This is a genomic window from Streptomyces sp. NPDC058663 (assembly GCF_042716745.1).
Lineage (GTDB): Bacteria > Actinomycetota > Actinomycetes > Streptomycetales > Streptomycetaceae > Streptomyces.
In genome coordinates this window covers 15,353-73,023 of record NZ_JBHXRV010000031.1, presented here as the reverse complement: position 1 = coordinate 73,023, position 57,671 = coordinate 15,353, and the positions used below count along the sequence as shown (strand labels likewise).

Annotated in this window: 44 protein-coding genes, 1 tRNA gene and 2 pseudogenes (1 of these 47 cut by a window edge); 30 read left to right on the top strand and 17 right to left on the bottom strand. The window is 71.8% G+C overall.

The window, feature by feature from the left end; genetic code table 11:
• From ACFWVV_RS22760 to ACFWVV_RS22750, 3 genes are all read left to right on the top strand, one after another.
• Window positions 1-549 carry the 3' portion of an NUDIX hydrolase gene (locus ACFWVV_RS22760; RefSeq protein ID WP_384353907.1) on the top strand. The gene continues 219 nt to the left of window position 1, outside the view, so the window shows 549 of its 768 coding nt (coding positions 220-768); its start codon lies beyond the left edge, outside the window; the stop codon is at window positions 547-549.
• Between the two features lie 22 nt (window positions 550-571).
• Window positions 572-1,777 (top strand): MarP family serine protease, encoded by a 1,206-nt coding sequence (locus ACFWVV_RS22755; protein ID WP_384353905.1) that lies wholly within the window; start codon window positions 572-574, stop codon window positions 1,775-1,777.
• Between the two features lie 206 nt (window positions 1,778-1,983).
• A complete protein-coding gene (locus ACFWVV_RS22750; RefSeq protein ID WP_384353903.1) occupies window positions 1,984-3,423 on the top strand; it encodes a 6-phospho-beta-glucosidase in 1,440 nt (479 codons plus the stop codon).
• A gap of 83 nt (window positions 3,424-3,506) precedes the next feature.
• Here ACFWVV_RS22750 and ACFWVV_RS22745 read toward each other — a convergent pair whose 3' ends face one another.
• From ACFWVV_RS22745 to ACFWVV_RS22720, 6 genes are all read right to left on the bottom strand, one after another.
• Window positions 3,507-3,695 carry a hypothetical protein gene (locus ACFWVV_RS22745; protein WP_384353901.1) on the bottom strand — a complete coding sequence of 63 codons (189 nt, stop codon included), beginning with the start codon at window positions 3,693-3,695 and terminating at the stop codon, window positions 3,507-3,509.
• A gap of 124 nt (window positions 3,696-3,819) precedes the next feature.
• Entirely contained in the window at window positions 3,820-4,800 is a 981-nt protein-coding gene (locus ACFWVV_RS22740) for an alpha/beta fold hydrolase (RefSeq protein ID WP_384353899.1), read from the bottom strand.
• A complete protein-coding gene (locus ACFWVV_RS22735; protein ID WP_384353897.1) occupies window positions 4,797-5,288 on the bottom strand; it encodes a phage holin family protein in 492 nt (163 codons plus the stop codon). Before ACFWVV_RS22735 ends, ACFWVV_RS22740 begins: the two co-directional genes overlap by 4 nt.
• A gap of 102 nt (window positions 5,289-5,390) precedes the next feature.
• Window positions 5,391-6,842 (bottom strand): Na+/H+ antiporter NhaA, encoded by a 1,452-nt coding sequence (gene nhaA, locus ACFWVV_RS22730; RefSeq protein ID WP_384353895.1) that lies wholly within the window; start codon window positions 6,840-6,842, stop codon window positions 5,391-5,393.
• Window positions 6,843-7,053: 211 nt separating this feature from the next.
• Window positions 7,054-9,024: an acetate--CoA ligase gene (acs, locus tag ACFWVV_RS22725; RefSeq protein ID WP_384353893.1), complete on the bottom strand. Its 1,971-nt coding sequence runs from the start codon at window positions 9,022-9,024 to the stop codon at window positions 7,054-7,056.
• A 185-nt stretch (window positions 9,025-9,209) separates the two neighbouring features.
• Window positions 9,210-11,588 carry a bifunctional SulP family inorganic anion transporter/carbonic anhydrase gene (locus ACFWVV_RS22720; protein ID WP_384353891.1) on the bottom strand — a complete coding sequence of 793 codons (2,379 nt, stop codon included), beginning with the start codon at window positions 11,586-11,588 and terminating at the stop codon, window positions 9,210-9,212.
• Window positions 11,589-11,892: 304 nt separating this feature from the next.
• On the opposite strand from ACFWVV_RS22720, the gene ACFWVV_RS22715 reads away from it, so the two are divergent.
• Complete coding sequence (locus ACFWVV_RS22715; RefSeq protein WP_384353889.1) at window positions 11,893-13,182, top strand: hypothetical protein; 1,290 nt, start codon at window positions 11,893-11,895, stop codon at window positions 13,180-13,182.
• Here ACFWVV_RS22715 and ACFWVV_RS22710 read toward each other — a convergent pair.
• On the bottom strand, window positions 13,160-14,152 hold the full coding sequence (locus ACFWVV_RS22710) for an ATP-binding protein (protein ID WP_384353887.1): 993 nt from the start codon (window positions 14,150-14,152) through the stop codon (window positions 13,160-13,162). The two genes, ACFWVV_RS22715 and ACFWVV_RS22710, sit on opposite strands and share 23 nt — an antisense overlap.
• A gap of 112 nt (window positions 14,153-14,264) precedes the next feature.
• Between ACFWVV_RS22710 and ACFWVV_RS22705 the strand changes: the two genes are divergently transcribed.
• Window positions 14,265-15,092: an oxidoreductase gene (locus ACFWVV_RS22705; RefSeq protein ID WP_384353885.1), complete on the top strand. Its 828-nt coding sequence runs from the start codon at window positions 14,265-14,267 to the stop codon at window positions 15,090-15,092.
• A gap of 364 nt (window positions 15,093-15,456) precedes the next feature.
• Here the strand turns inward: ACFWVV_RS22705 and ACFWVV_RS22700 are convergent, their stop codons facing one another.
• Window positions 15,457-16,347, bottom strand: coding sequence for an HAD family hydrolase (locus tag ACFWVV_RS22700; RefSeq protein WP_384353883.1), 891 nt, complete (start codon window positions 16,345-16,347; stop codon window positions 15,457-15,459).
• 463 nt (window positions 16,348-16,810) lie between these two features.
• On the opposite strand from ACFWVV_RS22700, the gene ssd reads away from it, so the two are divergent.
• From ssd to ACFWVV_RS22665, 7 genes and pseudogenes are all read left to right on the top strand, one after another.
• Window positions 16,811-17,914, top strand: a complete 1,104-nt coding sequence (gene ssd / locus ACFWVV_RS22695; protein WP_384353881.1) for a septum site-determining protein Ssd — start codon at window positions 16,811-16,813, stop codon at window positions 17,912-17,914.
• Entirely contained in the window at window positions 17,911-19,062 is a 1,152-nt protein-coding gene (locus tag ACFWVV_RS22690; protein WP_384353879.1) for a TadA family conjugal transfer-associated ATPase, read from the top strand. Before ssd ends, ACFWVV_RS22690 begins: the two co-directional genes overlap by 4 nt.
• 2 nt (window positions 19,063-19,064) lie before the next feature.
• The gene (locus ACFWVV_RS22685) at window positions 19,065-19,922 is read left to right on the top strand and encodes a type II secretion system F family protein (RefSeq protein WP_384353974.1); all 858 of its coding nucleotides are present in this window, start codon (window positions 19,065-19,067) and stop codon (window positions 19,920-19,922) included.
• On the top strand, window positions 19,919-20,707 hold the full coding sequence (locus ACFWVV_RS22680) for a type II secretion system F family protein (protein WP_384353877.1): 789 nt from the start codon (window positions 19,919-19,921) through the stop codon (window positions 20,705-20,707). Before ACFWVV_RS22685 ends, ACFWVV_RS22680 begins: the two co-directional genes overlap by 4 nt.
• 217 nt (window positions 20,708-20,924) lie before the next feature.
• Window positions 20,925-21,143, top strand: a complete 219-nt coding sequence (locus ACFWVV_RS22675; protein ID WP_384353875.1) for a DUF4244 domain-containing protein — start codon at window positions 20,925-20,927, stop codon at window positions 21,141-21,143.
• Window positions 21,130-21,534 (top strand): TadE family type IV pilus minor pilin, encoded by a 405-nt coding sequence (locus ACFWVV_RS22670; RefSeq protein ID WP_384353873.1) that lies wholly within the window; start codon window positions 21,130-21,132, stop codon window positions 21,532-21,534. Before ACFWVV_RS22675 ends, ACFWVV_RS22670 begins: the two co-directional genes overlap by 14 nt.
• Window positions 21,531-21,890: pseudogene (locus ACFWVV_RS22665) on the top strand (Rv3654c family TadE-like protein); the annotation flags it as partial. The gene ACFWVV_RS22670 and the pseudogene ACFWVV_RS22665, both read left to right, overlap by 4 nt.
• Window positions 21,891-21,944: 54 nt before the next feature.
• Here ACFWVV_RS22665 and ACFWVV_RS22660 read toward each other — a convergent pair.
• Window positions 21,945-24,449: a DEAD/DEAH box helicase gene (locus ACFWVV_RS22660; protein WP_384353871.1), complete on the bottom strand. Its 2,505-nt coding sequence runs from the start codon at window positions 24,447-24,449 to the stop codon at window positions 21,945-21,947.
• A gap of 40 nt (window positions 24,450-24,489) precedes the next feature.
• On the opposite strand from ACFWVV_RS22660, the gene ACFWVV_RS22655 reads away from it, so the two are divergent.
• The 10 genes from ACFWVV_RS22655 to ACFWVV_RS22610 all read left to right on the top strand — a co-directional run bounded on the left by ACFWVV_RS22655 (window position 24,490) and on the right by ACFWVV_RS22610 (window position 40,894).
• On the top strand, window positions 24,490-24,843 hold the full coding sequence (locus ACFWVV_RS22655; RefSeq protein WP_185033884.1) for an STAS domain-containing protein: 354 nt from the start codon (window positions 24,490-24,492) through the stop codon (window positions 24,841-24,843).
• A gap of 127 nt (window positions 24,844-24,970) precedes the next feature.
• Window positions 24,971-25,417, top strand: a complete 447-nt coding sequence (locus ACFWVV_RS22650) for an ATP-binding protein (RefSeq protein ID WP_384353869.1) — start codon at window positions 24,971-24,973, stop codon at window positions 25,415-25,417.
• A 169-nt stretch (window positions 25,418-25,586) separates the two neighbouring features.
• Entirely contained in the window at window positions 25,587-28,034 is a 2,448-nt protein-coding gene (locus ACFWVV_RS22645; RefSeq protein ID WP_384353867.1) for a sodium-translocating pyrophosphatase, read from the top strand.
• 224 nt (window positions 28,035-28,258) lie between these two features.
• On the top strand, window positions 28,259-28,780 hold the full coding sequence (locus tag ACFWVV_RS22640) for a small secreted protein (protein WP_384353865.1): 522 nt from the start codon (window positions 28,259-28,261) through the stop codon (window positions 28,778-28,780).
• A 136-nt stretch (window positions 28,781-28,916) separates the two neighbouring features.
• Entirely contained in the window at window positions 28,917-30,470 is a 1,554-nt protein-coding gene (locus ACFWVV_RS22635) for a methyltransferase (protein WP_384353863.1), read from the top strand.
• 328 nt (window positions 30,471-30,798) lie between these two features.
• Entirely contained in the window at window positions 30,799-33,645 is a 2,847-nt protein-coding gene (topA, locus tag ACFWVV_RS22630; RefSeq protein ID WP_384353861.1) for a type I DNA topoisomerase, read from the top strand.
• A gap of 459 nt (window positions 33,646-34,104) precedes the next feature.
• On the top strand, window positions 34,105-37,503 hold the full coding sequence (gene tmk, locus ACFWVV_RS22625) for a dTMP kinase (protein ID WP_384353859.1): 3,399 nt from the start codon (window positions 34,105-34,107) through the stop codon (window positions 37,501-37,503).
• Between the two features lie 188 nt (window positions 37,504-37,691).
• Window positions 37,692-38,897 carry a DNA polymerase III subunit delta' gene (locus ACFWVV_RS22620; protein WP_384353857.1) on the top strand — a complete coding sequence of 402 codons (1,206 nt, stop codon included), beginning with the start codon at window positions 37,692-37,694 and terminating at the stop codon, window positions 38,895-38,897.
• Window positions 38,898-39,112: 215 nt separating this feature from the next.
• Window positions 39,113-40,699 carry an alpha/beta hydrolase gene (locus ACFWVV_RS22615; protein ID WP_384353855.1) on the top strand — a complete coding sequence of 529 codons (1,587 nt, stop codon included), beginning with the start codon at window positions 39,113-39,115 and terminating at the stop codon, window positions 40,697-40,699.
• A 121-nt stretch (window positions 40,700-40,820) separates the two neighbouring features.
• Window positions 40,821-40,894, top strand: a tRNA-Thr gene (locus ACFWVV_RS22610).
• Window positions 40,895-41,044: 150 nt separating this feature from the next.
• On the opposite strand, the pseudogene ACFWVV_RS22605 reads toward ACFWVV_RS22610, so the two are convergent.
• The 6 genes and pseudogenes from ACFWVV_RS22605 to ACFWVV_RS22580 all read right to left on the bottom strand — a co-directional run.
• Window positions 41,045-41,473, bottom strand: a pseudogene (locus ACFWVV_RS22605) (VOC family protein); the annotation flags it as partial.
• Between the two features lie 54 nt (window positions 41,474-41,527).
• Window positions 41,528-42,133, bottom strand: a complete 606-nt coding sequence (locus tag ACFWVV_RS22600; RefSeq protein WP_384353853.1) for a GNAT family N-acetyltransferase — start codon at window positions 42,131-42,133, stop codon at window positions 41,528-41,530.
• Window positions 42,134-42,278: 145 nt separating this feature from the next.
• A complete protein-coding gene (locus ACFWVV_RS22595; protein WP_384353851.1) occupies window positions 42,279-42,938 on the bottom strand; it encodes a DsbA family protein in 660 nt (219 codons plus the stop codon).
• A gap of 126 nt (window positions 42,939-43,064) precedes the next feature.
• Window positions 43,065-43,526, bottom strand: coding sequence for a Dps family protein (locus ACFWVV_RS22590; RefSeq protein WP_384353972.1), 462 nt, complete (start codon window positions 43,524-43,526; stop codon window positions 43,065-43,067).
• Between the two features lie 285 nt (window positions 43,527-43,811).
• Window positions 43,812-44,159 carry a DUF6479 family protein gene (locus tag ACFWVV_RS22585; protein WP_384353849.1) on the bottom strand — a complete coding sequence of 116 codons (348 nt, stop codon included), beginning with the start codon at window positions 44,157-44,159 and terminating at the stop codon, window positions 43,812-43,814.
• Between the two features lie 69 nt (window positions 44,160-44,228).
• A complete protein-coding gene (locus tag ACFWVV_RS22580; RefSeq protein WP_384353847.1) occupies window positions 44,229-45,926 on the bottom strand; it encodes a bifunctional 3'-5' exonuclease/DNA polymerase in 1,698 nt (565 codons plus the stop codon).
• A gap of 230 nt (window positions 45,927-46,156) precedes the next feature.
• Here ACFWVV_RS22580 and ACFWVV_RS22575 point away from each other — a divergent pair, with 230 nt between their 5' ends.
• The 3 genes from ACFWVV_RS22575 (at window position 46,157) to ACFWVV_RS22565 (ending at window position 51,064) form a co-directional block, all read left to right on the top strand.
• Window positions 46,157-47,131: a hypothetical protein gene (locus ACFWVV_RS22575; protein ID WP_384353845.1), complete on the top strand. Its 975-nt coding sequence runs from the start codon at window positions 46,157-46,159 to the stop codon at window positions 47,129-47,131.
• Window positions 47,132-47,340: 209 nt separating this feature from the next.
• Window positions 47,341-48,588: a DUF2786 domain-containing protein gene (locus tag ACFWVV_RS22570; RefSeq protein ID WP_384353843.1), complete on the top strand. Its 1,248-nt coding sequence runs from the start codon at window positions 47,341-47,343 to the stop codon at window positions 48,586-48,588.
• 265 nt (window positions 48,589-48,853) lie between these two features.
• Window positions 48,854-51,064 (top strand): FUSC family protein, encoded by a 2,211-nt coding sequence (locus tag ACFWVV_RS22565; protein WP_384353841.1) that lies wholly within the window; start codon window positions 48,854-48,856, stop codon window positions 51,062-51,064.
• 96 nt (window positions 51,065-51,160) lie between these two features.
• On the opposite strand, the gene ACFWVV_RS22560 is transcribed toward ACFWVV_RS22565, so the two are convergent.
• Entirely contained in the window at window positions 51,161-51,682 is a 522-nt protein-coding gene (locus ACFWVV_RS22560) for a hypothetical protein (RefSeq protein ID WP_384353839.1), read from the bottom strand.
• 283 nt (window positions 51,683-51,965) lie between these two features.
• On the opposite strand from ACFWVV_RS22560, the gene ACFWVV_RS22555 reads away from it, so the two are divergent.
• Window positions 51,966-52,205 carry a DUF397 domain-containing protein gene (locus ACFWVV_RS22555; RefSeq protein WP_384353837.1) on the top strand — a complete coding sequence of 80 codons (240 nt, stop codon included), beginning with the start codon at window positions 51,966-51,968 and terminating at the stop codon, window positions 52,203-52,205.
• Between the two features lie 31 nt (window positions 52,206-52,236).
• On the opposite strand, the gene ACFWVV_RS22550 is transcribed toward ACFWVV_RS22555, so the two are convergent.
• Window positions 52,237-52,764 carry an ATP-binding protein gene (locus ACFWVV_RS22550; protein ID WP_384353835.1) on the bottom strand — a complete coding sequence of 176 codons (528 nt, stop codon included), beginning with the start codon at window positions 52,762-52,764 and terminating at the stop codon, window positions 52,237-52,239.
• A 293-nt stretch (window positions 52,765-53,057) separates the two neighbouring features.
• Between ACFWVV_RS22550 and ACFWVV_RS22545 the strand changes: the two genes are divergently transcribed.
• The 4 genes from ACFWVV_RS22545 (at window position 53,058) to ACFWVV_RS22530 (ending at window position 57,573) form a co-directional block, all read left to right on the top strand.
• On the top strand, window positions 53,058-53,921 hold the full coding sequence (locus tag ACFWVV_RS22545) for a helix-turn-helix domain-containing protein (RefSeq protein ID WP_384353833.1): 864 nt from the start codon (window positions 53,058-53,060) through the stop codon (window positions 53,919-53,921).
• Window positions 53,922-54,105: 184 nt separating this feature from the next.
• Entirely contained in the window at window positions 54,106-55,563 is a 1,458-nt protein-coding gene (locus ACFWVV_RS22540; RefSeq protein WP_384353831.1) for an aldehyde dehydrogenase family protein, read from the top strand.
• Between the two features lie 128 nt (window positions 55,564-55,691).
• Window positions 55,692-56,450, top strand: a complete 759-nt coding sequence (locus tag ACFWVV_RS22535; RefSeq protein WP_384353829.1) for a MerR family transcriptional regulator — start codon at window positions 55,692-55,694, stop codon at window positions 56,448-56,450.
• Window positions 56,451-56,661: 211 nt separating this feature from the next.
• Window positions 56,662-57,573, top strand: coding sequence for a DedA family protein (locus ACFWVV_RS22530; protein ID WP_384353827.1), 912 nt, complete (start codon window positions 56,662-56,664; stop codon window positions 57,571-57,573).
• The last annotated feature ends 98 nt before the right edge of the window (window positions 57,574-57,671 follow it).

Genomic DNA, 57,671 nt, shown 5'->3' with positions numbered 1-57,671 from the left:
CGGCAGTCCGCCGTGCTCGTGCTCTTCGGCGAGGGAGCACAGGGGCCCGAGGTGCTGCTGATGGAGCGTGCGAGCAGCCTGCGCTCGCACGCGGGACAGATCTCGTTCCCCGGCGGCGCCCTGGACCCCGACGACGGCGACCCGGAGACCACCGGGCCGCTCAGAGCGGCGCTCAGGGAGGCCGAGGAGGAGACCGGACTCGATCCTTCCGGTGTCCAGGTCTTCGGGGTGCTGCCCCGCCTCTACATCCCGGTGAGCGGCTTCGTGGTGACTCCCGTGCTCGGCTGGTGGCGCGCTCCGAGCCCGGTGGGCGCCGTCGACCAGGGCGAGACCGCCCGCGTCTTCACCGCCCCCCTGGCCTACCTCACGGACCCCGCCAACCGGGCGACGAGCGTGCACCCGCGCGGGCACCGCGGCCCGGCCTTCCTCCTGGACGACGGGCTGCTCTGGGGTTTCACCGCGGGAGTGCTCGACAAGGTGCTGCACTTCGCGGGCTGGGAGCGGCCCTGGGACCGCTCCCGTGAGGTCCCGCTCGACTGGCACGCATGACGGACATGACAGGGTGGCGGGCGTGAACGTCCTGGACATTGTGTTGCTGGTCGCTGCTGTGTGGTTCGCGGTCATCGGGTACCGCCAGGGATTCGTCGTCGGCATTCTGTCGGTGATCGGGTTCCTCGGCGGCGGGCTCGTCGCGGTCTATCTGCTCCCGGTGATCTGGGGGTGGTTCGCCGACGGGTCCTCGCTCGGCGACTCCACCACCGGCATCCTGGTGGCGGTCGTGATCGTGATCGTCTGCGCGTCGGTCGGCCAGGCCCTCACCACCCACCTCGGCAACAAACTCCGCAGACACATCACCTGGTCACCGGCGCGCGCGCTGGACGCCACCGGCGGCGCGCTGGTGAACGTGGTGGCGATGCTGCTGGTCGCCTGGCTGATCGGCTCCGCCCTCGCGGGCTCCTCACTGCCCACCCTGGGCAAAGAGGTGCGCAGCTCCAAGGTGCTGCTCGGAGTGTCCCGGGTGGTGCCGGGCGAGGCGGGCACCTGGTTCGCCGACTTCAGCTCCGTGCTCGCGCAGAACGGCTTCCCGCAGGTCTTCAGCCCGTTCGCCAACGAGCCGATCACCGAGGTCAGGGCCCCCGATCCGAAGCTGGCGGGCAGCCCGGTCGCGGCCCGTGCCAAGCAGTCCATCGTGAAGGTCGTCGGGACCGCGCCGGGCTGCGGCAAGGTCCTGGAGGGCACCGGATTCGTCTTCTCCGAGCGTCGCGTCATGACCAATGCGCACGTCGTCGGCGGGGTCAGCGAGCCGACCGTCCAGATCGGCGGCGAGGGCAGGCTGTACGACGCGCAGGTCGTGCTCTACGACTGGAAGCGCGACATCGCCGTCCTGGACGTGCCGGACCTGAAGGCACGCCCGCTGCAGTTCACCGAGGGCGACGCCCGCAGCGGCGACGGCGCGATCGTCGCGGGCTTCCCGGAGAACGGCGCATACGACGTCCGCTCCGCCCGCGTCCGCGGCCGGATCAACGCCAAGGGCCCGGACATCTACAAGCGCGACACCGTCCGCCGCGACGTCTACTCGCTGTACGCGACGGTCCGCCAGGGCAACTCCGGCGGCCCGCTGCTGACCCCCGAGGGCAAGGTCTACGGCGTCGTCTTCGCCAAGTCCCTGGACGACCCGGAGACCGGGTACGCGCTGACGGTCGACGAGATCCGCGACGACATCAAGACCGGCCGCACCGCCAACCAGCAGGTGGACACTCAGGGCTGCGCGCTCTGAGGGAGCGGCGTGGGCCTGCCCCGTACGCGGCCCGTTCCGCACGAGAAGGCGTGGGCCTGCCCCGTACGCGGCCCGTTCCGCACGAGAGGCGCCCCCCGGACCCGTACGTCCTGCGTCCTGCGTCCGGTGGATCAACCCGAGGGTGGACCTGAAAGGCCAACCCTCGGGTTGATCCGTGGGAGGGTCCGGACCTGAGAGGCTGAGGCATGCGACTGACGATCCTGGGCGGCGGGGGATTCCGCGTCCCTCTGGTGTACGGAGCGCTGCTGCGCGACCGTGCCGAGGGGCGCGTCACCCACGTCACCCTCCACGACCTCGACCCGGCGCGGCTGGCCGCCATCGCCCAGGTCCTCTCCGACCAGGCGGCCAGGGCCCGGGCCGGCGGCGTCCCCGGCATGCTCCCCGCCCCCGAGGTCACGGTCACCACCGATCTCGACGCGGCCCTGCGCGGCGCCGACTTCGTCTTCTCCGCGATCAGGGTGGGCGGCCTGGCGGGCCGGGCCGCCGACGAGCGGGTGGCCCTGGACGAGGGAGTGCTGGGCCAGGAGACCGTCGGCGCGGGCGGCATCGCGTACGGGCTGCGCACCGTGCCGGTGGCCGTCGACATCGCCCGCAGAGTGGCCCGGCTCGCGCCCGACGCCTGGGTCATCAACTTCACCAACCCGGCCGGCCTGGTCACCGAGGCCATGTCCCACCATCTCGGCGACCGGGTCATCGGCATCTGCGACTCCCCGGTGGGTCTCGCCCGCAGGGTTGCCCGCACCCTGGGCACACCGGACCCCGGTTCCGACGCCGTGCGCCTGGACTACGTCGGCCTCAACCACCTGGGCTGGCTGCGCGGGTTGTACGTCGATGACACGGACGTACTCCCGGAGTTGTTCGCCGACGAGAACCTGCTGACGTCCTTCGAGGAGGGCAAGCTCTTCGGCGCCGACTGGCTGCGCTCACTGGGCTCCGTGCCCAACGAGTACCTGCACTACTACTACTTCAACCGCGAGGCGGTGCGGGCCTACCAGCAGGCCGAGCAGACCCGTGGCGCCTTCCTCAGCGACCAGCAGGCGCACTTCTACGACGCGTTGGCCACAGCGGGCAGCCGTGCGTCCGCCCGGCCCGGCGGACACGCAGCGTGGGATGCCTGGGACCGCACGAGGGCCGAGCGGGAAGCGACGTACATGGCGGAGAACCGGGAGACGGCGGGCGCGGGTGCGCGGGCGGCCGACGATCTGGAGTCCGGCGGGTACGAGGACGTGGCGCTGGCCCTGATGAGGGCCATCGCCCGCGACGAACCCGCGCGGCTGATCCTGAACGTCCGCAATCGGCGCACGGGCAGCGGCCCCGGCGGGAACGCCGACCGAGTGGTCGGAATCCTCGACGAGGCAGCCGTCATCGAGGTCCCGTGCCAGGTCGACGCGGCCGGTGCACGGCCCCTCGCCGTGACGCCGCTGACCGGCCACGAGGCGGGCCTGGTGGCCGCCGTGAAGGCCGTGGAGCGCTGCGTACTGGCAGCGGGGGAGAGCGGGTCGAAGCGCCAGGCGGTCAAGGCGTTCGCCCTGCATCCGCTCGTCGACTCGGTCCAGGTGGCGCACCGGCTGCTGGAGGGCTACCGGCACGCACACCCGGGGCTCGACTACCTCCGGAAGGACTGACCCTCAGGAAGGACTCATCCCCAGGAAGAACCGACCCCCGGAAGAACCGACCCCAGGAAGAACCGACCCGTGAGAAGGGCTCCTCAGGTCCGCTGATGCCTCAGTCGCGCGGACATCCACCGGGCGCGGCGCCGGAGGATGCGGGGGATACCCATCGCCTGGCCGGGGTGTTCATGACCCTCATCGTGGGGGCGTCCCCTCTCGGAGATGATCGGCGCTGCGGCCGAGCGGCGGTTGCGTGCTGAGTCACCGTAGTCGTGCGTCCAGCCCATACCCCGACGTGTGCCCGGGCCTCATGGTCGGTAATCGCCTGACGGCCCGCCAATTGGCCTATGCGGGAGGCATTTGGCTGTTCGTAGTACAAGTGTTCCGGTCCTGCCCAGTCCTGGCCCGGGACTACCGGTCTGGTTCCGGGTCCTTCAGCCAGTTCACCAGCTCCGTGGAGAAGGCCTCCGGGTCCTCCTCGTGCGGGAAGTGGCCGAGGCCGTCGAACAGCCGCCACCGGTAGGGGGCCTCGACGTACTCGCCGGAGCCCGCCGCGCTGCGGGTGCGCATCACCGGGTCCAGCGCGCCGTGCAGATGCAGCGTCGGCACCTTGACCGGCGTCTTCATCCGCCGGTTGAACTGAAGACCGTCCGGCCTGGCCATCGAGCGGACCATCCACCGGTACGGCTCGATCGAGCAGTGTGCTGTGGAAGGGATCGTCATCGCCCGCCGGTAGGTGTCGACTGCCTCGTCGTCGGGCTGCCGGGGCCCCGACCACTCCCGGATCAGCCGTCCCGTGAGGGCCGCGTCGTCCGCGACGAGCTGACGCTCCGGCACCCACGGCCGCTGGAACCCCCAGATGTACGAACCGGCCCGCGACTGGGAGAAGTCCGAGAGCATCGCGGAACGCCAGCGCCTGGGGTGCGGCATCGACGAGACGACCAGCCGGCGCACCAGCTTGGGCCGCATCGCCGCCGCCGTCCACGCCAGGTATCCGCCCAGGTCGTGCCCGACGAGCGCCGCGTCCGGCTCGCCCAGCGACCGGACGACGCCCGTGATGTCGAGCGCCAGGTTCGCCGGGTCGTAACCGCGCGGCGTACGGTCGCTGCCGCCCACCCCGCGCAGGTCCATCGCCACGGCCCGGTATCCGGCGTCGGCGAGCGCGGTCAGCTGATGCCGCCAGGTCCACCAGAACTGCGGGAACCCGTGCAGCAGCAACACCAGTGGCCCGTCCCCCAGCTCCGCGATGTGGAAGCGCGCCCCGTTGGCGGCCACGTCACGGTGCGTCCACGGACCGTCGAGCCGTACGGCGGAAGCGGGCGTGGCACCCGGAGCGGGAGCCGTGGAGGACGAAGCGGGTCTACCGGAGCCGTTGGTATCAAGGGCGGTCATACGGACGAGCGTGCCACAACAACCGCACTGTCCTCACGCGGGTGAGGCTTCGCGTTGCCGAGCACGGCCGCCGTCTCCTTGGCGGACGCCGCGACCTTCTGCGGGCCCTTCCCCTGCTTGGCCTTCTTCGCGAAGACCACACCCACAAGACCGATCAGCCCTGCCACCAGGACGTTCACGGCGAAGGAGAGCAGGAAGCACCAGGCGAGGTTCCAGCCCGTCCAGGCCTGGAAGCCGTACGCCAGGGCGAAGCTGAGCATCGGCAGCGAGAAGACCAGCACGGCGCCGGCCGCACCGAATGCCCCGCCGCTGACCGCCCCCCGCTTCACGTCCTGCCGCAGCTGCGTCTTCGCCAGGGCGATCTCGTCATGCACCAGCGCGGACATTTCGGTGGTCGCCGTGGCGACCAACTGGCCGAGGCTGCGGTCGGCACTCTCGACGTCGTGGACGCGCTGCGCGTCGGAGGCGTTGCGGGCGGGGTCGCTCATCGCTCTCTCCCTCTGCTGTTCAAGCTTCTGTTCAAGCCTTTTCGAGCCTGACGGATCCGTGTCGGACCTGCTGTCGGATTCGATGCCGGATCCGATGTCAGATCATGCCGGACCGTCGCGGCCGTCGCGCGCCGCCCCCGCCACTTCGTCGTCGGATCCTGAACCGGCGTCCCCGCTGCTACCCACGCAGAGCGCCGCCAGCCGCCGGTGTTCCGCCGCTTTCGCCTCGTGGATCGCGGCCATCCGCAGGTGGTAGTCCGGCTTCCCGATCTCGTACACGTCGGGGATGCCGTCCATGTCCTCGTCGCGCTCCTCCTCCTCGTAGAGCGCACGGTACTTGCGGACGCGCAGCTTCAGCAGCACCGCGGAGAACACGGCGGCGATCAGCGAGCCGATGAGCACGGCCGCCTTGACCTCGTCGGCGAGCTTCAGGTCGTCGGTGAAGGCCAGCTCGCCGATCAGCAGCGAGACGGTGAAGCCGATGCCGGCCAGCGTGGCGACCGCGAAGACATCCGGCCAGACCAGGTCGTCGTTCAGTTCGGCCCTGGTGAACCGGGCCGCCAGCCAGGTACCGCCGAAGATCCCGAGCGCCTTGCCGACCACCAGGCCCAGCACCACACCCAGCGTCTCGGGCTGGGTGAAGACATCCGCGAGCGCCCCGCCCGACACCGAGACACCGGCAGAGAACAGGGCGAACAGCGGCACCGCGAGCCCCGCCGACAACGGCCGCACCAGGTGTTCGATGTGCTCGCCCGGCGAGTGCTGCTCGCCCTCGCGGCGCGAGCAGCGCAGCATCAGCCCCATGGCCACACCGGCGATCGTGGCGTGCACCCCGCTGTTGTACATCAGCCCCCAGATGACCAGGGCCAGCGGTACGTAGAGGTACCAGCCGCGCACGTTCGCCCTAAGCAGCAGCCAGAACACGGCGAGGGCGACGACCGCGCCGCCGAGCGCGAGGAAGTTGATGTCGCTGGTGAAGAAGACCGCGATGATCAGGATCGCGAAGAGGTCGTCGACGACGGCGAGGGTGAGCAGGAAGGCCCGCAGCGCGGACGGCAGCGAGGTGCCGATCACCGCGAGGACCGCCAGTGCGAAGGCGATGTCGGTGGCGGTGGGCACCGCCCAGCCGCTGGTGTCGCCGTCGCCGAGCACATTGACCGTGACGTAGACGAGGGCCGGGACCGCCATGCCGCACAGGGCGGCGATCACGGGCAGTGCCGCCGCCTTCGGGTCGCGCAGTTCACCGGCGACCAGCTCGCGCTTGAGCTCGATGCCCGCGACGAAGAAGAAGACGGCCAGCAGGCCGTCGGCCGCCCAGTGCTGGACGGACAGGTCCAGGCCGAGGAAACCGGGCCCCAGGTGCAGACCGCGCAGCGACTCGTAACTCGCTCCGAAGGTGTTCGCCCAGATCAGCGCGGCGACCGCGGCTGCCAGCAGCAGGACTCCGCCGACGGTCTCGGTGCGGAGCGCGTCCGCGACGTATGTGCGCTCGGGGAGCGGCAGCCGTCCCAGGAACTTGCTCTTGGCGGGCGTGGGGTCAGTGGGCGCAGCCACGGGGGAATACCTCCGGTCGGGTGGGCAGCATGAAGCACATTGCCGACCAGACTTCCCGGCGCACCTGTCGAGTTTTGACGCGTTCCTGACGCGTGGCCAACTGTACCCATGGTGCGCAAGGACGTATCCGGCGATCTTCACTTTACGAGCGAAGAGGGCACCCGGCGCGGCGTAGCCGTCCGGATGCCCTCTGTCGTGACGCGAGGGTGGGTCAGTCCTCGCCGGCCGCCGAACTCGGCAGCTTCGCCTGGATCAGACCCATCACCGAGGCGTCGGTGAGCGTCGAGACGTCGCCCAGCTCGCGGTCCTCGGCGATGTCGCGCAGCAGCCGCCGCATGATCTTGCCGGAGCGGGTCTTCGGCAGCTCCGCCACCGGCATGATCCGCTTCGGCTTGGCGATCGGGCCGAGCGTGGCGCCGACGTGCTGGCGCAGTTCGGCCACGAGCGTCTCGGTCTCCGACGCGGTGCCTCGCAGGATCACGAAGGCGACGATGGCCTGCCCGGTCGTCTCGTCCGCGGCGCCGACCACGGCGGCCTCGGCGACCGACGGGTGCGAGACGAGCGCGGACTCGACCTCGGTGGTCGAGATGTTGTGCCCTGACACGAGCATCACGTCGTCGACGCGGCCGAGCAGCCAGATGTCGCCGTCGTCGTCCTTCTTGGCGCCGTCACCGGCGAAGTACCGGCCCTCGAAGCGTGACCAGTAGGTGTCGATGAAACGCTGGTCGTCGCCCCAGATCGTACGGAGCATGGAGGGCCACGGCTCCGTGAGCACCAGGTAGCCGCCCCCGCCGTCGGGCACCTCGTTCGCCTCGTCGTCGACGACGGTGGCGGAGATGCCGGGCAGTGCGCGCTGCGCGGAGCCGGGCTTGGTCTCGGTGACGCCGGGCAGCGGCGAGATCATCATCGCGCCGGTCTCGGTCTGCCACCAGGTGTCCACGATCGGGCACCTGTCGCCGCCGATGTGCTTGCGGTACCACATCCAGGCCTCGGGGTTGATCGGCTCGCCGACCGACCCGAGGACCCGCAGCGAGGACAGGTCGAACTTCGCGGGGATGTCGTCGCCCCACTTCATGAACGTACGGATCGCGGTCGGCGCGGTGTAGAGGATGCTCACGCCGTACTTCTGCACGATCTCCCAGAAGCGCCCCTGGTGGGGGCTGTCGGGCGTGCCCTCGTACATGACCTGGGTCGCGCCGTTGGCGAGCGGGCCGTAGACGATGTACGAGTGCCCGGTGACCCAGCCGATGTCGGCGGTGCACCAGTAGACGTCGGTCTCGGGCTTGAGGTCGAAGACCGCGTGGTGCGTGTACGCGGCCTGGGTCAGGTAACCGCCGGAGGTGTGCAGGATGCCCTTGGGCTTACCCGTGGTGCCGGAGGTGTAGAGGATGAACAGCGGGTGCTCCGCCTCGAACGCCTCGGGGGTGTGCTCGGCGGACTGCCGGCCGACGATGTCGTGCCACCAGACGTCGGTCCGCTCGACCCACGCGGTGTCCTGGCCGGTGCGGCGTACCACCAGGACGTGTTCCACCTGCGGGCACTTGGCCACGGCCTCGTCGATGGCGGGCTTGAGCGCGGAGGGCTTGCCGCGCCGGTAGCCGCCGTCGGCGGTGATGACGACCTTCGCGTCGGCGTCCTGGATGCGGGAGGCCACCGCGTCGGCGGAGAAGCCGCCGAAGACGACCGAGTGCGCGGCGCCGATGCGGGCACAGGCCAGCATCGAGACGGCGGCCTCGGGAATCATCGGAAGGTAGATCGCGACTCGGTCGCCCTTGCGGACGCCCAGCTCGGTCAGGGCGTGCGCGGCGCGCGACACCTCGTCCTTGAGCTCGGCGTAGGTGATCGCGCGGCTGTCGCCGGGCTCGCCCTCGAAGTGGATGGCGACCCTCTCGCCGTTGCCCGCCTCGACGTGCCGGTCCACGCAGTTGTACGCGACGTTCAGCGCGCCGTCGGCGAACCATTTCGCGAAGGGCGGGTTCGACCAGTCGAGTGTCTCGGTGGGCTCGGTGGCCCAGGTGAGCCGGCGTGCCTGCTCGGCCCAGAAGCCGAGACGGTCGGCCTTGGCCTGCTCGTACGCCTCCGCGGTGACGTTGGCGTTCGCGGCCAGCTCTGCCGGAGGAGCAAAACGGCGCTCTTCCTTCAAAAGATTGGCCAGGCTTTCGTTGCTCACGACATCTCCCATTCCCAGGGCGTCCGATGTGTCCCGGGGCCTAGCTCATCAGTCCGTGGGCCGGGTGACAAGAGCCATCCGGAAATTGGTTTAGACCTGTGAGCCGGGGTGGCGCCCGGACGGCCCTCACCACGGACGCGCGCGGAGAGGGCCATCAGGTGGCACGGACGTACCGCCGGTACGGTTCGGATGCCCGGTCAGGCGGGGAGGTCTTCCCGCTCCGCGTGCGGCGAGGGCGCCACCCGGTCGAAGACCTCCATGGTCTCCCCGACCGCTGCCCCGTCGACCAGCAGATATGCCTGGGCCTCGGCCACATGGAAGTACATCCCGTGCAGCTCCAGTGTCCCTTCGGCGAGTCTGCGTTTCACCGACTCGTGCTGCCGCAGGTGTTCCAGTTGCTGCACGACGTTGGTGAGGCACAACTGCTCCACCACGTCGGTGGGCAGTCGTCCGGAGATGCGCGCCCATGCGTGGTGACGGCTCCTCATGCGCCTGAGGCTGGGGGCCCCGTGGCGCAGCCAGCGCCGCAGCGGGGTCGCTTCGCCCCCCTCGGCGGGGCCGCTGAGCAGAGCCTGCATGGCACCGCAGCCCGAATGCCCGCAGACGGTGATGGACTGCACCCCCAGCACGTCCACCGCGTACTCGATGGCGGCGGCGACCGAATCGTCCGAACCCTCCGCACCGGGCGGCGGGACCAGGTTTCCCACATTCCTTACGGTGAAGAGGTCACCGGGGCCGCTCGACGTGATCATGCTGGTGACCAGCCGGGAGTCCGCGCAGGTGAGGAAAAGCTGGGAGGGCTGCTGCCCTTCGCGGGCGAGCCGGGCCAGCTCGTCGCGCACCAGCGGCGCGGTGTTGCGCTGGAAGGCGCTGAGTCCGCTGGCCAGATGGTGCGTGCCGGCCGGACGGGACACCGGCTTGACGGCCGGGCCCCCGTGCTCGTCGCAGTGGTGGTTGCGCCAGGGGGTCCAGGGGCGGCAGCAGGTGTGCGCGGCCGCAGGTCCGGAGACCCGGATTCCGGACCGGCCTGTGACCTCGACCTTTCCGCCCTGCGCGACATGGCAGTCCTGCCAGGTCTGCAGCGCTTCGTATGCCGCGTGGTCCATGAACGAGCCGTCCAGCTCCACCACCGCGTGGGTCCCCTGGGGCACTTGGGAGAGGGCACGGGTCAGCCGGGGTACCGCGAGGAAGGTCAGCTGACCGCGGGCCCTGACGTGATGGATGCCGTCGGGGCTGGTCTCGGTGACGATCCGGGTCCTGGCGAGACGGTGCATCGCGACCGCGACGGCCACCGCGATCCCCAGCGCCACACCTTGCAGCACGCCGAACAGCACGACGCCGCCGACCGTGGTCGCGTACACCAGGAACTCGCGGTGCCGGTGCACGTTGCGGATGTGCGCGAAGCTCACCATCTGGATGCCGACCATCATGACCAGCGCGGCGAGCGCCGCCAGCGGAATCCACTCCAGTACACCGACCAGCAGTCCGGCGGCGAGCATCACCCATACGCCGTGCAGCACGGTGGAAGCGCGGCTGACCGCACCCGTACGGACATTGGCGGAGGAGCGGACGGCGCCGCCGGAGATCGGCATCCCGCCCAGCAGCCCGGACACCATGTTGGAGGCCCCCTGGCCGCGCAGCTCGCGGTCCAGGTCGGAGCGCGGCACGGGCACCGCCCCCGGCCGCTCGGCGGCGAGCTTGTCCACGGCGACCGCGGACAACAGCGATTCCAGGCTCGCCACCAACGTGACCGTCAGTACGGCCGCGACCAGCGCGAGCACCGGTCCCTGTGGCATCTCGGGCAGCGCGTGACTGCGCCAGGACGGCAGGTCGACCCGGGTGATCCCGGGAGCGAGCACGGCGGCGACCGCGGTGGCGAGAGCCACGGAGGCGAGCGCGGCGGGGGTCCTGCGCAGGAGTCTTCCCGTACGTCCCGGAAGCCGTGGCCAGAGCACCAGGACGGCGATGGTGAGCAGACCGATGAGAGGAGCGGCCGGCTCGATCTGGGCCAACTGCTCCGGCAGCGCGAGGGCGTTCGCGGTGGCGGAGCTCTGCGGAGAGCCGCCGAGCACGATGTGCAGCTGGGCGAGCGCGATGGCGACACCGATGCCGGCGAGGGTGCCGTGCACGATGGCGGGGCTGACGGCCAGCGCGTTGCGCGCGGCTCTGAGCGAGCCGAGGAGGATCTGCACCAGACCGGCGCAGATCACGATCCCGCAGGTGGTGCGCCAGCCGTAACGCTGGATCAATTCGGCGGTCACGACGGTCAGTCCGGCCGAGGGGCCGCTGACCTGGAGGGGAGAGCCGCCGAGCAGGCCGCCCACGATGCCGCCGACCGCGGCACCGATCAGACCCGCCTGCAACGGTGCGTCGATGGCGACGGCCAGCCCCAGGGACATGGGGACGGCGATCAGGAACACGGTGATCGAGGCGGACAGGTCGCCGCCTGCGATGCGCAAGCGCCGCCGCCCGTGCCCCTGGCCGTCGCCGGACGGCGGGCTGTGCGGCCGCTGGAACCTGGAGGCTCTGGTGGTGCGCGAGGTGTGGTCGGGGCGAGTGGGTACGCAAGCAGACATTGCTCTTGTCTCCTCCGGGGCAGCGCGGGTCGCGGAACTGGGGATCGCGGCCGTGGGTCACGGCGTGCAGCGGGGGAATCAAAACTCTCGGTAAATGAATCGTAATTCAGAGTAAAGAAAGGGCATGGCATTTGGGGGCATATGGGGTAACTCTTCACCCGAACGAATGAATAATCCTTTCAGGCGGCTTGTCGCATCAATGGGCGTGTGGGTGCATGCGAGGTTTGCCGCGCATTTCCGGACGAATTGTGCTTCGGCCGGCGCAGACACGATCCCAGTACCGTTCCAGAAAGAGGGTGGGCGGATGATGGCCGCCACGAAGAGAGTCACCTTCGGCGTCACCGCCGCCGTGCTGTCCCTGGCCCTCGCAGGCTGCTCCGGCTCCGCGGAACCGGAGGCAGGCGGCCCGGTGGGAGCCCCCGGCGCCAAGAAGAACGCGCCTGTCGCTGCCCCCGGAAGCCCGGTCCGGCTGATCGGCGACGGCTCGACCGCGTACACCGGCGCACAGCCCCTGCAGCCCGTACCGCGCAAGCTGGGGCCCGGTGAGAAGCCGCCGCAGTTCGTGGTCTTCTCCTGGGACGGCGCCGGCGAGGACAGCCAGCGGCTCTTCTCGCACTTCCGTGAGGTGGGCCGGAAGTACCACGCGACGATGACGTACTTCCTCAGCGGCGTGTACCTGCTGCCCGAGCACAAGAAGAGCCTCTACTACCCGCCGCAGCACTCGGTCGGCCGCTCCGACATCGGGTTCAACGACGTCAAGGGAATCCGCGACACCGTCGAGCAGATCCGCGGCGCCTGGCTCGAGGGCAACGAGATCGGCACCCACTTCAACGGCCACTTCTGCGGCAAGGACGGCGGCGTCGGCACCTGGTCGAAGGAGGAGTGGAAGAGCGAGATCCTCCAGGCCAAGTCCTTCGTCAAGAACTGGAAGAGCAACGCGGCCCTCAAGGACCTCAAGCCGCTGCCCTTCGACTACGAGAAGGAGCTCGTCGGCGCCCGCACCCCCTGTCTGGAGGGGCGCAAGAACTTCATGCGTGCGGCCTCGGAGATGGGGTTCCGCTACGACACCAGCGGCGTCAACGACCAGATCTGGCCCGAGAAGCAGGGCAAACTCTGGGACCTGTCCATGCAGTTGGTACCGGTCCCGGGGCGCGCCTTCCAGACCCTGTCCATGGACTACAACTTCTACATGAACCAGTCCGGGGCGAGGCGGGGCGAGGAGTCCCAGCACGAGTACTGGGGCAACCAGATGCGCGACGGCCTGGTGCAGGCCTTCGAGCGCTCGTACAAGGGCAACCGCGCCCCGCTGATCATCGGCAACCACTTCGAGTCCTGGAACGGCGGCACCTACATGCGCGCCATCGAGGACACCATCAAGACCGTCTGCACCCAGCGCGACGTGAAGTGCGTGTCGTTCCGCCAGCTCGCGGACTGGCTGGACGTGCAGGACCCGCAGGTCCTGGCGAAGCTCCGCACCCTGAAGGTCGGCCAGGCACCGAAGACGGACTGGGCGACCTTCCTCGACCCCCGCGCCGCCGCCGTCACGCACGCACCGGGTGCTGCCGACCCGGTCAGGCCGGCTGAGCGGCACTGACCGCCCGCTGCTCGCCGAGCACGAAGGCCGGGTCGACCTGGGCAGCCAGGTCGGCGCCGGTCTTCGCGTTCCCCCAGCTCTCCGCGTTCTTCAGGTGGAAGTGCACCATCTGGCGGGTGTAGCGCTCCCAGTCGCGGTGCGCGTAGCTGTCCTCGGCGGCGTCCTGAAGGACTTGGAGGGCCTGCCGGTTGTCCGCCTCCAGGAGCTCGAACCGGGCCGGCCGGCCCTTCTCCATGGCGCGCACCCAGTCCGAGTGGCCCATCGTGACCAGCAGGTCGTCGCCGACCTCCGCGCGCAGGAAGTCCAGGTCGTCCTGGCCCTGCACCTTGTTCCCGACGACCTTGAGCGCGATGCCGTAGTCCCGGGCGTACTCCTTGTACTGGCGGTAGACCGACACCCCCTTCCGGGTCGGCTCGGCCACCAGGAACGTCATGTCGAAGCGGGTGAACATGCCCGATGCGAAGGAGTCAGAACCCGCCGTCATGTCGACGACGACGAACTCGTCCGGGCCGTCGACCAGGTGGTTCAGGCACATCTCAACCGCGCCGACCTTCGAGTGGTAGCAGGCGACCCCGAGGTCGGACTCGGTGAAGGGGCCCGTCGCCATCAGCCGGATCTCGCCGTCGTCGAGCGTGACGGGGCGCGCGCAGGCGTCGTAGACCGGGTTGTCCTCCTCGACCCGCAGCAGGCGCGAGCCCTCGCCGGGCGGGGTCGTCTTGATCATCGTGTCGGCCGAGGCGATGCGCGGGTTGGCGCCGCGGAGATAGTCCTTGATGAGCGGGAGGTGGGCCCCCATCGCCGGCATCGCGGCCGACTCCTCCTCGCTCAGTCCGAGGGCGGCGCCAAGGTGCTGGTTGATGTCGGCGTCCACGGCGACGACCGGGGCCTCGTTGGCGGTGAGGTGGCGGATGAACAGCGAGGACAGCGTGGTCTTGCCACTGCCGCCCTTCCCGACGAAAGCGATCTTCATGTTCACCAAGGGTAATCGCATGAATGCGATGGGTGTGCACGGTGAGTGAAGAAGACCACTCCAAGGAGGGGCGGGAAGGGGCGCGGCGGATCGGTGCGTACGCTCCCTACTTATGAGTACGAACGCTGATCCGCTCGCGGCGCTGGGTGCGCTGGCCGGCGTGCCCGAGGCCGTGGACTCCGTACGCAAGGCCGTGGACCGGGTTTACGGGCACCGCGTCATGCGGCGTCGCAGCAACGAGATCACCGCGGAGGCCGCACTGCGCGGCGCACGCGGTTCGGCGGCGCTCTCGGGTGCCGACTGGGCGCTGGAGGAGGTGCGGCGGCGCACCGACTTCCGGGGGGACGACGAGTCGAGGGTGGTCGGCGGCGCCCTGCGCCTGACGGCCGAGGCCGGCCAGCTCCTGTCCATCTGGCGGCAGTCGCCGCTGCGCGTGCTGGCGCGGCTGCATCTGGTGGCGGCCGGCGGCGCGGAGATCGCCGACGAACTGGTGGGCCGGCCGCGGCTGGCGGGCGAGCCGGTGATGGAGCCGCTGATCGGGCTGCCGCTGCCGGGCGCGGACGAGGTGGCGGGCCGGCTCGAGGGGCTTTCGCAGCTGATCATCGCGGGGGGTGCGGCGGCTCCGGCGCTGGTCACGGCCGCGGTGGTGCACGGGGAACTGCTGGCCCTGCGGCCGTTCGGCTCGCACAACGGTCTGGTGGCGCGTACCGCCGAGCGCATCGTGCTGATCAACAGCGGCCTCGACCCGAAGTCGGTCTGTCCGCCCGAGGTCGGCCACGCGGAACTGGGGCGGGCGGCCTATGTCGGAGCTCTGGAGGGGTACGTGTCGGGCACGCCGGAGGGTGTGGCGGCGTGGATCGCGCACTGCGGGCGGGCTGCGGAGCTGGGGGCCAGGGAGTCGACCGCGGTCTGCGAGGCGCTTCAGCGCGGGGCGGCCTGAGGGCCCCGGACCCGCCGCCGAGCTCGGGCAGCAGCCCGGCACGAGACGGCAAGGCCCGCCCCAGGCGGGCACAAAGATGCGGCGGTACCTGAATCGGTACCGCCGCTGGCATGTCCGCCGGGTTACCAAGCGTCCTCGAATATTTGCCCATCAGGTCGGGATCTTCGCCCGTGCCCTGGTGCGGCTGGCCCGTAATCGACGGGTCGACGTCGCGTGGGTGCTCGACTTCCATGCGCGGTCCGTGGGGCCGTACTGCGTAGAAGGTGATCCTCTCGGATGTCCCTGGTCTCGCGGGCCGTTGACTCCTTTGTACTCCCGTTGCCGGGGAAGCGAAACCCCTGGCGATGCTTCTTTACTTTTGTTCTCAAATACGGGCAAAGGGTTCCGCGGTGGTCGCGGTGGCGGTGACCCTGACCGGCAGGCCGCGGCGGCGGCTCGCGTACCAGACGAGCCCTGCCGTGGCGGCGGCCGCGCCCACGGCTGCCGCCGCCATCAAGGCGGGGCGGGGCGGCATGGAGAGGGAGGGCAGTCGCTGTTTCAGTCTCACCGGACGGTTGAAGACGAGAATCGGCCACTGTCGTGCGGCCGCTTCGCGGCGCAGCGCACGGTCCGGATTGACCGCGTGCGGGTGCCCGACCGACTCCAGCATCGGTACGTCGGTGGCTGAATCGCTGTACGCGAAGCAGCGCGCCAGGTCGTACCCCTCGGAGGCGGCGAGCTCCTTGACCGCCTCGGCCTTGGTGGGGCCGTACGCGTAGTACTCCACTTCGCCGGTGAAGCAGCCGTCGTCACCGACGACCATCCGGGTCGCCACGACCCGGTCCGCTCCCAGCAGCTCGCCGATCGGCTCGACCACTTCGGCGCCGGAGGTCGAAACGATCACGACGTCACGGCCGGCCGCGTGGTGCTCCTCGATGAGGGAGGCCGCCTCGTCGTAAATGATGGGGTCGATCAGGTCGTGCAGGGTTTCCGCGACGATCTCCCGCACCTGCTGGACGTTCCAGCCCTTGCAGAGCGCGGAGAGGTATTTGCGCATGCCCTCCATCTGATCGTGGTCCGCGCCGCCCGCCAGAAAGACGAACTGGGCGTAGGCCGTTCGCAGAACGGCCCGGCGGTTGATCAGCCCGCCTTGGTAGAAGGACTTGCTGAAGGTCAGCGTGCTCGACTTCGCAATGATGGTCTTGTCCAGATCGAAGAAGGCAGCGGTGCGAGGCAACGAGTGGTTTTCCACGAGGCGAGCATAGGCGCCCGCCATTCGGCGTACGCTGGGGCGTGCGGGTTTGCCTGAGAAGGCTCTCGGGTACACCATGGAAGTCACGGATCGTTCGCGACCGTGCTACCCCGGTTCGGCTCCTCCCCCCCCGAGTCGGACCGTGGCAGACGACCCCCGCTCTCCCCCCCGGCGGGGGTCGTCGCATGTCCGGATGCTTTTTCGGGCTCCGGAACGACCCCTCGTACGTACGCATCGCATGGCCCTCCCCCTGGTGACCGGCATTCGGTGACGCCCTCCTGCGACCTGAACTCGTCACTCTGTGTAGTTGTTCCGCTCCCCTTGGAAGTCACTGGTAAGGGTGAGCGGAATATTCACAAGCGCCGACTTGTCCACAGTTTTTGAGCAAGATCCACATTGTTTTCCGGATCGCTGCACGGTGATTCCAGTCCGCGAACTCCGCGGATGTCCAAATCACTTGAGATCGCAGTGAGAGGGGGCGGGGATCGTGGCTGGACCGATCACACCCGACCGGTTGTCGGTTGCCGAAGGGCGGCGGGGCGGACCGCTGATCGTCACCGAAGACATGGAACTGCTCGACGATCTGCTGAGGCTGTGCGCCGCGGCGGGGGTGGAGCCGGAAGTGCAGCACGGAGTTCCGGAGCGGCGCGGGAGCTGGGAAGCGGCACCGCTGGTGCTCGTGGGGGACGACGCCGCGGTCCGGATGCGCGGGGCCGTGCGCCGCCGGGGCGTCATGCTCGTCGGCCACGACCAGGACGACCCGTCGGTCTGGCAGCGGGCCGTCGAGATCGGCGCGGACCACGTGCTGCGGCTGCCGGACGCGGAGAGCTGGCTGGTGAACCAGATCGCCGACGCGACCGAGGGCGTCGGACGCCAGGCGCTCACCGTCGGGGTGATGGGCGGACGCGGCGGAGCGGGAGCTTCCACCTTGGCCTGCGCGCTGGCCGTGACGGCGGCGCGAGCGGGCAGGCGGACGATGCTTGTCGACGCCGACCCGCTCGGCGGCGGGCTCGACGTCCTGCTCGGCGGGGAGGCAGCGGAAGGGATGCGATGGCCGGAATTCGCCTCTTCGCGGGGGCGGGTGGCCAGCGCCGCGCTGGAGGAATCGCTGCCCCGGCTGCACAACCTGAGGGTGCTGAGCTGGGACCGCAGCGACGCGGTGGTGATCCCGCCGGAGGCGATGCGGGCCGTGCTTGCCGCGGCCCGCAGGGCGGGCGGAGTAGTGGTCGTGGACCTGCCGCGGCGGGTGGACGAGAGCGTGGCGGAGGCGCTCGCCCAGCTCGACGTGGGGCTCCTGGTGGTGCCCGGGGAGCTGCGTGCGGTGGCCGCCGCGCAGCGGGTCGCCTCCGCGGCGAGCATGGTCCTGGCTGACCTGCGGACGGTCGTACGGGGGCCGTACGCGACGGGGCTCGACGAGGAGTGGGTGGCCAGGACCCTGAACCTGCCGCTGGTGGGTGAACTGCCGCCCGAACCGGGGCTCTCGCAGGCGCTCTCGGACGGGGAGCCGCCAGGTGGGAGCGCGCGGGGGCCACTGGCCCGGTTCTGCACGGCCTTCTGGGAGCGGGCACTGGTCGGGGGTGCGGCCCGGTGAGCGCGGCCGTACTTCTCGACGCCGTGCGGCAGCGGCTCGCGGAGAGCGGGGCGGAGCCGACCCCGGCCAGGGTGGCTGCCGCCCTGCGGGCTCAGGGGCGACTCCTCGGGGACGCGGAAGTACTGGGCGCCGCAGCGGAGTTGAGGTCCGAACTGGTCGGCACCGGGCCGCTGGAGCCGCTGCTCGCCGACCCGTCGGTGAGCGACGTGCTGGTGTCCGCGCCCGACCGGGTGTGGGTCGACCGGGGCGCGGGCCTGGAGCTCGCCGGGGTGTCCTTCCCGGACGCGGCGGCGGTGCGCAGACTGGCGCAGCGGCTCGCGGCGGTCGCGGGACGGCGGCTGGACGACGCCCGGCCGTGGGTGGACGCCCGGCTGCCGGACGGGACCCGGATGCACGCGGTGCTGCCGCCGGTGGCCGTCGGGTCGACCTGTCTGTCGCTGCGGGTGGTGCGGCCGAAGGCGTTCCGGCCGGAGGAGCTGGTGGCGGCGGGGACGGTGCCGCCGGGCGGGGACGGCCTGCTCCGGGCGCTGGTCGAGGCCCGGCTGTCGTACCTGATCAGCGGAGGTACGGGGGCGGGCAAGACCACTCTGCTCTCGGCACTGCTGGGGCTGGTCGGGGAGCACGAACGGATCGTGCTGGCCGAGGACTCCGCCGAGCTGCGGCCCGAGCATCCGCATGTGGTGCGGCTGGAGTCCAGGCCGCCGAACCAGGAGGGCGCCGGGCGGGTCACCTTGCGGGACCTGGTGCGGCAGGCACTGCGGATGCGGCCCGACCGGCTGGTGGTCGGGGAGGTGCGCGGGGCCGAGGTGACCGAGTTGCTGGCGGCTCTCAACACGGGCCACGAGGGCGGCTGCGGAACGGTGCACGCCAACGCCGCGGCGCATGTGCCGGCCCGGCTGGAGGCGCTGGGGACGGCCGCCGGGCTCGACAGGGCGGCGCTGCACAGCCAGTTGGGGGCCGCGCTGTCGGTGCTGCTGCATCTCGTACGGGACCGGGACGGGCGGCGCCGGCTCGCCGAGGTGCACGTACTGGAGCGGGACCCGGCGGGGCTGGTGGTGACGGTGCCCGCGCTGCGGTGGGGCACCGGCGGATTCGTAAGGGAACGGGGCTGGCCGCGGTTGCGGGAGCTGATCGGGGGTGCGTGGTGAGGGTGCTGGGAGCCGCGGGGTACGCGGCGATGCTGTGCGCGGGGCTGGCGGCCTATCTGCTGGTCGGGTGGGAGCACCAGGCGCGGCGGGCCAGGCTGGTGGTGGCCGGCGGGCCGGTGGAGGGGCGGGGGGTGCCCCCATGGGTGGTGCTGTGGCGGCTGGCGCGGGAGCGGGTGCGGCCCCAGTGGCTGTGCCTGCCCGTGGCCGGAGCTGTCGCCGCGCTCGGGGAGTCGGTGATTCCGCTGGTCCTCGGGGCGGTGGCGGTGCCTCTGGTGGGACGGCAGCTGCGGGCACGGGAGGCGGCGCGGGCGCGTGGGCTGCGGGCCGACCGGGTGATCGCGTTGTGCGGGGCGGTGAGCGGGGAACTGAGAGCTGGCAGCCAGCCGGGGCAGGCCCTGTGCACGGCGGCCGCGGACACCGGGGGGCTGGGGGCCGCGGAGGCGGAGGTGCTGGCGGCCGCCCGGTTCGGGGGTGATGTGCCGGTGGTCCTGCACCGGGCGGCGGGTGAGCCGGGGGCGGAGGGGCTGGTCGGGATCGCGGTCTGCTGGCAGGTGTCGGTGGGCAGCGGGGCCGGACTCGCGGCGGGGCTCGACCGGCTGGAGGCCGCGTTGCGGGACGAGCGGGACCGCCGGGAGCAGTTGCGGGCCAGGCTCTCCGGGGCCTGGTCGACGGTGGGGCTGCTCGCGCTGCTGCCCGTGGTGGGGGTGGTGATCGGGAGCGCGATGGGCGCCGACCCGCTCGCGGTGCTGCTGCACACGCCGCTCGGGCTCGGATGCCTGGTGGTGGGCGGGCTGCTGGAGGCCGGGGGCCTGCTGTGGGCCCGGCGGATCGTACGGAGCGGAGAGGGGGCGGGCGGGTGAACGGGGAGGTTGTCCACAGGCTGGGGGTAGTGGTGTCGGCCGGTGCGGCCGTGGGGTGCCTGGGCCTGGCGGTAGTGGGCCGACGGCGGGAGCGCGAGGCGAAACGACGGCTCGCGGCACTGCTGGCGGTCGAGGCGGCGATGTACGGGCAGCGCCGGACGAGGCTCGGCGGCGCCACGGCCTGGGCGCGGGACTGGGCCGCCCCCGCGGCGGCGGTGGTGGCCGGATGGGTGGTCGTGGGCGGTGTCTGGGGGTGCCTGCTCGGAGCGGCTGCGGCGGCGGGCGTACGGCGTTGGCAGCGGAGGCGGCAGCCCCGGGGCGAGGTGGCGGCGGAGGAGGCCGCCGCGGGGCGGCAACTTCCCCTGGCGGCGGACTTGCTGGCGGCCTGTGTGGCGTCGGGGGCCGGGCCCCGGGAGGCGGCCGAAGCCGTGGGGGCGTCGCTCGGCGGGCCGGTCGGCGAGCGGTTGTCGCGGGTGGCGGCCGAGCTGCGCCTCGGGGGTGAACCGGCGGAGGCATGGGGGCGGTTGGGCGCCCTGCCAGGGGCTGCGGGGCTCGCCAGGTGCCTGGAGCGGGCCGGAAGCAGCGGAGCCCCGGCGGCGGGCCCGGTGGCCCGGGTGGCAGACCGGCTCAGGGCTGAACGCGCGCGCACCGCCGAGGCCGGGGCGAACAGGGCTGCCGTACTGATCGTCGTACCGCTCTCGCTGTGCTTCCTGCCGGCGTTCCTGGTGATGGGGGTCGCGCCGGTGGTGATCGGGCTGGCTGACGGGCTGCTGGCGGGCGGGTGAGGCGGCGGGGCGCGGGCGGGGACGCGGTGCGGATGGAGGTGCGGGCAGCCACGCGGTGCCGAAGGAGACGCGGGCGGGACGCGGTGCGGATGGAGGTGCGGGCGGTGACGAGGGCCACACGTTGACGAGACGCGGGCGGGGAGGAGGGGTTGCTCGGGCGGAGCTCGGGTGGGTTGCGCAGGACCGGCGAACTGGTGCAGGAAACGAGGAGGTTGGCATGGGGAAGCGGATGCGGGGCTGGGCGGTACGGGGTGTGCGGCGGGTGTCGGTGCTGGGGCGCCGGGCCGGGGATGCGGGGATGACGACGTCCGAGTACGCGGTCGGCACGATCGCGGCGTGCGCCTTCGCTGCGGTGCTCTACAAGGTCGTCAACAGCGGTGCGGTGTCGTCCGCGTTGCAGGCGGCGGTGGGGAGGGCGCTCGATGTGCAGTTCTGATCGGGAGGAGGTGCGCGACCGGGCGGGGGGAGGCGCAGGGGGTGCCGGTGACCGGGGGTTTGTGACGGCCGAGGCGGCGTTGGTGCTGCCGGTGCTGGTGATGCTCGGGATGTCCCTGGTGTTGGCGCTGATGGCGGCCGCCGCGCAGATCCAGTGTGTGGACGCGGCGAGGGCCGGCGCGCGGGCTGCGGCCCGGCAGGAACCGCGGCCCGCGACCGAGGAAGCGGTCCGGCAGGCGGCGCCGCACGGGGCGAGTGTGGGCCTCCGGCGGGAGGGAGACCTGGTGCGGGTGCTGGTGACGGCTCCCGCGCCGGGGCCCGGCGGGCTGGGCCTGACGCTGCGGGCCGAGGCGGTGGCGTTGGCGGAGGAGACGGTGGGGGCGAGCCCGTGAGGGGGAGGGGCGGACTGCGGGCGCGGGGGAAGGGCCGGCAGGCGGCGAGGGGGCGTGATCGGGGGTCGGCCACGGTGTGGGCGCTCGGGGTGATCGCGGTGCTGGGGGTGGTGTTCGCGGGGGTGCTCGCGATGGGGCAGGCGGTGGTGGCGCGGCACCGGGCGGGCGGCGGTGCGGACCTGGCGGCGCTGGCGGCGGCCGGCGAGTGGATGCGCGGAGAGGGAGCGGCCTGCCGGAAGGCGGAGGAGGTGGCCCGGGCGCAGGAGGTGCGGGTGGTGGGGTGTGCGGTGCGGGGGGAGGTGGCGGACGTCTCGGTGGGGGCGGCGGTGGGACCTTACGAGGTGGTGGTGAGGGCTCGGGCGGGGCCGGGAGGGGGAGCCGGGGGGACTGCGGGAGGCGAGGCGGGCGGGCTACGGGGCGGTGGAGGGCGGGGCGGCGTTGAGGAGGACGGTGAGCAGGCGGAGAGCGCCTCGTTTGTGGAGGGGGTCGTTGCCGTTGCCGCACTTGGGGGACTGGATGCAGGACGGGCAGCCGGCTTCGCACTCGCAGGACGCGATGGCTTCACGGGTGGCGGTGAGCCAGGCCCTGGCCGTCTGGAAACCGCGCTCGGCGAAGCCCGCGCCGCCCGGGTGGCCGTCGTAGACGAACACCGTGGGCAGCAGCGTGTCGGGGTGCAGCGGGATGGAGACGCCGCCAATGTCCCAGCGGTCGCAGGTGGCGAAGAGCGGGAGGAGGCCGATGGCGGCGTGTTCGGCGGCGTGCAGGGCGCCGGGGAGGATCTCGGGCGTCAGGCGGGCCGTGTCGAGGTCGTCCTCGGTGAGGGTCCACCAGACGGCGCGGGTGCGCAGGGTGCGGGGCGGGAGGTCGAGCTTCGTCTCGCCGAGGACCTCGCCGGTGATGAGCTTGCGGCGGAGGAAGGAGACGACCTGGTTGGTGACCTCGACGGAGCCGTAGTGGAGGCGGGCCGTGCCCCACGGGACGGATTCGTCCGTGCCCAGGATGGAGATGGCGGTGGTGTCGCGGGCGGTCGTGGAGTAGGGCGGGCTCGCCTCCTCGACCAGGGCCGCGGAGTCGTCCAGGTCCAGTCGGCGCACCAGGTAGGTGCGCCCCTGGTGGAGGTGGACGGCGCCCTCGTGGACGGCGGTGTGGGCGGCCTCGGCGTCGACGGTGCCCAGGAGGCGGCCGGTGGACTCCTCGACGATCTGGACGGGGCTGCCGCCCCCGCCCCGGATGTCGGCCAGGTCGGCCGCCCGGTCGCGCCGGGTCCAGTACCAGGACGTGCCGCGGCGGCGCAGCAGGCCGGCCGCTTCCAGGGACGGCAACAGGGGCTCGGCGGCCGTCCCGAAGAGGGACAGGTCCGAGGAGGTGAGCGGGGACTCGGCGGCGGCCGCGCACAGGTGGGGTGCGAGGACGTACGGGTTGTCGGGGTCCAGGACGGTGGATTCGACGGGCTGGTCGAAGAGGGCCTCGGGGTGGTGGGCGAGATAGGTGTCGAGCGGGTCGTCGCGGGCGATGAGGATCGCGAGGGCGCCACCCCCGGAGCGGCCCGCCCGGCCTGCCTGCTGCCAGAGGGAAGCGCGGGTCCCGGGATAGCCGGCGATGAGGACGGCGTCGAGTCCGGAGACGTCGATGCCGAGCTCGAGGGCGGTGGTGGCCGCCAGGCCGAGGAGCTCGCCGGAGTGCAGGGCCGTTTCGAGGGCCCGGCGTTCCTCGGGGAGATACCCGCCCCGGTAGGCGGCTACCCGGCGGGGGAGGGTGCGGTCGACCTCCGCGAGGCGCTCCTTGGTGATCAGGGAGATCAGCTCGGCGCCCCGGCGGGAGCGTACGAAGGCGACTGTGCGGGTGTTGTGCAGGATCAGGTCGGTGAGGAGGTCGGCGGTCTCCGCGGTGGCGGTACGCCGCACCGGGGCGTTGTTCTCGCCGTGGAACTCGGTGAGCGGGGGCTCCCAGAGGGCGAAGACGAGTTCGCCGCGCGGGGAGGCGTCGTCGGCGACCTCCTGGACCGGGAGGCCGGTCAGGCGGCCCGCTGCGAGTGCCGGGTCGGCGGCGGTGGCCGAGGCGAGCAGGAAGACGGGTTCGGCCCCGTAGCGGGCGCACAGCCGCCGCAGCCGCCGTACGACCTGGGCGACGTGCGAGCCGAAGACGCCCCGGTAGGTGTGGCACTCGTCGATGACCACGTACCGCAGGGCCTTGAGGAAGGAGGACCAGCGGGGGTGCGAGGGCAGGATCCCGCGGTGCAGCATGTCGGGGTTGGTCAGGACCAGATTGGCGTACTGGCGGACCCACTCCCGCTCCTCCACCGGGGTGTCGCCGTCGTAGACCGCGGGGCGGATCGCGTTGCCGAGGGGGGCCGCGAGGGATTTCACCGCGCGGCGCTGGTCGGCGGCGAGGGCCTTGGTGGGGGCCAGGTAGAGGGCGGTGGCGCCCCGGCCGTTGGGGGCCTCGGAGCCGTCCAGCAGGGCCGTGAGGACCGGGGCCAGGTAGGCGAGCGATTTGCCCGAGGCCGTTCCTGTGGCGATCACCACTGATTCGCCGTCCAGGGCGTGCTCCGCGGCCTGTGCCTGGTGGGTCCAGGGGTGCTCGATCCCGCACTTCTGGATCGCCGCGATCACTTCGCCGCGGATGCGGTCGGGCCACACTGCATGGGTGCCCTCCCGCGGGGGCAAGTGCTCCGTATGAGTGACGCGAGCGGCCCGGCTCCCCCCTGCGGTGAGACGGGCGAGGACCTCGCCGGGAGACGGGGCTTCGGCCCTGCTCCGGGGAGGTCGTACGGGACGGGGATTCGTGGCCATCACTGCCGAGTGTGTCACCGGCGTGACGGACAATGGGCCCAAGGCGTCGTGCTCGCCTGCTGGTAAGTGATTGAATGCGTTTCGCGGCTGGCGTTCCGTCCTCTGGCTCCGCCGGGGAGACATCAGGGGGACGGCCGCTCGATAGCAAGGTGCTGGAGGATCCGTGGACCTGTCCCTGTCGACTCGCAATGTGACCGGACCCGCAGGCGACCGTACGGTCGTCGAGGTCGGTGGCGAGATTGATGTATATACCGCGCCCAAGCTGCGCGAGCAGTTGGTCGAGTTGGTGAACGACGGCAGCTACCACCTGGTCGTCGACATGGAGGGCGTGGACTTCCTCGACTCCACCGGGCTCGGCGTGCTCGTGGGCGGACTGAAGCGTGTGCGTGCCCATGAGGGTTCGCTGCGCCTGGTCTGCAACCAGGAGCGCATTCTGAAGATCTTCCGGATTACCGGACTGACCAAGGTGTTCCCGATTCACACCACGGTCGACGAAGCCGTCGCGGCCACCGACTGACCGGCTGACGGCTTCCGGTCCCCGGAAGCGAGCAGGACCCAAAGCAGAACAAGCAGTACGACGTGGGGTGCCGGGCCACCGGTCCGGCCCCTGCGGACGCACGCCCGAACGTCCGAGGGGGAGCGCAATGGCCACCGTGGAACTCCGTTTCAGCGCCCAGCCCGAGCACGTCAGGACGGCCCGCCTCGTGGCGGCCGCCGTGGCGCGCCGGGCCGGGGTCGACGAGGCGGTGCTGGACGAGGTCCGGCTCGCGGTGGGCGAGGCGTGCTCCCGGGCCGTCGGCCTGCACCGAACGCACCACATCACGGCGCCGGTCCGGGTCGCGCTGACCGAGGAGGAGAAGTCCTTCTCCATCGAGGTCGGCGACGAGCTTGCCGGACCGGAAGGCCCGGAGCCGGGGACGCGAGTGGCGTCCGGGGCGCCGGGATCGGTGGATCTCGACTCCGACGGCGAGGACGACATGGGTCTCGCCGTGATCAGTGGCCTCGTCGACGACCTCCAGGTCATCGACGGGGAAAACGGCGGAGTCATCCGGATGTGCTGGCCCACCGCTTCCGCGGTGGTAATGCCCTGAAGGAATTTCCCCGATTGGTTTTCGAAAGGCCCTGCTGAGCAGGGCCTTTCGTTTGTTCTCGGTCATTTTCCGCAGGTGTTCCGGTGATCCAGTAAACGGCACTCTGTTGAGATCAGCTTCCGCTACCTACAATCCGTCCACATCTTGAGCTCTGCATCAAGGAGGACGAATGGCGGGACTTCTCAACTCCCCACAGTCCGAACACCTCTCGTATCTCGCGGTCTCCCTCACGGACGACAACCGGCTTATCGTGATCGTCATCGCGGCCGTCGCGATCGCCGCCCTGATCGTCGCTCAGCTGCTGGTACGTCAGGTCCTGGCGGCCGACGAGGGCACCGACTCCATGAAGGAGATCGCCACCGCCATCCAGGAGGGCGCGAATGCCTATCTCACCCGGCAGTTGCGCACTCTCGGGATCTTCGCGGTGGTCGTGGTATTCCTGCTGTTGCTGCTTCCGGCGGACAACGCCTCGCAACGGATAGGGCGTTCGCTGTTCTTCCTCGTCGGCGCACTGTTCTCGGCGGCCACCGGATACATCGGTATGCGTCTTGCCGTACGAAGCAATGTACGCGTTGCGGCGGCTGCGCGGGAAGCGACCCCTGGGGCGGGGGAGACGGAAAAGGATCTGACACAAAAGGATCTGCCGCAAAAGGATCTGACGACCGTCTCACACAAAGCAATGAAGATCGCATTTCGCACGGGCGGTGTCGTCGGCATGATCACGGTGGGTCTCGGCCTGCTGGGCGCGGCGGTCGTCGTCCTCGTGTACGCCGAACACGCGCCGAAGGTGCTGGAGGGCTTCGGCCTCGGCGCGGCCCTCATCGCGATGTTCATGAGGGTCGGCGGCGGCATCTTCACCAAGGCCGCCGACGTCGGCGCCGACCTGGTCGGCAAGGTCGAACAGGGCATTCCGGAGGACGATCCGCGCAATGCCGCGACCATCGCCGACAATGTGGGCGACAACGTCGGCGACTGCGCGGGCATGGCGGCCGACCTCTTCGAGTCGTACGCCGTGACCCTGGTCGCCGCGCTGATCCTCGGCATGGCCGCCTTCGGCGACGCCGGACTCGCCTTCCCGCTGATCGTCCCCGCGATCGGGGTGATCACCGCCATGATCGGGATCTTCGCCGTCGCACCCCGGCGCAGCGACCGCAGCGGCATGACGGCGATCAACCGAGGCTTCTTCCTCTCCGCCGTGATCTCGCTGGTGCTGGTGGCCGTGGCCGTCTTCGTCCATCTGCCGTCCTCGTACGCCGGCCTGACGGGCGTCGCGGACAAGTCGGTGCTCGCCCACGGCGGCGACCCGCGCATGCTGGCGCTGGTCGCAGTCGCCATCGGCATCGTGCTGGCCGCCCTCATCCAGCAGCTGACCGGCTATTTCACCGAAACCACCCGGCGGCCCGTCCGCGACATCGGGAAGTCGTCGCTGACCGGCCCCGCGACCGTCGTCCTGGCCGGCATCTCCATCGGCCTGGAGTCCGCCGTCTACACCGCGCTGCTCATCGGGCTCGGTGTGTACGGAGCCTTCCTGCTCGGCGGTACGTCGATCATCCTCGCGCTCTTCGCGGTGGCCCTGGCCGGGACCGGGCTGCTCACCACGGTGGGCGTCATCGTCGCCATGGACACCTTCGGCCCGGTCTCCGACAACGCGCAGGGCATCGCCGAGATGTCCGGCGACGTCACAGGGGCGGGTGCCCAGGTGCTGACGGACCTGGACGCCGTGGGCAACACGACGAAGGCCATCACCAAGGGCATCGCCATCGCCACTGCCGTACTGGCGGCCGCCGCGCTCTTCGGGTCGTACCGCGACGCGATCCTCAAGGCGGCCGAGGAGGCGGGCATTGTGCGGACCAGCGGGGAAGGGGCGCCGGTCAACCTGGTGATGGACATCTCACAGCCCAACAACCTGGTCGGGCTGATGCTGGGCGCCGCGGTCGTCTTCCTCTTCTCCGGGCTGGCGATCAACGCGGTGTCCCGGTCCGCGGGAGCCGTGGTCCACGAGGTGCGCCGGCAGTTCCGCGAGCACCCCGGGATCATGGACTACACGGAGAAACCCGAGTACGGACGGGTCGTCGACATCTGCACGAAGGACGCGCTGAGGGAACTGGCGACGCCCGGTCTGCTGGCCGTCATGGCCCCCATCGCCGTCGGCTTCACCTTCGGTGTGGGCGCCCTCGGCGCCTACCTCGCGGGCGCGATCGGGGCCGGCACGCTGATGGCTGTCTTCCTCGCCAACTCGGGCGGCGCCTGGGACAACGCCAAGAAACTCGTCGAGGACGGGCACCACGGAGGCAAGGGCAGCGACGCGCATGCCGCCACCGTGATCGGGGACACCGTCGGTGACCCCTTCAAGGACACGGCGGGCCCCGCGATCAACCCGCTGCTGAAGGTGATGAACCTGGTGGCGCTGCTGATCGCCCCCGCCATCGTGCAGTTCAGCTTCGGCGTGGACGCGAATCCGTGGGTGCGGGCCGTGGTTGCCGTGATCGCCTTCGGGGTCATCGTCGGCGCGGTGTACGTGTCCAAGCGGCGCGGCATCGTGATGGGTGACGAAGGCAACTCGGGAGGTGTACCGGAGCAGTCCAAACCACCCATGGCGACGAAGGCGGCGCCGTAGCGGATGCCGTGGCCGAGTGGGTGACAACAGGTCAGGAGCCGGGCGGCCGATGCGCGTTGATGCGTCGGCCGCCCGTGTGCGGGGGTGTGCGGACGGGAGCCGTGAGCTGTCTCTCTCTTGGTGCAAATGGCTTCAATGCCGGGTAAACCGGATGGCCGACACGCGGGGGCGGGCTACTTGGCGTGTATGTTCCGGGGCCGAGAACCTTGGAAGGGACCAATCCGGTGAACAAGAAGCTTGCGGCCGCACTGTCCGGCGGTGCGGTACTCGTGATGACCACCACTCTGACCGGCTGCGGGGACAGCCCCGAGGAGAAGGCCAAGAAGGAGGCGGAGGCGTGGTTCGGCTCCTACTGCCCCAAGGAGAAGGCCTCCCTCGAAAAGGGGAAGAAGGCGGACCGCACGATGGCCGCCGTGACGGCCGACGGCAAGCCCGATGACATCAAGAAGGCCGACTCCGAGTCCCTCCAGCAGATGGTGGACGCGGACAAGGAGCTGATCACGGTGCTGCGGCAGGCAGGCGCACCGCCGATCAAGGGCGGCGAGGACCGGCACAAGAAGATGATCCAGGACCTGGAGAAGCGGAGTGCGTCCTTCGCCGAGCTGAAGAAGCAGGCCGACGCGCTGGACACGAAGAACCAGGGCGAGTTCGCCAAGGGACTCGACAAGCTGGGCAAGGACATGGGCAAGGTCGCGGGCCAGCCGATCCTCTGTGCGGCGAACGAGAAGTACGGCAAGGCGCAGTAGCGGCGCGGCAGCAAGGGGCGGGGAAGCCCGAATGGCGTCGGCAGCGAAGGCCGGAAAGCTCGAACGGGGTCGGCACAACGGGCGCCCCGGGCTGTCCGGTACGGCGATTGTCAGTGCCGGCGGTGACAATGGCCGAGTGAGTCAGACCAGTCTTTCCGCGCCCCTGCCCGAGTCCCTGCCCACCCCGCAGAACGCGGCCCGCCTGCGGGACGCCCTGCTCGCCGCCGCCTTCACCGCCGACGGACTGCTCGATCTGCTCGGCGCGCCCGCCTACAGCGCGCTGGCCCGCGGCGAGACCGTGCCCGCGTTGCGGGCGACCCGGGGCGACGGCCCCCTCGCCACCCTGGTGCGGCTCTTCCTGCTCCAGGAATCCGTGCCCGCGGCCCGCGCCGCCGAGGCACTCCCGGTGGAACTGTGCCTGGCCGACGGCTGGCTGGCTGCCGACGAGGACTCCGGCGCGGTGCGCGCACGGGTCGACGTGCGGCCCTACGGCGGGGACGAGAGCCAGGACTGGTTCATCGTGTCCGACCTCGGACGAGCGGTCGGCGGAGCGGGCGGGGCGGGCACCCGCGAGGAGGGCGTCGTGCTCGGCGTCGGCGGCGCCTCCACCACGCTCGCCGGAATCACCGTACGTACGCCCGTCGGCTCGGCCCTCGACCTCGGCACCGGATCCGGCATCCAGGCGCTGCACGCCGCGCAGCACGCCGTGCGGGTCACCGCCACCGACCTGAACCCGCGTGCCCTGGCCTTCACCCGCCTCACCCTCGCGCTGTCGGGGGCCGCGGCGGCCGAGTTGCTGGAGGGCTCGCTGTTCGAGCCGGTCGGCGACGCCACGTACGACCTGATCGTCTCCAACCCGCCCTTCGTCATCTCGCCCGGCGCCCGGCTCACCTACCGGGACGGCGGCATGGGCGGCGACGACCTGTGCCGCACGCTCGTCTCCGGAGCAGGGGAGCGGCTGAACGAGGGCGGGTACGCCCAGTTCCTGGCCAACTGGCAGCACGTGGACGGCGAGGACTGGAAGGACCGGCTCCGCTCGTGGGTGCCGGGGGACTGCGACGCCTGGATCGTGCAGCGCGAGGTGCAGGACATCACGCAGTACGCCGAACTGTGGCTGCGCGACGGCGGCGACCACCGCACCGATCCGGCCGAGTACGCGGCGCGGTACGAGGCGTGGCTCGAGGAGTTCGAGGAGCGGAAGACCACCGGGGTCGGCTTCGGCTGGATCACGCTCCGCAAGCGAGCGGCGGGCGCGCCGGGCTCCCCCTCGGTCACCGTCGAGGAGTGGCCGCACCCCGTCGAGCAGCCGCTCGGGCCGGTGATCCGGGCCCACTTCGAGCGCCAGGACTACCTGCGCGCGCACGACGACGCGGGGCTGCTCGCCGACCGGTTCGTCCTGGCCGAAGAAGTGGTGCAGGAGCAGATCGGGGTGCCGGGTGACGAGGACCCGGAGTACGTGGTGCTGCGCCAGAACCGGGGCATGCGGCGGGCGACCAGGGCGGACACGGTCGGCGCGGGCTTCGCGGGAGTCTGCGACGGGACGCTGAGCGCCGGACAGATCCTGGACGCCATCGCCCAGCTGATGGACGAGGACCCGGTCCTGCTGCGGGACCGGACGCCGGAGGCCATCCGGTCGCTGGTGGAGCAGGGGTTCCTGCTGCCGCTGGACGACAGGGGGGCGACGGAGTAGCGGGCCGGGACCGGCGTTGTCCGCAGGGGTCGGCGGCGGGCGGGGCGGACCCGGCGGGAGGGCGGTCGGCGGCCCGGCCCGGTAGTGGTCCGGCGGGCCGCGGGGGCCGGACCCGTATGGGGTGGTGTGGCGGTCCGGGCGGCAGGAATGGCGATTGTCGGGTTACCGTCTCTCGAGTGGCCGTTGCGGGCTTTCGGGCTTTTGCCGTTTGACACGGGGGCGGGTTGTACCGTCACACTCCGCAGCGTTGCGCGTCGGCACCTCCCGTGCCCGGCGTCCACTGACCACCGCTTGTGACCACGAGCGTCGACCGGAGAGAAGAGCCAAGTTGTCCCCGACCAGCGAGACCGCAGAGGGCGGCCGCCGACTCGTTATCGTCGAGTCTCCTGCCAAGGCGAAGACGATCAAGGGCTACCTGGGCCCCGGGTACGTAGTCGAGGCGAGCGTCGGGCACATCCGCGACCTCCCCAACGGCGCCGCCGAGGTGCCCGACAAGTACACGGGCGAGGTGCGCCGCCTCGGGGTCGACGTCGAGAACGACTTCCAGCCCATCTACGTCGTGAACTCCGACAAGAAGGCACAGGTCAAGAAGCTCAAGGAGCTGCTGGCCGAGTCGGACGAACTCTTCCTCGCCACCGATGAGGACCGCGAGGGCGAAGCCATCGCGTGGCACCTGCAAGAGGTCCTGAAGCCCAAGGTCCCCGTCCACCGGATGGTCTTCCACGAGATCACCAAGGACGCGATCCGCGAGGCGGTGTCGAACCCGCGCGAGCTGAACAAGCCGATGGTCGACGCCCAGGAGACCCGCCGCATCCTCGACCGGCTGTACGGCTACGAGGTCTCGCCGGTGCTGTGGAAGAAGGTCATGCCGCGCCTGTCGGCCGGCCGTGTCCAGTCCGTCGCCACCCGGATGGTCGTCGCCCGGGAACGCGAGCGCATCGCTTTTCGTTCTGCCGAGTACTGGGACCTCACCGGTACGTTCTCCACCGGACGCACCGGCGACGCCTCCGACCCGTCCTCCCTGGTCGCCCGCCTGACGACGGTCGACGGCAGGCGCATCGCCCAGGGCCGCGACTTCAACGCGGCCGGACAGCTGAAGAGTGACGTACAGCACCTGGACGAGGCGAACGCCCGGGTCCTGGCCGCCGCGCTCGCCGACTCCTCCTTCGCCGTGCGCTCGGTCGAGTCCAAGCCCTACCGCCGCTCGCCCTACGCACCGTTCCGTACGACGACCCTCCAGCAGGAGGCGTCCCGCAAGCTCGGCTTCGGTGCGAAGTCGACCATGCAGGTGGCCCAGAAGCTGTACGAGAACGGCTTCATCACCTATATGCGTACGGACTCCACCACGCTCTCCGACACCGCGGTGCAGGCCGCGCGTGCCCAGGTGACGCAGCTGTACGGGGCCCAGTACCTGCCGGACAAGGCACGGACGTACGCCGGAAAGGTCAAGAACGCGCAGGAGGCGCACGAGGCGATCCGCCCCTCGGGCGACCGCTTCCGCACTCCGGCCGAGACCGGTCTGAGCGGCGACCAGTTCCGGCTCTACGAGCTGATCTGGAAGCGGACCGTCGCCTCCCAGATGAAGGACGCGGTCGGTAACTCCGTCACCGTGAAGATCGCCGGCACGGCCTCCGACGGCCGGGTCGCCGAGTTCTCCGCCTCCGGCAAGACGATCACCTTCCACGGCTTCATGAAGGCGTACGTCGAGGGCGCCGACGACCCGAACGCGGAGCTGGACGACCGCGAGCGGCGCCTCCCGCAGGTCGCGGAGGGCGACGCGCTGGGCGCCGAGGAGATCACCGTCGACGGCCACGCCACCAAGCCGCCGGCCCGCTACACGGAAGCCTCGCTGGTCAAGGAGCTGGAGGAGCGCGAGATCGGGCGTCCTTCGACGTACGCCTCGATCATCGGCACGATCCTGGACCGCGGGTACGTCTTCAAGAAGGGCACGGCGTTGGTGCCGTCCTTCCTGAGCTTCGCCGTGGTCAACCTGCTGGAGAAGCACTTCGGGCGGCTCGTCGACTACGACTTCACCGCGAAGATGGAGGACGACCTCGACCGCATCGCGCGGGGCGAGGCGCAGTCCGTGCCGTGGCTGCGGCGGTTCTACTTCGGCGAGGGCGAGGCGGCCGGGCTTGCGTCCGAGGCGGGCAACGGCGACGGCGACCACCTGGGCGGGCTCAAGGAGCTCGTCACGGACCTCGGCGCGATCGACGCCCGGGAGATCTCGTCGTTCCCGGTCGGGGACGGGATCGTGCTGCGGGTCGGCCGTTACGGGCCGTACATCGAGCGGGGCGAGAAGGACGCGGAGAACCACCAGCGCGCCGACGTCCCCGACGACATGGCGCCCGACGAGCTGACGGTGGAGTACGCGGAGGAGCTGCTCGCCAAGCCGAGCGGTGACTTCGAGCTGGGTGCGGACCCGGAGACGGGCCGCCAGATCGTCGCGAAGGACGGACGTTACGGCCCGTACGTGACGGAGATCCTGCCCGAGGGGACGCCGAAGACCGGCAAGAACGCGATCAAGCCGCGCACCGCCTCCCTGTTCAAGTCGATGGCGCTGGACACGGTGACCCTGGCCGACGCCCTGAAGCTGATGTCGCTGCCGCGGGTGGTCGGTGTCGACGCCGAGGGCGTCGAGATCACCGCGCAGAACGGGCGCTACGGGCCGTACCTGAAGAAGGGGACGGACTCGCGGTCGCTGGAGACCGAGGACCAGCTCTTCTCCATCACGGTGGAGGAAGCCCTCGCGATCTACGCCCAGCCCAAGCAGCGTGGCCGCGCCGCGGCCAAGCCGCCGCTGAAGGAACTGGGCACCGACCCGGTGAGCGAGCGTCCCGTGGTGGTGAAGGACGGGCGCTTCGGCCCGTACGTCACCGACGGCGAGACCAACGCCACCCTGCGGTCCGGCGACAGCGTGGAGGAGATCACTCCCGAGCGCGGGTACGAGCTGCTGGCGGAGAAGCGGGCCAAGGGGCCGGCGAAGAAGACCGCCAAGAAGGCGGTCAAGAAGGCGCCGGCGAAGAAGACGGCCGCGAAGAAGACGACGGCTTCGGCGGCCAAGAAGACCGCGGCCAAGAAGACGACGGCCTCGGCGGCGAAGAAGACGACAGCTACGGCGAAGAAGGCACCGGCGAAGAAGACGGCGGCCTCGGCGGAGGCGGCGGCCGAATAACGGCTGCCGGTCCTCGTCACGGCTGCCGGTCCTCGCCGGCCGGGGCGAGAGCGTTCCGGCCGGGACGGCTCGTGCCCCGCTCCCCTGCGCGGGGGGCGGGGCCTTCGCCGTGTGAGGGAGCGGGTCTCCCCCTGCGAGGGACGACGGCAGCCGGGGTCCGTGGTCCGCGTCCGTACTCGAGGTCCGAGCCGGGCTCGGTGGCCTGGGCCAGCCCCGGCGCAGGTCTCCGCAGGGCTGGGTCAGCCCCGGCGCAGGTCTCCGCGGCCCGGTGGCCTGGGGCAGCCCCCGCGCAGGTCTCCGCAGGCCCGGTCGCCCGGGTCAGCCCCCGCGCAGGTCTCCGCAGGCCCGGTGGCCCGAGGTCAGCCCCGGCGCAGGTCTCCGCAGGCCTGGTCGGTCCCGTCCGCCCATATGTTCGGGCGCTCACGCATGCCTTCCCGTTTGGCCGGATAGGCTGGCTGGATGACGCGAGCCGAGCAGCCAACGGTCGTGAGCCCCACCTCCGACGCACTAGCCGCAGACTCACGCGAGCGAGCCGTCCGGGCTCTTCTGCGCCACCAGCCGCTCCGGCGGCTGTGGAGCGCACAGCTCGTCGGCGGTATCGGGGACGCTCTCGCCCTCCTTGTCCTTCTCCTGCTGACGCTGGAGGCCGCGGGCCCCCAGGGGTTCTTCGGCGGTGACTACCGCGCCGACGCCTTCGTCGTCGCCGCGGTGTTCGGCGCACGCCTCCTCGCCACGCTCCTCTTCGGCGCCGTACTGCTCGGGCCGATGTCCGCGCTGGTCGCGCCCGGTGGGCCGCTGGACCGGCGGTGGGCGATGCTCGCCGCCGACGGGGTGCGGCTCGCGCTGCTCGTCGTCGCCCCGCTCTGGGTGGTCTGGCTGCCCGCCAAGGCACCCGCGATGCTGCTGGTCAGCGTGTTCGTCATGGGAGTCGCCGAGCGGTTCTGGGCGGTGGCGCACCAGAGCGCCGCCCCGGCGCTGCTGCCCGCGCCGCCCCTTGAGGGCGCCGCGGTACGACCGCTTCCCGACCACCTGGAAGCGCTGCGGAAGCTGTCCCTCCGTACCGGCTTCGCGGCCATCCCTGCGGCGGCCGCCACCCTCCTCGTGGCTACCCTGCTCGGGCGGCTGCTCGGGGTCGGACTCGACTGGTTCACGCACCACCAGGCGGCACTCGGTTCATACCTGGCCGCCGGGCTCTTCGCGGCCTCCCTCTCGACACTTGCCATGCTGCAGCTGCCGGACGCGCACACTCCGCGTCCGCGGTCCCCGCTGGAGGGCCTGCGCCGCCCCAGCGCCGGGAACGGCCCCGACAAGGGACGCACCGGAGCCATTTCCCTGCTGGTCTTCGCCTGCGCCGCCGTCACCGGGGCGATCGCCGCCGCGGCCGCTGTCTCCGTACTGCACGCGAGCGACCTCGGCCGCGGTGCCGCCGTCTTCGCGCTGCTGGTGCTCGGCCTCGCCGCGGGCACCGGGGTCGGGATCCGGGTCGCGGCCAAGGTCCTGCCCGCGCTGTCGCGCCGCCGCATGCTGGCCCTCGCGATCGCCGTCACCGGCGTCGCGCTGCTCGCCATGGCGCTGGTGCCCGACACCACGACCGTGCTGCTGCTCGCCCTCCTCGCCGGTGTCGCCGCAGGCGTCGCAGCGAACACCGGGCATACCCTGCTCGACCTGGAGACCGAGGACTACCGGCGGGCCCGCACCACCGAGCACCTCCAGGCAGTCGTACGGCTGACCGCCGCGGTCGGCGTCCTCGCCGGACCCCTGCTGGCCGCCGCGATCGGCTTCCACCGGCTCCAGAGCGGAACCTTCGTCTTCATACGGGGCGGTGGCGCCGGTTACACGTTGATGCTGGTCGGTGTGCTGCTGCTGCCCGTCGCCGCACTCGTACTCGCCAAAGCGGACGACCGGCAGGGCGTTCCGCTGCGCCGCGATCTGCGGGAGGCGATCCGCGGCGGCCAGCCCGGTCAGGCGCCGTCCGCGACCGGCTTCTTCATCGCCCTGGAGGGCGGCGACGGCGCGGGCAAGTCCACCCAGGCCAAGGCGATCGCCGACTGGATACGGGCCAAGGGCCACGAGGTCGTGGTGACGCGTGAGCCCGGAGCGACGCCGATCGGCAAGCGGCTGCGGTCGATCCTGCTCGACGTGTCGAGTGCGGGCCTCTCCAACCGGGCCGAGGCGCTGCTGTACGCCGCCGACCGGGCCGAGCACGTCGACTCGGTCGTCCGGCCCGCACTGGAGCGCGGCGCCGTGGTCATCACCGACCGCTACATCGACTCCTCGGTGGCCTACCAGGGGGCCGGACGCGATCTGGCCCCGACCGAGATCGCACGGATGTCGCGGTGGGCGACGCACGGTCTCGTACCGCATCTGACGGTGCTGCTGGATGTGTCGCCGGAGACCGCGCGGGAGCGGTTCACCGAGGCACCGGACCGGCTGGAGTCGGAGCCGCCGGAGTTCCACGCGCGCGTGCGGGCCGGATTCCTGACGCTGGCGGCCGCCGACGCGAGCCGCTACCTGGTCGTCGACGCGGGCCAGGAGCCCGAGGCGGTCACCACCGTCGTACGGCACCGGCTCGACCGGATGCTGCCGATGTCCGAGCAGGAGATCGCCGCAGCCGAAGCCGCCCGCAAGGCCGCCGAGGAGGAGGCACGGCGCCTCGCCGAGGAGGAGGCCGCGCGCAAGGCCGAGGAGGAGCGGATCGAGCGCGAGCGGCAGGAACAGCTCGCCCGGCTGCGTGCCGAGGAGGAGGAGCGCAAGCGCCGCGAGATCGAGGAGGCGCGTCAGCGCGAGGCCGAGCGGCAGGCCGAGGAGGCCAGGCAGCGCGCCGAGGAGGCCCGCAGGCAGGCCGAGGAGGAACGCAAGCGCCGCGAGGCCGAGGCCAAGGCGCGAGCCGCCGAACAGGAAAGGCTGCGCAAACAGGCCGAGGAAGAGGCACGGCTGCGCGCGGAGGCCGAGGAGCGCCGCCGGGAGAAGCAGCGCAAGGCCGAGGAGGCACTGCTCCGGGCGGAGGAAGCCCGGCGCGCGGCGGAGACGGCGAGTGCCGCTTCGGCCTGGGCATCGACGGCTGCCGCTACGGCGGCGGCGACGGGCAAAGCTGCGGGGGCGGGCACTCCCGCCGGACAGTCAGGCGCTCCCGCCGGACAGTCGGGCGCTCCCGCCGGACAGTCGGGCGCTCCCGCCGGACCGTCGGGCACTCCCGCCGAGCACTCGGCGACTCCGGCTCCGGCCACCCCGGATCCGGCTGCGACCACCCCGGCTCCGGCCCCCCCGGCTCCGGCCGGTGCGCGCCCGGTGGAGTCCGACAGCGAGGTGACCGTGCAGACCCCGGTCGTACGGCTGGACATGACGAAGGACGCGGAGCCGGAGAGCGGGCGCGGGCCTGCCGATGACTCGGCTCCCTGGGCCGGGGCCGGCTCCCGTGGCTCCGCCGGCGTACCGCGAGGTGCGGCGGACGAGACGGCCGTACTGCCGCCGGTACGCCCTGGTCAGCAGGCTCCGGCCGGTGCCGCGGACGAGACCGCCGTTCTTCCGCCGGTACGTGACGGGGCGCGCGCCCCGCAGCACGGTGGCGCGGCGGGGATGGCGGACCGGGTTCCGCCGGGGTACTTCCGCGACGAGGCTGCCGGCGAGAGCGGGGCGCGGTCGCGGGGCGACGGGACCGACCGCACCCGGGAACTCCCGCAGTTCAACCCGGACGATCCCGGCGGCGAGCGGATGGAGCGGCCGCGGCGGAGGTCGGACTGGGCGGAGGAGACTCCGCTCGACGACCTGCCGTCCCTGGCGGACGAGCTGCTCGGTGATCAGGACGACCCCGGCGAGGGCCGCGGCCCCCGTGGCGGGCGCGGCGGACGCAGGTCCTGAACCCGGCGGGTGGATGGCGAAGGGGGAGTCGGCTTCGGCCGGCTCCCCCTTCCGGCTGTCGGTCCGCCGCGCGGCGACGGTGCCGCGAGCCGGCCCGCCATTTCCCCGTTGTCAGTGCCCTCACCCACAATGGAGAGCGCACCCCCAGCAGGGGCGCCGCCGAGCAGCAGAAGGAGGGCAGGACCCGGATGACCGTATGGGACGACCTCGTCGGCCAGGACCGCGTCCAGGAGCAACTGGCCGGTGCCGCCAGGGACGCCGACACCCAGGTCACCCTCCAGACCGGGGGGAACGCCGCCCCCGACGCCTCCAGGATGACGCACGCCTGGCTCTTCACGGGGCCCCCCGGCTCGGGCCGCTCCACCGCCGCCCGCGCCTTCGCCGCCGCCCTCCAGTGCGTCAGCCCCGACCGCGCACTGGGCGGCATCCCCGGCTGCGGGTTCTGCGACGGCTGCCACACCACCCTCGTGGGGACGCACGCCGACGTGGAGATCGTCCGCACCGATCTGCTCTCCATCGGTGTGAAGGAGACCCGCGACCTGGTCCGCCGCGCGCAGCTGTCCCCGGCAGTCGGCCGCTGGCAGGTCATCGTCCTGGAGGACGCCGACCGCCTCACCGAGGGCGCGGGGAACGTCCTGCTCAAGGCCGTCGAGGAGCCCGCCCCGCGCACGGTCTGGCTGCTTTGCGCGCCCTCCCTGGAGGATGTGCTGCCCACCATCCGTTCGCGCTGCCGCCACCTCACGCTCAGCACGCCCTCGGTGCACGCCGTCGCCGACGTTCTCGTACGGCGCGACGGTATCGACCCGGAAGCGGCCATGACCGCGGCCCGCGCCACCCAGGGCCACATCGGCCGCGCCCGCAGGCTGGCCACCGACGAGCGGGCCCGCAGGAGACGCGCCGCCGTGCTCCGTCTCCCGCTGCGCACCGACGACATCGGCGGCTGCCTCAAGGCCGCCCAGGAACTGGTCGACGCCGCGGGTGAGGACGCCAAGCAGGTCGCGGAAGATGTCGACGAGAAGGAGACCGAGGACATGAAGGCGGCACTCGGCGCCGGCGCGGGAGGCCGGATGCCGCGCGGTACGGCGGGTGCGATGAAGGAGCTCGCCGACCGTCAGAAGCGCCGTTCCACCCGTACGCAGCGCGACAGTCTCGACCTGGCGCTCACCGACCTGACGGGCTTCTACCGCGACGTACTCGCCCTCCAGCTCGGCTCCTCGGTCGCGCTCGCCAATGAGGACGTACGCGAATCCCTGGACCGCATCGCCCGCGACTCCACCCCCGAACGCACCCTGCGCCGCATCGAGTCGATCATCGCCTGCCGCCAGGCCCTCGACCGGAACGTGGCCCCGCTGCTGGCCGTCGAAGCCATGGCGGTGTCCCTGCGGACGGGCTGAGGCGCGGCGCGGGCTGAGGCGCGGCGCGGGCTGAGGCAAGGCGCGGGCTGAGGCACGGCGCCGCCCGGCCTCCGCACGGTGCGTGTCGGGGGCCGCGGTCCGCACTCCACCTCGGGCCCTCGTGCGGGGGCCCGCCGCATTGACCGCCTCACTCGTACGGGCACCCGCACCCCACCCGCATGCACATGGCGTCATCGTCCCACTACGCTCCGGGTATGGATACCAGGCGCCTGTTGCGCACCTCCGCCACTCTGCTCGCCGCGACCGGCCTGCTGCTCGCCGGCTCCTCGGGCTGCTCCCCGGGTACGTCGGCGCAGCCGAGCGGGAGCGTGTCGTCGGGCGCGCGGGGCCAGGGTGCCGGGCAGGCCGTGGACCGGGCGGCACTCGCCCCGTACTACGCCCAGAAGTTGACCTGGAAAGCGTGCGGCGTCCCCGGCTTCGAGTGCGCGAGCATGAAGGCACCGCTCGACTACGCGAAGCCCGGCTCCGGGAGCGGCGGCAGCGGGGACATCAAGCTGGCCGTCGCCCGCAAGAAGGCCACAGGTCCGGGCAAGCGCATCGGATCGTTGCAGGTCAACCCGGGCGGACCGGGCGGTTCCGCGATCGGCTACCTGCAGGCGTTCGCCGCCCTCGGCTACCCCGCCCCGGTCCGTGCCCGCTACGACATGGTCGCGGTCGACCCCCGCGGCGTCGCCCGCAGCGAGCCGGTCCAGTGCCTGTCGGGGCCCGAGATGGACGCCCACACCCAGGTCGACCAGACTCCCGACGACGCCGCAGAGACGGCGAAGCTGTCCGCCGCGTACCAGAAGTTCGCCCGGGGCTGCGAGAAGCGGTCGGCGCGCATCCTCCCGCACGTCTCGACCGTCGAGGCGGCCCGCGACATGGACCTCCTCCGCGAGATCCTCGGGGACACGAAGCTGCACTACGTCGGCGCCTCGTACGGCACCTTCCTCGGCGCCACGTACGCCGAACTCTTCCCCGGCCGCACGGGGCGCCTCGTGCTCGACGGCGCGATGGACCCCTCGCTGGCCGCCCGTGAGCTGAACCGCGACCAGACGGCGGGCTTCGAGACCGCGTTCCAGTCCTTCGCGGCGGACTGTGCCGAGCGGCAGGACTGCCCGCTCGGCACCGGCACCCCCGCCGAGGCCGGCACCCGCCTGAAGGCGCTCTTCACCGCCCTCGACGCCAAGCCCGCCCGCACGAAGGACAGGAACCGCCCGCTCGGCGAGTCCCTCGCCACCACCGGTGCGATCGCCGCGATGTACGACGAGGGGGCCTGGCCGCAGCTGCGCGCCGGCCTCGAGGCGGCCCGGTCCGGCGACGGCTCCCCGTTGCTGGCCCTCGCCGACAGCTACTACGAGCGCGGGCCGGGCGGCAAGTACGGCAACCTCATGTTTGCCAACACGGCCGTGAACTGCCTGGACCTCCCCCCGGCCTTCACCACTGCCGACGACGTCCGCGCCGCCCTCCCCTCCTTCGAGAAGGCCTCCCCGGCCTTCGGCGAAAGCCTCGCGTGGGCCTCCCTGAACTGCGGCTCCTGGCCGCTGCCCGCCACCGGCAGGCCCCACCGCATCGAGGCCGAGGGCGCCGCCCCGATCGTCGTGGTCGGCACCGCCCGCGACCCCGCCACCCCGTACAAGTGGGCGAAGTCCCTGGCCGCCCAGCTCGCCACCGGCACTCTCCTCACCTACGACGGTGACGGCCACACGGCGTACAACCGGGGCAGCGACTGCATCGACACCGCGATCAACACCTACCTCCTGGAAGGCACCCCTCCGAAGGACGGCAAGCAGTGCTCCTGACCCCGCCACCTCCCCTGTGACCTGCGGAAAGTCCCTCAGCCCCGGGGTGGGCGGAGCACCCCGGGAAACTGTGTAGACTTGTCCACGCTGCTGATCGCACCATGGTGTGAACGGCAGCGGCGCCGCCTTAGCTCAGTTGGCCAGAGCAACGCACTCGTAATGCGTAGGTCTCGGGTTCGAATCCCGAAGGCGGCTCGGATCAGCCCCAGGACTCACTCGCCGTGACCTGGGGCTTTTTCATGTCCGGTGGTACGGGAGTTACCGCTGTTCCGGCGCGTCCGACGTGCCCGACGCGTCCGGCGCGTCCGGCGCGTCCGACGTGTCCGTCGTGCCCGGCGCGTTCGTGTCCTGGGGGTACCAGCGCAGCTCGACCGTGTTGCCGTCCGGGTCCTGGACGTAGATCGACTGGGCGTCGCCGCGTGCGCCGAAGCGGGGGACCGGGCCCTCCAGAACCGTGAACCTGTCAGAGGCGATCACCTCTTGCCAGTCGAGTGGGTCGACGACCAGGCAGATGTGGTCGACGTTCGACTCGCCGCGGGGGCGGCTGAACAGGTCGATGATGGTCGAGGGGGTGACCCGGACCGAGGGGAACGGGACCTTGCCGGCCCGCCACTCCTCCACCCGGACGGGTTCGAGGCCCAGCGGGCCGGTGTAGAAGGCGAGGGAGCGTTCGACGTCGGTGACGTTGAGGACCAGGTGGTCGAAGTCCTTCACGCGGAGCTTCGGGCCGGGCTGTGCGGAAGCGGGGGATGAAGGTGTGGTGGGGAGCGTCATGGGGTGACTTTCGGCCGCACGCCCGTGCCTGTCAATGAGGATTCTGCGGGGGCCTCAGTGGTTCTCCAGGGTGGCCGAGGGCAGCCACTGGCTCCAGACCTCCAGTTCGGGGCGGCCGTCGGCGGCCGGTACGGTGCCGGTGCGGCTCCAGGACCAGGCCGCGTACGCCGCCTTCGCCGCGGTGTTGGACGGCTCGATGAGTGTGGTGACGCGGTCCGCGTCGACGCGGACGAGCAGGCGTTCCTGGAGGCGGGCCGCGATGTTCTGGCGGCGGTGGCCCGGGTCCACCATCAGCTCGGCGATGGTGAACAGCTTTCCCGAATCGGGGAGTTGGCCCAGTTCTCGCGGGGCGATGTCGTGACGCCCGTACCACCAGCCGCCCTGCCGGTCGGGGAGATAGCCGTAGATGCAGCCCACCAGGGCGGTGCCCTTGGTGGCGATCAGCATGTCGAAGCCGGGACGCTGTACTTCCTCCCCGAAGCGGGTGAGGAAGGTCCGCCGGTCGCGGAAGGCCGGATCGTACGGGTTGCTCGCCTGGGACGTCGTTCCCTCGCCGTTGTCCCGGTACGTCGCCTCGTACAGGTCCGCGATGGATTCACGCTGCTGGTCGGCCTGCCACCTGCTCAGCCGACGGAAGAAGACCTCTGCCACTGCTGCCATGTCCACAGCGTGACAGTGCGGGGCGGGTTGGGGAACAGCCAAGCCTGCGTACCTGCGTCGCTTTACGTTTTCGTGGGGATGCCCATGGTGAGGTGGGGCGTCGTGCGCCGGGCGCCTGTCGTGCGTCGAAGGGCCGTCTTCGTGGCTACGGGCGGCGGGCGAGTGCCGTTTCTATCTGGGCGGCGACCTCCGGTGCGCGCAGCGGCCTGCCCGTACGGTCGAAGCCGTGGAGGGAGTCCTCGTCGAGGCGCAGGGCCGGGGTGCCGGGGACGCCGCTGCGGCCGAACGCGTCCGCCACGGCCGCCGCCCACGGGGTGTACGTCGCGGCGCCCACCGCCTCGCGGAAGGCGGGGGCGGTCAGGCCGACGGACTCGGCGACGCGCAGCAGGACTGCGGGTTCGCCGTAGGAGTCGACGCTCTCGTCGGGCTGCTGCGCGTAGAGGGCCTCGTGCAGGGTCTTGAACTCCTGGGGGCCCACATTGACCGCCGCGCCCGCCGCGCTCAGGGCCGTCAGCGAACCCCGCCCGCCGAGCATTCCGTCCAGGAACGCGGCGAAGTGGTACTCCAGCCGCAGCCGGCCCTCGTCGGCGAAGCCGCGGATCACGGCGCCCGACGCCTGTTCCAGCGCCGCGCAGTACGGGCAGCGGAAGTCCTCGTACACGGCCAGGACCGGCAGCGGGCCGGCGTCGCCGTAGGGGACGACGAGCCCGGACTCGCCCGTGGTGTGCGCGGGCCTCAGAGGTTGCTGGGGCTGCTGGGAGTCCTGTGACCGCTGCGCGTACGACTCCTGCGGGGACTGGGGCATGGGTGCGGGCTCCTTGGTCGTCCGTCCCTCCCAGCTACGCACAGCGGGGCGGGCCGCGCATCTTCAGCGGCCCGCCCCGGGGGTCGGTGGTGCGTGCTCCTGCTGGAGGCTGTGCCTCTCGTGGAGTCAGTGGTTCTCGGCCTGGAACATCCAGCGGTGCTTTTCGAGCTCAGCGGTCAGCGAGATGAAGATGTCCTGCGTCACCGGGTCCGGCTTGTCGGTCGCGTCGATGCGCTCCCGCATCCGCAGAATCGTGCCGCCCAGCGCCTCGACCAGCAGCTTGACCACGTCGTCGTCCGCCAGCCACCCGCTCGGGGGCTGCGGAAGGTCGGACTTCGCGCCCACGGTCGCCGACCGGCCGTCCGGGGCGACGCCGATGGCCGACGCGCGCTCGGCGACGGTGTCCGCGTACGCACGGGCCGTGTCGACTATCTCGTCGAGCTGGAGGTGCAGCGAGCGGAAGCGCGGCCCGACGATCGTCCAGTGGGCCTGCTTGGCGAGCAGGGAGAGGTCGATGAGGTCGACCAGCGCGCCCTGCAGCGCGAGACCGGTGACCTGGCGGGAGGCCTCCGGCAGGGTGCCTTCGATGGTCGGGTTGGCGGTGGTGGCGGCAGTGGGGGTGGTGGCAGGGGTGACGTGTGGGGTGGTCATGGTGAGGGGCCTCCTCTGGTCAATGCTCAAGTGCCTGATGTTGCTCGGAAGTGCCTGATGTTGCTCGGAAGTGCTTGGTGTGCACGGAAGTGTTGGGTGTACGGAAGCTCGCGCGGCGTGTGCGTGCCGTGCTCAGGTCCCGCGGCGCGGCGCGGCGCGGCGCGGTGCGGCGTGGCGTGTGCGTGCCGCGCTCGGTCCTGGAGCGTGGCGTGCGCGCCGGGCTCAGGTCCTGGGGCCACCGCTGCCGGACATCCCGTGGGAGTTGTCGCTGCCCGAGTTGCCGTGGCCGCCCAGCTGGTGCGGTGTGCGTCGGACACCGTCCTGGGGGAGCGCCTGCGACTCGCGGACCTCCTGCACCTCCCCGGGCGGGTGGTCCCGTTCCGGTGCCCGGGGCTGCTCCTCGGGGCGCGGCGCGGCGGGCTCACGCTTCTTGACCCGGATACCCAGCCACACGGCGCCTATGAGGATGCCCACGAGGACCAGCCCGACCAGGAACGGGGCGATGCCCACCAGGAGGTCGCGCGAGGCCGCGAGCTCCACCTCGGCGTGTTCGATGCTGTCTGCGTACATGGGTGCCGAATACCCCACGAGCCCCCTGGGATGCGGACGACCCCCGCCCCCGCACACCCGGTGACCCGCTCACTTGGCGTCCGCGTAGCACTCCACCGCCGCCACCGTGAACGGGAAGCGCGTCGGGGTCTCGCCGAAGGCGATCCGGCCGGCCAGCTCACCGGCCGCGCGGATCACCTCCCCGACCGCCTCCGCCTCCTCGGCCGGGCAGTGCACGATCACCTCGTCGTGCTGGAAGAAGACCAGCTCGGCCCGCATCCCGGCCGTGTGCAACGACTGCCGCAACGCCGCCAGCATGAGCAGGGCCCAGTCGGACGCGCTGCCCTGCACGACGAAGTTACGGGTGAAACGGCCGCGGGCACGATGGTCGCGCGAGGCGTAGCCCGGGGTGAACTCGCCGTCGGCGGAGCCCGACTCCGGGGGAGCCGCCTGCGGAATGCCCGCTTCCCCGTCGTCGTCGCCGGATTCCGGGGCGGGCGGACAGGTGCGGCCCAGCCAGGTCCGTACGAGACGGCCTTCCTCGCCCGCGCGCGCCGCGTCGTCCACGTACCCCACGGCGCGCGGGAATCTTCGGCGCATGGCGGCGAGGTTCTTCAGGCCGTCGCCGGAGGTCTGGCCGTACATCGCGCCGAGGATCGCAAGCTTGGCGGCGTCCCGGTCGCCGGAGAACGCCCGGTCGGAGACCGCCTTGTACAGGTCGCCGCTCTGGCCGGCCACGTCCATCAGCCCCGGGTCGCGGGAGATCGCGGCCAGGACGCGCGGCTCCATCTGATCGGCGTCCGCCACCACCAGCAGCCAGCCCGGGTCGGCGATCACCGCCCGGCGGATGACCTTGGGGATCTGGAGGGCGCCGCCGCCGTTGGTCACCCACCGCCCGGTGACCGTGCCGCCCGGCAGGTAGCCGGGTCTGAACCGGCCGTCGCGCACCCAGTCCTGCAGCCAGCCCCAGCCGTGCGCCGTCTGGATCCGGTACAGCTTCTTGTACGCGATCAGCGGCTCGACCGCCGGATGGTCGATCTCCTCCAGCTCCCACCGCCGGGTCGACCGCACCTTGATCCCGGCCTGACCGAACGCCTTGATCACGTCGGCCGGCAGCTCGGGCCGCACGCGCCGCCCGAACGCCTCGGAGACCCGGTCCGCGAGCTCGGCCATCCGGCGCGGGTCGCCGCCCCCCGCGTACCGCTCGCCGAGCAGTTCGTCGAGTACGGAGCGGTGCACATCGGCCCGCCAGGGCAGTCCGGCCCGGTTCATGTCGGCGGCGACGAGCATCCCGGCGGACTCGGCGGCCGTCAACAAGCGCATCCTGTCCGGGTGTTCGGCCGCTTCGTGCCGCGCGACCTGGTCCTCGTACACCTGGAGCAGTGCGTCGAAGGGGACGTGCACCGGCTGCGGTTCGAAGAGGGAGGACTGCGAGCCCGGCTCGGCGGCGCGCTGCGGGGGATCGGGCGGGACGGGGAGGTGGCGCAGGCGGGCGTACGCGGCGGCCGCCGAGCGGGGTTCGCCCCAGCGGCCCGCATGGCCGAGCAGGAGGAGCTCGGCGTCCTCGATGTCGTAGCACCGCTCCACCCGGACACCGGCGGCGAGCAGCCTGGGGTAGATCTCGGCGGTGGAACGCCAGACCCAGCGGCCCACCTCGGGGCGGGAGCGCACCGCCTCCGCGAGGTCCGGCTCGTGGCGTGTCTCACCGGCGGGGCGGCCGTCCCGGCTGAGCGGAACCAGGACCGCGCCGCCGCCCTCCGTCGAGGCGATGGCCCACCGGTCGTTCATGCTTGCGAGTGTGGCAGGGGGGTCTGACAACGGGACCGCCGCCGAACCGCCGGTGCGCCGTCGCCGAGCCGTCGCAAGGGCCGTGGGGAGCTCGTCGGGCGAGGCCTCGCCGGGGCCCGCGGGCGGCTTCACGCAATCGCTACGCATTCTCCCGCTCCCGGCACACAACCACTCCCGTACCCCACGGGTCACAGAGGTGTGAGTTTCGGCTGTACCGGAAGAGGAGCCCCATGAACGTCCGTCATGTCCTGGCCGCCGCGACGGCGACGGCGGCGCTGTCCGTCCTCGCGGTCCCCGCCGCGCACGCCGCGGACACCGCCGCCGAACTGCCCGCCTGCTACGACGTGTCCACGGCCTTCGGTGACTACGAGCAGAAACTGATCAAGGCGGACATCTCCAGGATCACCGGACCGGTTGTCGGCGGCGGCCCCTGGGAGCCCTTCACCGTCACGGTCACCAGCACGGCGGCCGCCGACGTGCAGGGGGTCACCCAGCAGGTGACGTTCGGCCGCCAGACGGAGAACGGGGAGGACCAGCCGGGCCCGTACCTCGATGTCGAGTACAAGTCGAACAAGACGGGCCAGTGGGTCGCTCTGGAGGGCTCGGGCGGCGCGCTGGAGCCCATCGGCACGCTCAAGCCGAAGCAGTCGGTGACCCATGAGCTGCGAATGCGCGTGTCCAAGGACGTTCCCGCGGTGATCAACTTCGCCAACGGGTACCTCTCCGCGGGCGTCGACGACCTCTACACCCACCCGGAGACCGGCGCGAAGATCCCCTGCAAGGGCAGCGCCGCCAACGAGAACGGCTTCGAGATCAAGCAGCCGGGGGCCGCCGTGCCCACCGGGAAGCCGACCACCGCCCCGCCGAAGCCGACCGCCACCGCCACCCGCCCCGGCAGGCCCGGCGAGGGCAAGCCGACCGGGCAGCCCGCGGGCGGACCGGGCGCCACGGCGAGCGCGGCGCCGACGAGCGCGGCGCCTTCGCCCTCCGGATCGCCGAGCACACAGCTCGGCGGGGTCACCGGCACGGCCGCGGCCGGCGGTGCGACCACCGGCGACCCGGTCTCCGGGAACCCGGCCGCCACCGGCAACCTGGCCGCCACCGGATCCTCCAGCGCACTGCCGGCCGTGGGCCTGGTCGGCGGTGCCGCCGTGCTGCTGGGCGTGGTCGCGGTGATCGTCGTACGGCGCAAGGGACGCGCGTAGCGGTCCGTCCTGGCAGACAGTGGCGGGGGTCGGTACGGACCGGGCCCCGCCACTCCCCGGGCCCCCGGCCCCGTACGGGCCGACAACCAGCCCCCGCGCGCGCGTGCCCCACGTGCGCACCTGCGACGATTCCTGGGACAGACGTGTCCACGGGCGAACGTACGGATGTACGCACGTCCGCACCCGCGAGGAACAGGAGCGCAGCCCCGATGGGAGAGTCGCCGGCCGAGCAGGTCGAGAGAGCGGTCGCGGCGGCCGTGTACGGCGGGGGCGGGGGCGCCGACGACACCGGCCTGGACCTCGGCGCCTCCCTGCTGGCCGCCGCCCCCTGGGCCGAAGCGGGGCGCGAGCTGCTGCGGCGGGGCGAGGAGCTGCTGCGCCGGGCCTGGGGGCGGGGCTGGCAGCCCGCCGATGTCGCCCGGCTGGTACGCCGCGACCTCGGCGAGCGGCACCTCGCCCTCCTCGTCGACCTGCTCACCGCCGAGAACCGCCGCCACGCGCGCGTGCCCGCGCGCTGGGAGGCGCAGCTGCGCGAGCTCGGTGCGCACGGACCGGTCTTCTGGCGGAGCGACGAGAGGTACGGGGACGCGCTCGCCGGGCGGGAGCGCACCGACCGGTTCTCCCTGGCCACAGCGGTCCTCGAACTGTTCAGGGCGCTCGTACGGCTGCCCGCGATCGAGCCCGTCGGGCCCGCGCCCGGGGACTCCGTACCTCTGCGGCAGCAGCGGGCGGTGGCCGGGGAGCCGCGCATGCTCACCCGGATACGCGCCCTGCTCGCCAAGGCCGAGGGCACCGAGTACCCGGAGGAGGCCGAGGCGCTGACCGCCAAGGCGCAGGAGCTGATGGCCAGGCACAGCATCGACGAGGCCGTGCTCGCCGCCCAGGGGCAGGGCGGCGGGGACGGTACGGGGCCCGGGGCGTGCCGGATCGGCGTGGACGCGCCGTACGAGACGGCCAAGGCGATCCTGCTGGACGCGGTGGCCACCGCGAACCGCTGCCGGGCGGTGTGGAACAGCGAGTTCGGGTTCTCCACGGTGGTGGGGTTCGACGCCGACCTGGAGGCGGTCGAGCTGCTGTACACCTCGCTGCTGGTGCAGGGGACCGCGGCGATGACCCGTGCCGAGGCCGCCCAGCGGGCCGGCGGCAGGAAGCGGACCAAGTCGTTCCGGCAGTCCTTCCTTACGGCGTACGCGAGCAGGCTGGGCACCCGTCTCGCGGCGGCCACCGAGCACGTGGTGGAGGAGGCGGGCGCGGGCGACCTGTTGCCCGTACTGGCGGCGCGGGACGTGGCGGTGACGGACCGGGCGGAGCAGATGTTCCCGCGCACCACGTCCACGCGCGTGCGCGGGGTGAACGACCTGGCGGGCTGGGAACACGGCACGGCCGCCGCCGACCGGGCCTCCGTACCGGGGGCGGGTGCGCGGGAGGGGCGTGGGCGGCTGCGCCCCGGGGGCTGAGGGCGGGCTCATCGGGCGGTCCCGGCCTCCCACGCCCGTGGGCGGCTGCGTCCCGGGGGTTGAGGGCGGGCTCCTCAGGCGGTCCCGACCTCCCATGCCCGTGGGCGGCTGCGTCCCGGGGGCTGAGGGCGGGCTCTTCGGGCAGCCCCGGCCTCCCACGCCCGTGGGCGGCTGCGCCCCGGGGGCTGAGGGTGGGCTCCCCGGGCAGCCCCGGCCACCCACGCCCCTTTGATCCACTTTTCCCCCGCAGCGATACCCTCGACCCATGAGCTGGCTCCAGGCGCTGAAGCACACCGCCCGCTCCGGCCTGACCGTCGAGCGGCAACGGCTCGAACCGCTCATCGCCGCCAGAGCGGCGCTCGGCCTCGCGCTCCTCGTCGGTGTCTCCCTCCAGCTCTTCGGGCCCGCCGTCGCGGCCAGCTCGGCGTTCGGGGCCTTCCAGGCGGCTCTCGCCACCTTCCAGCGGAGCTGGCGCACCCGGCCCGTCCTGGCGCTGGCTTCCGGGGCGAGCCTGGCCGTGACGACCTTCGTCGGGTACCTCAGCGGGTCCCACCCCGTGCTGTTCGTCTCCCTGCTCGCCCTGTGGACGTTCCTGGCGGGGATGGCCTGGTCCGTCGGGCCGACCGCCGGCATGATCGCCAGTTCCAACGTGGCGATCATGCTGGTCACCGTCACCCTCCCGACCTCGGTTCCGGCCGCCGCGGGGCACGCCGCGATGATCATGGTGGGCGGTGTCGTACAGGCGGCGCTCATCGTGCTGCTGCCCGTACGCCGCTGGGGCGCCCAGCGCGACGCCCTGGCCGACGCGCTGGCCGCCGAGGCCGACTACGCCCGCCGGCTGCGGCACGACCCCGTCGCACCGTTCGACCCCGAGCCGCTGATGAACGCCCGCAGCGCCGCCGCCATCACCCCGCGCCAGGCCCGCCGCCGTCCCGCCGAACTGCACGGCGCCCGCGGCCTCGCCGAACGCATCAGGCCCGTGCTGGCCTCGCTCGCCGACCCGGCCCTCGGCGTACCCGCCGAGGGGGAGGAACGGGCCCGGGTGCGCGAACTGCTGGCCGCCGCCGCGTCCACCCTCGACGCCGCCGCCCGCGCGGTCCGGCACGGCGAGCCCGTCATCATGTCCCCGGCCGCGACCGCCGTCCTCGCCGTCCCCAAGGAGGGCGCCGTACTCACCGGGCCCGCCAGGCGCGCCGAGTCCCGGCTGATCACCCTGCTGCGCGACGTGGTGGAGACCGCCCGCGGCAGCGGCACCACCAACACCGGGCGCAGCGCCCCCGAAGCGGGCAGCCCGCAGTACCGCGCCGCCCTGCACGCCGCCCAGGAGACCGCCCGCAGGGCCGCCAGGAAGATCGCCCGCCACCCCGAGCACCGCGCCGACCCCGACGACCACCTGCACCGGCCCACCGTGCTGGAACTCGTCCCGGTCGCGCTGCGCGCGATGCGCGGCGAACTCCGCCGCGACTCCCCGGTCTTCCGGCACGCCGTGCGGGTCGCCGCCGTCAGCGCCACCGGCTACGTCGTCGGCACCTCACTGCCGCTCGGCCACGGCTACTGGGCGCCGATGGCCTCCGTCATGGTGATGCGGCCCGACTTCTCGCAGACGTACTCCCGCGCCGTCGCCCGGTTCGGCGGCACGCTGCTCGGCGTCGCCCTGGCCACCGCGCTGGTCCAGCTCGCCCACCCCGGCACCAGGCTGTCCGCCGCGCTCGCCGTCATCAGCGCGTTCCTGATGTTCCTGCTGCTGCGCGCGGGCTACGCCGTCTCCCAGGTCTGCGTCGCCGCCTACGTCGTCTTCCTGCTCGGCATGGGCGGCCTCCAGTGGACCCAGACCGTGCCCGAACGCGTCGTACTGACCCTGGCCGGCGGGCTCCTCGCGATGCTCGCGTACGCGGTCTACCCGGCCTGGGAGACCCCGCGCCTGCGCACCCGCCTCGCCGACTGGCTGGTGGCCGACGGGCGGTACGCCTCCGCGGTCCTGCGGCGGTACGCCGACCCCGCCGGTGCCCCCGGTGACGCCGTGCGGGAGGCCCTGCTCGCCACCCGGGAGGCCCGGGTGGCCTGGAAGGACGCCCTGGAGCGGGCCGCCGGCGAGCCCGTCAGGCACCGCGGTCTCTCCCGCTCGGCCGCCGCGGACGCCCCCGACGCACTGGCCCAGCTCGCGCGCGTGGCGATGCTGCTGGAGGCCCATCTCCCCGCCCGCGACACCCGCCCGGTCCCGGCGGCCGCCGCCCTCGCCGAGGCCCTGCGCACCGACGCCGACGCGGCGGCCCGCGCCGTGCGCGAACGCCGCGCCCCGAAGTGGGACGCCTTCCGGGCCGCGCTGGAGACCTGGCGGGCCGAGGACACCACCGGCGACGAGAGGTTCGTACGCAAGGGGGCCGGACTCCTCCTCGAAGCGCTGGAGGAGGTCACCGACGCCCTGGCCGAGGAGGGGCCGCGTCCCAGGGAGAGCACGGCCCGCACCACCCGGTAGGGGCCGCGCCCCAGGGAGAGCACGGCCCGCACCACCCAGCGGCACGGCCCGCACCACCCCGCACGGCCCGCCAGGCATGGACAGGCCGGGCCGGGGTCACGGCAGTTTCGGCGCCGAGGGCATCCCGGAGGGGAAGTCGGTCGGCACCGCCGAGGGCAGGTCCCCGCCGGCCGCCTTGGTGAACTTCTCCTCGGTGCCGCTGCCCTCCCACTTCACCGTGAGGGACTTGCCGTCGCCGCCCGCCGTCACCGTGCCCTTGGCCCGGTCGGTGTTCCCGTTCGGGCACTTGAGGTCCAGTGCGACCCCGCCCTGGCGGACCACCCGGCCCGTGCACAGGTGCTCGCCGACGATGCCCGCCATGTCGCCCTGGATGGTCAGGACGACCAGCTTGCCGTTGGCGGTGGCCGTCCAGGAGCCCGTGACGTCCTTGGCCCCGGCGTCGCCCGCGGGCGACGTACTGGCGTCGCCGGACCCGGCGGAGGCGCCGCCCCCGGTGCTCGCCGCGCTGTCCGACGGCTTGGCCGCGCCGTCCTTTGCGCCGTCGCTGCTGCACCCGGTCAGCAGCAGGACCGCCGTGACGGCGGCCGTTCCGACGACGGTACGAATGTGCTGGTGCACTCCAAACTCCCCAAGTTGGTCGGCCGGTTGTTCAGCGGAAGGAACGCGTCAAGCTACCAGGGCGTCTAGACGTAGAGGTCGGCCGCCAATAAGGCCAACCGATTGTGTAGTCAAGAGGCAACCCCGCGTGCACGTGCATCTGCCCATGCATCGGCAGATGAACGAAGCTATGATCCGGGTCAGTTGACAGTTCGACATCCAATGACAGCAACGGCGGTGATCACGGGGAGTGGTCACCGGCAGTTGAGGCAGCAGTTGAGACCAGTACTTCCGGGAGCTACCTGTGCACCACGCATACAACGGCATGGCGGCCACGGAGCTCCACGGGGTGATCTGGCAGAAGAGCAGGCACAGCAATTCGCAGGGCTCCTGCGTCGAGTTCGCGAAACTCCCGGGCGGGAACGTGGCCGTCCGCAACTCACGGCACCCCGAGGGCCCGGCCCTCGTCTACACGCGTGCCGAGATAGAGGCGATGCTGCTCGGCATCAAGGACGGCGAGTTCGACCACCTGACGGGCGGCTAGTTGCGGCCCTCGCGGGGCCGGTGCGGCGCGCTCACTCGCCGGCGAGGCGGAACAGCGCCCAGACGACCTTTCCGTTCAGCGTCCCGGCCAGCGGGTGCCAGCCCCAGTTGTCGCTGAAGGATTCCACCAGGAACAGCCCCCGCCCCGACTCGGCGGAGAAGTCGTCGCCCTCGCGCGCGCTGGGGCCCTCGCTGCTGGGGTCGCGCACCGCGCACACCAGCCGGGAGTGCCAGCGCATCAGGTGCAAGCGCACCGGGGGGTCGGTCTCGCGCGAGGTGTCCGCGGGGATGGGTCCTCCCCTGCTCGAACGAAGTGGAGAGCTCGGGGAAGCGTGCCGGAGCGCGTTGGTGACGAGCTCGGAGACCACCAGCGAGACGTCGTCGAACAACCCCTCCAGCTGCCAGTCGCAGAGCGTGGTTCTGGTGAACTTCCGTGCCCCGCGCACCGCTTCGTATCTCGCCGGCAGCGCGCAGGACGCCGATCCGGACACTGCCGAGGGGTCGATGGGAGGAAGGCCCTGCCGTAATGGCACGAGCATGGTCGATCCATTGGTCCCCATGCGAAGGCACTCCCGGGTGTCGCGGTCGCGGCGATACAGCGGTGGTCATACGTGCGCGCGGACCATGGTTCCGAATGCGCACAGCAGATGCAAGGGCAGATGCACGTGCACGCGCCGGACTTGGGCAACAGAGTGCCGTTTCTTGCTCATTTCTTCCTCGGACCACTTTCGCACCCCTGCCATTTCCGTAACCGAATGAGTACGGGGCGAAGCGTTTTGGTGGCAGACTTCGGGCTCTCGGGGCCCTGGGGGAGGGCCTCGCGCACAGATGACCGAGAGGGAGGGCCGGAGAAGTGACCGCAGGCGAGTCGAGCGGATCTGTGGTGCGGCGCATCCTGCTGGGCTCTCAGCTCAGGCGCCTGCGCGAATCGCGCGGCATCACCCGCGAGGCGGCCGGCTACTCGATCCGTGCCTCCGAATCGAAGATCAGCCGCATGGAGTTGGGACGGGTGAGCTTCAAGGCCAGGGACGTAGAGGACCTCCTTACCCTCTACGGAGTGACGGACGGCGCGGAACGCGACTCACTGCTCGCGCTGGCGCGGGAGGCGAACCTCGCGGGGTGGTGGCACAGCTTCGGCGACGTACTGCCGGGCTGGTTCCAGACGTACGTGGGCCTCGAAGGTGCGGCTTCGCTCATCCGGATATACGAAGTCCAGTTCGTCCACGGCCTGTTGCAGACCGAGTCGTACGCGCACTCCGTCGTCTCGCGCGGCATCCCGCACGCCACCGCGGCCGAGGTCGACCGCCGTGTCGCGCTGCGCCTGGAGCGGCAGAAGGCGCTGGTGTCCGAGCGGGCCCCGCACTTCCACGCCGTGCTCGACGAGGCCGCGCTGCGGCGCCCGTACGGCGACCGCGGCGTCATGCGCGGCCAGTTGCAGCACCTGATCGACATCTCCGAGCGGGAAAACGTCACACTTCAGGTGATGCCGTTCAACTTCGGCGGCCACGCGGGCGAGAGCGGCGCCTTCACCCTGCTGCGCTTCCCCGAGTCGGACCTCTCCGACCTGGTCTACCTGGAGCAGCTGACCAGCGCGCTCTACCTGGACAAGCACGAGGAAGTCACGCAGTACGAGCGCGTGATGGACCGCCTCCAGGAGGACTGCCCCAGTCCCTCCGCCACCCGGGACGTCCTGCGCGGACTCCTGCAACTGATCTGATCCATATGTACGTTGACGGAACCTCAGCCGCCCCGCGAGCATCAGACGTCATGGGAAACCCGCACCAGCAGTCGCACCAGCAGCCTGTGCCGCATCCGGCGCACCGGTCGCGGGTGCCGCACCCGCCGCACCCGCGGCACCCGGGACCACCGTGGCAGAGCTAGTGGCAGACCTAAGGGATCGCATGTCCTTCTTCACCGACCTGGCCCACCAGTACATCGACGGCGAGTGGCGGACCGGCAGCGGCTCGTGGGACATCATCGACTTCAACCCGTACAACGGGGAGAAGCTCGCCGCGATCACCGTCGCCTCCGTCCGGGAGGTCGACGACGCCTACCGCGCCGCCGAGCGTGCCCAGCGGGAGTGGGCGGCCGTCAACGCGTACGCCCGCCGCGACATCGTGGAGAAGGTGCTGCGCCTGGTCGAGGACCGGGAGGGCGCCATCGTCGCCGCCATCACCGCGGAGGTGGGGGGCACGCGGGTGAAGGCGACGTACGAGGTCCGCCTCGCGATGGAATTCCTGCGCGAGGCCACGCAGTTGGCCACCCTGCCCGAGGGCCGCATCCTGGCCTCCCCGGTCCCCGGCAAGGAGAACCGGGTGCACCGCCTCCCGGTCGGCGTCGTCGGTGTCATCAGCCCCTTCAACTTCCCCTTCCTCACCGGCATGAAGGCCGCCGCCCCCGCGCTCGCCCTCGGCAACGCCGTCGTCATCAAGCCCAACCAGAACACCCCGGTGGTCGGCGGCGGCCTGATAGCCCGCCTCTTCGAGGACGCCGGACTGCCCGCGGGCCTGCTCAACGTCCTGATCACCGACATAGCGGAGATAGGCGACGCGCTCCTGGAGCACCCCGTCCCCAAGGTGATCGCCTTCACGGGTTCCGACCGCACCGGCCGCCACGTCGCCGCCGTCGCCGGCGCCCGCTTCAAGCGCACCGTGCTCTCCCTCAGCGGCAACAGCGCCCTGGCCGTCCTGGACGACGCCGACCTCGACTACGCGGTCGACGCGGCCGTCTTCAGCCGCTTCGTCTCCCAGGGGCAGGTCTGCATGGCCGCCAACCGGATCCTGGTGGACCGGTCGGTGGAGGAGGAGTTCCGGGAGAAGTTCGTCGCCAAGGTCCGCACCCTGCGCACCGGCGACCCCGCCGACCCCGCCACCCACCTGGGCCCCGTCATCAACACCTTCCACGCGGACGCCCTCACCGGCCTGGTCGAGACCGCCCTCGCCGAGGGCGCGACCGCTCTCGTACGGGGTGCTACGCGCGGCAACCTGGTGGAACCGACCGTACTGACCGATCTGCCCGAGGGTTCGCCCATCCTGGAACAGGAGATCTTCGGGCCGGTCGCCCTCCTGCTGCCCTTCGAGGGCGACGACGAGGCGGTCCGGATCGCCAACGACAGCCCGTACGGCCTGAGCGGCGCCGTCCACACCGGGAACGTGGAGCGCGGGGTGCGGTTCGCCCAGCGCGTCCACACCGGGATGATGCACATCAACGACTCGACCATCCAGGACGACCCCCTGGTGGCCTTCGGCGGCGAGAAGGCCTCCGGCATCGGCCGGATGAACGGCGAGTCCACGGTGGACGTGTTCACCACCCACAAGTGGATCTCCATCCAGCACGGCCGCTCCGAGTACCCCTTCTGAGCGGGGGCGGGACGGCGGGGCGCGAGGGTGCCCGGGCGGCCGGGCTTGCACCTCACGTGACGTGAGGGCGCAGGCTTCAGGGCGTACCGAAGAACACCCCACCCCGAAGAGAAGGGGAGCCGACCGCCATGAGCTACGCCGTGGGACAGGTCGCCGAGGTCGCCGGAGTGACCGTGCGGACCCTGCACCACTACGACGCGATCGGTCTGCTCTCCCCGAGCGGACGCAGCCACGCGGGACACCGTCGCTACGACGACGGCGACCTGGACCGGCTGCAGCAGATCCTGTTCTACCGGGAGCTCGGCTTCCCTCTCGACCAGGTGGCGGCCCTTCTGGACGATCCGGCGGCGGACCCGCGGGAACACCTGCGCCGCCAGCACCAGCTGCTGTCCGGCCGGATCACCCGACTCCAGGAGATGGCCGCCGCCGTCGAAACAGCCATGGAGGCACAGAAAATGGGCATCAACCTCACGCCCGAGGAGAAGTTCGAGGTCTTCGGCGACTTCGACCCCGACCAGTACGCGGAGGAGGCCGAGCGGCGCTGGGGCGGCACGGAAGCCTGGCGCCAGTCCCAGCGCCGGACCGCCGGCTACACCAAGGAGGACTGGAAGCGCGTCACCGAGCGCTTCGACGCCGCACACCGCAAGGTCGCCGGCCTGATGGCGGCAGGCGTCCCCGCGGACTCCCCGGAAGCGATGGACGCCGCCGAGGAGCACCGGCTGGTCATCTCCAGTGACCACTACGACTGCTCGCACGAGATGCACGCGAACCTCGGTGAGATGTACGTCGCCGACGAGCGGTTCACGGCCACCTACGAGGCGATCCGGCCCGGCCTCGCGGTCTACCTGCGCGATGCCATCCTGGCCAACTCCCTGCGCCACCTCTGATCCGGGCATCACCCCCGGGCCCCCTCGCGCGGCCGTACCCCGGTGCGGGCGGGCCGCGCGAGGGGGGGGCTTCGGGTGATTTGCGGGGGAGCGTGGTGCGCCGGTCCGGGCGCAGCGCACCCTGGGAGCCCGAGGGGAACCCGCCCCCACCCCCAGGCGTTGGTACTTTGGGCAGCCCACCGCACACGATCAGACCTGGAGTCCGGAACTCGTGAATACGCTTGCGCTAGGACCGGCCTGGCTGGACCCGGACTTTCTGCTGAACACGTTCGGCCCGTGGGGACTGCTCGCGATCGTCTTCGCCGAGTCCGGCCTGCTGATCGGCTTCTTCCTGCCCGGCGACTCGCTGCTGTTCACCGCCGGGCTGCTGGTCACCACTGGCAAGCTGGACATGCCGCTGTGGCTGCTGTGCACGCTGATCGTGCTGGCGGCGATCCTCGGCGACCAGGTCGGCTACCTCTTCGGCCGGAAGGTGGGTCCCGCGCTGTTCCGGCGGCCGGACTCCAAGATCTTCAAGCAGGAGAACGTCCAGAAGGCCCACGAGTTCTTCGAGAAACACGGCCCGAAGGCGCTGATCCTGGCCCGCTTCGTGCCCATCGTGCGCACCTTCACGCCGATCATCGTCGGCGTCAGCAGGATGAACTACCGCACGTTCATCACGTACAACATCATCGGCGGCGTGCTGTGGGGCGCCGGAGTGACCCTGCTGGGCGCGGCCCTCGGCAACGTGGAGTTCGTCCACAAGAACATCGAGCTCATCCTGATCGGCATCGTGCTGCTCTCGGTCGTGCCGATCGTGATCGAGGTGCTGAAGGCCCGCAGCCAGTCCAAGAAGAACCCCCCGGCCCAGGACCGCCCCTCCCACGGGACGCCGCCGGCCCACGGGACCCCGCCGGCTTACGGCACGCTGCCTGCTCACGGCACCCCGCCGGCTTACGGGACCCCGCCGACTCACGGGGCCCCGCCCGCCCCCGGCACTGCGCCGGCCCACGGTGCCCCGGGCACCCCGCCCGCCCCCGGTGCCCCGCCTGCCCCCGAGGCCCAGGACCACGCCACCCAGATCCTGCGCCCCCAGAACCCCCCGAACAACCCGCCGCAGCGCGGCCGTCACGCCAAGAGGTAGCCGGGCACACCGCTAAGGAGAGGCCAGGAGACAGTACACCCAGCCCACTGTGGCGTACTCACTAATGACGATGCAGACCACTCTCGAGCACTAGTACA

What these genes read in the sequence shown, in the direction of transcription:
- ACFWVV_RS22750 (WP_384353903.1), top strand. Translation starts at nt 1,984, where the DNA reads ATGCGACTGACGATCCTGGGCGGCGGGGGATTCCGCGTCCCTCTGGTG.
- ACFWVV_RS22715 (WP_384353889.1), top strand. Translation starts at nt 11,893, where the DNA reads ATGATGGCCGCCACGAAGAGAGTCACCTTCGGCGTCACCGCCGCCGTG.
- ACFWVV_RS22675 (WP_384353875.1), top strand. Translation starts at nt 20,925, where the DNA reads ATGGGGAAGCGGATGCGGGGCTGGGCGGTACGGGGTGTGCGGCGGGTG.
- ACFWVV_RS22570 (WP_384353843.1), top strand. Translation starts at nt 47,341, where the DNA reads ATGGGAGAGTCGCCGGCCGAGCAGGTCGAGAGAGCGGTCGCGGCGGCC.
- acs (WP_384353893.1), bottom strand. Translation starts at nt 9,024, where the DNA reads ATGGGAGATGTCGTGAGCAACGAAAGCCTGGCCAATCTTTTGAAGGAA.
- ACFWVV_RS22740 (WP_384353899.1), bottom strand. Translation starts at nt 4,800, where the DNA reads ATGACCGCCCTTGATACCAACGGCTCCGGTAGACCCGCTTCGTCCTCC.
- ACFWVV_RS22720 (WP_384353891.1), bottom strand. Translation starts at nt 11,588, where the DNA reads ATGTCTGCTTGCGTACCCACTCGCCCCGACCACACCTCGCGCACCACC.
- ACFWVV_RS22645 (WP_384353867.1), top strand. Translation starts at nt 25,587, where the DNA reads ATGGCGGGACTTCTCAACTCCCCACAGTCCGAACACCTCTCGTATCTC.
- ACFWVV_RS22615 (WP_384353855.1), top strand. Translation starts at nt 39,113, where the DNA reads ATGGATACCAGGCGCCTGTTGCGCACCTCCGCCACTCTGCTCGCCGCG.
- ACFWVV_RS22575 (WP_384353845.1), top strand. Translation starts at nt 46,157, where the DNA reads ATGAACGTCCGTCATGTCCTGGCCGCCGCGACGGCGACGGCGGCGCTG.
- ACFWVV_RS22745 (WP_384353901.1), bottom strand. Translation starts at nt 3,695, where the DNA reads ATGGGCTGGACGCACGACTACGGTGACTCAGCACGCAACCGCCGCTCG.
- ACFWVV_RS22660 (WP_384353871.1), bottom strand. Translation starts at nt 24,449, where the DNA reads ATGTCTCCCCGGCGGAGCCAGAGGACGGAACGCCAGCCGCGAAACGCA.
- ACFWVV_RS22580 (WP_384353847.1), bottom strand. Translation starts at nt 45,926, where the DNA reads ATGAACGACCGGTGGGCCATCGCCTCGACGGAGGGCGGCGGCGCGGTC.
- ACFWVV_RS22585 (WP_384353849.1), bottom strand. Translation starts at nt 44,159, where the DNA reads ATGTACGCAGACAGCATCGAACACGCCGAGGTGGAGCTCGCGGCCTCG.
- ACFWVV_RS22620 (WP_384353857.1), top strand. Translation starts at nt 37,692, where the DNA reads ATGACCGTATGGGACGACCTCGTCGGCCAGGACCGCGTCCAGGAGCAA.
- ACFWVV_RS22705 (WP_384353885.1), top strand. Translation starts at nt 14,265, where the DNA reads ATGAGTACGAACGCTGATCCGCTCGCGGCGCTGGGTGCGCTGGCCGGC.
- ACFWVV_RS22550 (WP_384353835.1), bottom strand. Translation starts at nt 52,764, where the DNA reads ATGGGGACCAATGGATCGACCATGCTCGTGCCATTACGGCAGGGCCTT.
- tmk (WP_384353859.1), top strand. Translation starts at nt 34,105, where the DNA reads ATGACGCGAGCCGAGCAGCCAACGGTCGTGAGCCCCACCTCCGACGCA.
- ACFWVV_RS22600 (WP_384353853.1), bottom strand. Translation starts at nt 42,133, where the DNA reads ATGGCAGCAGTGGCAGAGGTCTTCTTCCGTCGGCTGAGCAGGTGGCAG.
- ACFWVV_RS22535 (WP_384353829.1), top strand. Translation starts at nt 55,692, where the DNA reads ATGAGCTACGCCGTGGGACAGGTCGCCGAGGTCGCCGGAGTGACCGTG.
- ACFWVV_RS22565 (WP_384353841.1), top strand. Translation starts at nt 48,854, where the DNA reads ATGAGCTGGCTCCAGGCGCTGAAGCACACCGCCCGCTCCGGCCTGACC.
- ACFWVV_RS22700 (WP_384353883.1), bottom strand. Translation starts at nt 16,347, where the DNA reads ATGGCGGGCGCCTATGCTCGCCTCGTGGAAAACCACTCGTTGCCTCGC.
- ACFWVV_RS22670 (WP_384353873.1), top strand. Translation starts at nt 21,130, where the DNA reads ATGTGCAGTTCTGATCGGGAGGAGGTGCGCGACCGGGCGGGGGGAGGC.
- ACFWVV_RS22595 (WP_384353851.1), bottom strand. Translation starts at nt 42,938, where the DNA reads ATGCCCCAGTCCCCGCAGGAGTCGTACGCGCAGCGGTCACAGGACTCC.
- ACFWVV_RS22650 (WP_384353869.1), top strand. Translation starts at nt 24,971, where the DNA reads ATGGCCACCGTGGAACTCCGTTTCAGCGCCCAGCCCGAGCACGTCAGG.
- ACFWVV_RS22540 (WP_384353831.1), top strand. Translation starts at nt 54,106, where the DNA reads ATGTCCTTCTTCACCGACCTGGCCCACCAGTACATCGACGGCGAGTGG.
- ACFWVV_RS22710 (WP_384353887.1), bottom strand. Translation starts at nt 14,152, where the DNA reads ATGAAGATCGCTTTCGTCGGGAAGGGCGGCAGTGGCAAGACCACGCTG.
- ACFWVV_RS22735 (WP_384353897.1), bottom strand. Translation starts at nt 5,288, where the DNA reads ATGAGCGACCCCGCCCGCAACGCCTCCGACGCGCAGCGCGTCCACGAC.